This window comes from Chryseobacterium sp. 2P, assembly GCF_059579425.1.
On the sequence record NZ_CM184194.1, the window covers coordinates 692,057 to 749,727 of the forward strand.

General features: G+C 35.9%; 45 protein-coding genes and 1 tRNA gene (2 of these 46 running past the window's edge). 15 read left to right on the forward strand and 31 right to left on the reverse strand.

All coding sequences use genetic code 11. The features are described 5' to 3' along the window. On the forward strand, positions 1-612 hold the 3' portion of the coding sequence (locus tag AC52CF_RS03020; RefSeq protein ID WP_496517832.1) for an 8-amino-7-oxononanoate synthase. Its footprint begins 519 nt before the window's first position; only the last 612 of its 1,131 coding nucleotides appear in the window; its start codon lies off the left edge, out of view; it ends in the stop codon at positions 610-612. Positions 613-745: 133 nt separating this feature from the next. Here AC52CF_RS03020 and AC52CF_RS03025 read toward each other — a convergent pair whose 3' ends face one another. Then, entirely contained in the window at positions 746-1,597 is an 852-nt protein-coding gene (locus AC52CF_RS03025) for a glycoside hydrolase family 25 protein (RefSeq protein WP_185208308.1), read from the reverse strand. Positions 1,598-1,673: 76 nt separating this feature from the next. Here AC52CF_RS03025 and AC52CF_RS03030 point away from each other — a divergent pair, with 76 nt between their 5' ends. From AC52CF_RS03030 to deoC, 5 genes are all read left to right on the forward strand, one after another. Further along, complete coding sequence (locus AC52CF_RS03030; RefSeq protein WP_235129661.1) at positions 1,674-2,936, forward strand: NAD(P)/FAD-dependent oxidoreductase; 1,263 nt, start codon at positions 1,674-1,676, stop codon at positions 2,934-2,936. Beyond that, a complete protein-coding gene (gene trmD / locus AC52CF_RS03035) occupies positions 2,933-3,604 on the forward strand; it encodes a tRNA (guanosine(37)-N1)-methyltransferase TrmD (protein ID WP_336688580.1) in 672 nt (223 codons plus the stop codon). Before AC52CF_RS03030 ends, trmD begins: the two co-directional genes overlap by 4 nt. A 378-nt stretch (positions 3,605-3,982) precedes the next feature. Further along, positions 3,983-4,927, forward strand: coding sequence for an endonuclease/exonuclease/phosphatase family protein (locus AC52CF_RS03040; protein WP_214590839.1), 945 nt, complete (start codon positions 3,983-3,985; stop codon positions 4,925-4,927). 22 nt (positions 4,928-4,949) lie between these two features. Further along, complete coding sequence (locus AC52CF_RS03045; RefSeq protein ID WP_076390855.1) at positions 4,950-5,420, forward strand: Lrp/AsnC ligand binding domain-containing protein; 471 nt, start codon at positions 4,950-4,952, stop codon at positions 5,418-5,420. Between the two features lie 3 nt (positions 5,421-5,423). After that, on the forward strand, positions 5,424-6,170 hold the full coding sequence (deoC, locus tag AC52CF_RS03050; protein WP_496518203.1) for a deoxyribose-phosphate aldolase: 747 nt from the start codon (positions 5,424-5,426) through the stop codon (positions 6,168-6,170). A 65-nt stretch (positions 6,171-6,235) separates the two neighbouring features. Here deoC and dusB read toward each other — a convergent pair whose 3' ends face one another. Both dusB and AC52CF_RS03060 read right to left on the reverse strand, forming a co-directional pair. After that, positions 6,236-7,234, reverse strand: coding sequence for a tRNA dihydrouridine synthase DusB (dusB, locus tag AC52CF_RS03055; protein ID WP_336688581.1), 999 nt, complete (start codon positions 7,232-7,234; stop codon positions 6,236-6,238). Positions 7,235-7,404: 170 nt separating this feature from the next. Then, positions 7,405-10,617, reverse strand: a complete 3,213-nt coding sequence (locus tag AC52CF_RS03060; protein ID WP_496517833.1) for a DUF8818 domain-containing protein — start codon at positions 10,615-10,617, stop codon at positions 7,405-7,407. A 185-nt stretch (positions 10,618-10,802) separates the two neighbouring features. On the opposite strand from AC52CF_RS03060, the gene AC52CF_RS03065 reads away from it, so the two are divergent. Beyond that, positions 10,803-11,630, forward strand: a complete 828-nt coding sequence (locus AC52CF_RS03065) for a T9SS type A sorting domain-containing protein (protein ID WP_214590836.1) — start codon at positions 10,803-10,805, stop codon at positions 11,628-11,630. An 80-nt stretch (positions 11,631-11,710) separates the two neighbouring features. On the opposite strand, the gene AC52CF_RS03070 is transcribed toward AC52CF_RS03065, so the two are convergent. The 9 genes from AC52CF_RS03070 to AC52CF_RS03110 all read right to left on the reverse strand — a co-directional run bounded on the left by AC52CF_RS03070 (position 11,711) and on the right by AC52CF_RS03110 (position 21,858). Continuing rightward, positions 11,711-14,527, reverse strand: a complete 2,817-nt coding sequence (locus tag AC52CF_RS03070; RefSeq protein ID WP_496517834.1) for a gluzincin family metallopeptidase — start codon at positions 14,525-14,527, stop codon at positions 11,711-11,713. A 54-nt stretch (positions 14,528-14,581) separates the two neighbouring features. Then, positions 14,582-15,961: an orotidine-5'-phosphate decarboxylase gene (pyrF, locus tag AC52CF_RS03075; RefSeq protein WP_375180945.1), complete on the reverse strand. Its 1,380-nt coding sequence runs from the start codon at positions 15,959-15,961 to the stop codon at positions 14,582-14,584. Positions 15,962-16,185: 224 nt separating this feature from the next. Then, positions 16,186-16,533 carry a YkvA family protein gene (locus AC52CF_RS03080; protein ID WP_375180944.1) on the reverse strand — a complete coding sequence of 116 codons (348 nt, stop codon included), beginning with the start codon at positions 16,531-16,533 and terminating at the stop codon, positions 16,186-16,188. An 82-nt stretch (positions 16,534-16,615) separates the two neighbouring features. Next, positions 16,616-17,155, reverse strand: a complete 540-nt coding sequence (locus AC52CF_RS03085) for a TlpA family protein disulfide reductase (RefSeq protein ID WP_375180943.1) — start codon at positions 17,153-17,155, stop codon at positions 16,616-16,618. 14 nt (positions 17,156-17,169) lie between these two features. Continuing rightward, positions 17,170-17,922, reverse strand: a complete 753-nt coding sequence (locus tag AC52CF_RS03090; RefSeq protein WP_375180942.1) for a hypothetical protein — start codon at positions 17,920-17,922, stop codon at positions 17,170-17,172. Position 17,923: 1 nt separating this feature from the next. Continuing rightward, the gene (locus tag AC52CF_RS03095; RefSeq protein ID WP_375180941.1) at positions 17,924-18,487 is read right to left on the reverse strand and encodes a thioredoxin family protein; all 564 of its coding nucleotides are present in this window, start codon (positions 18,485-18,487) and stop codon (positions 17,924-17,926) included. Between the two features lie 17 nt (positions 18,488-18,504). After that, positions 18,505-19,575, reverse strand: coding sequence for a chorismate synthase (gene aroC, locus AC52CF_RS03100; RefSeq protein WP_496517835.1), 1,071 nt, complete (start codon positions 19,573-19,575; stop codon positions 18,505-18,507). 51 nt (positions 19,576-19,626) lie between these two features. After that, positions 19,627-21,261: an LIC_10190 family membrane protein gene (locus tag AC52CF_RS03105; RefSeq protein WP_375191158.1), complete on the reverse strand. Its 1,635-nt coding sequence runs from the start codon at positions 21,259-21,261 to the stop codon at positions 19,627-19,629. 54 nt (positions 21,262-21,315) lie between these two features. Then, a complete protein-coding gene (locus AC52CF_RS03110) occupies positions 21,316-21,858 on the reverse strand; it encodes a YMGG-like glycine zipper-containing protein (protein ID WP_214590830.1) in 543 nt (180 codons plus the stop codon). 228 nt (positions 21,859-22,086) lie between these two features. Between AC52CF_RS03110 and AC52CF_RS03115 the strand changes: the two genes are divergently transcribed. Beyond that, complete coding sequence (locus AC52CF_RS03115) at positions 22,087-22,521, forward strand: hypothetical protein (protein WP_375180938.1); 435 nt, start codon at positions 22,087-22,089, stop codon at positions 22,519-22,521. Between the two features lie 427 nt (positions 22,522-22,948). After that, positions 22,949-27,412, forward strand: a complete 4,464-nt coding sequence (locus AC52CF_RS03120) for a fibronectin type III domain-containing protein (protein WP_375180937.1) — start codon at positions 22,949-22,951, stop codon at positions 27,410-27,412. A 405-nt stretch (positions 27,413-27,817) separates the two neighbouring features. Here the strand turns inward: AC52CF_RS03120 and AC52CF_RS03125 are convergent, their stop codons facing one another. The 14 genes from AC52CF_RS03125 to AC52CF_RS03190 all read right to left on the reverse strand — a co-directional run bounded on the left by AC52CF_RS03125 (position 27,818) and on the right by AC52CF_RS03190 (position 40,202). Continuing rightward, complete coding sequence (locus tag AC52CF_RS03125) at positions 27,818-28,045, reverse strand: hypothetical protein (protein WP_214590827.1); 228 nt, start codon at positions 28,043-28,045, stop codon at positions 27,818-27,820. Positions 28,046-28,598: 553 nt separating this feature from the next. Beyond that, positions 28,599-29,132 (reverse strand): hypothetical protein, encoded by a 534-nt coding sequence (locus AC52CF_RS03130; RefSeq protein WP_496517836.1) that lies wholly within the window; start codon positions 29,130-29,132, stop codon positions 28,599-28,601. Positions 29,133-29,147: 15 nt separating this feature from the next. Further along, the gene (locus AC52CF_RS03135) at positions 29,148-29,687 is read right to left on the reverse strand and encodes a DUF4468 domain-containing protein (protein ID WP_496517837.1); all 540 of its coding nucleotides are present in this window, start codon (positions 29,685-29,687) and stop codon (positions 29,148-29,150) included. 224 nt (positions 29,688-29,911) lie between these two features. Next, positions 29,912-29,985, reverse strand: a tRNA-Cys gene (locus AC52CF_RS03140). Between the two features lie 56 nt (positions 29,986-30,041). Beyond that, positions 30,042-30,551 carry an RDD family protein gene (locus tag AC52CF_RS03145; protein WP_496517838.1) on the reverse strand — a complete coding sequence of 170 codons (510 nt, stop codon included), beginning with the start codon at positions 30,549-30,551 and terminating at the stop codon, positions 30,042-30,044. Positions 30,552-30,572: 21 nt separating this feature from the next. Beyond that, entirely contained in the window at positions 30,573-31,937 is a 1,365-nt protein-coding gene (locus AC52CF_RS03150; protein WP_496517839.1) for a DUF4403 family protein, read from the reverse strand. Positions 31,938-31,966: 29 nt separating this feature from the next. After that, positions 31,967-32,329 carry a dihydroneopterin aldolase gene (gene folB / locus AC52CF_RS03155; protein ID WP_235129681.1) on the reverse strand — a complete coding sequence of 121 codons (363 nt, stop codon included), beginning with the start codon at positions 32,327-32,329 and terminating at the stop codon, positions 31,967-31,969. 5 nt (positions 32,330-32,334) lie between these two features. Beyond that, a complete protein-coding gene (gene thrC, locus AC52CF_RS03160; protein ID WP_496517840.1) occupies positions 32,335-33,636 on the reverse strand; it encodes a threonine synthase in 1,302 nt (433 codons plus the stop codon). 11 nt (positions 33,637-33,647) lie between these two features. Then, positions 33,648-34,571 (reverse strand): homoserine kinase, encoded by a 924-nt coding sequence (locus AC52CF_RS03165; RefSeq protein ID WP_214590822.1) that lies wholly within the window; start codon positions 34,569-34,571, stop codon positions 33,648-33,650. A gap of 10 nt (positions 34,572-34,581) precedes the next feature. Beyond that, a complete protein-coding gene (thrA, locus tag AC52CF_RS03170; RefSeq protein ID WP_214590821.1) occupies positions 34,582-37,026 on the reverse strand; it encodes a bifunctional aspartate kinase/homoserine dehydrogenase I in 2,445 nt (814 codons plus the stop codon). Positions 37,027-37,350: 324 nt separating this feature from the next. Next, positions 37,351-38,370, reverse strand: coding sequence for a quinolinate synthase NadA (gene nadA / locus AC52CF_RS03175; protein ID WP_214590820.1), 1,020 nt, complete (start codon positions 38,368-38,370; stop codon positions 37,351-37,353). 97 nt (positions 38,371-38,467) lie between these two features. Next, positions 38,468-39,034 (reverse strand): guanylate kinase, encoded by a 567-nt coding sequence (gmk, locus tag AC52CF_RS03180; RefSeq protein ID WP_214590819.1) that lies wholly within the window; start codon positions 39,032-39,034, stop codon positions 38,468-38,470. 92 nt (positions 39,035-39,126) lie between these two features. Next, positions 39,127-39,984 carry a YicC family protein gene (locus tag AC52CF_RS03185; protein WP_214590818.1) on the reverse strand — a complete coding sequence of 286 codons (858 nt, stop codon included), beginning with the start codon at positions 39,982-39,984 and terminating at the stop codon, positions 39,127-39,129. 47 nt (positions 39,985-40,031) lie between these two features. Then, positions 40,032-40,202: a hypothetical protein gene (locus AC52CF_RS03190; RefSeq protein ID WP_496517841.1), complete on the reverse strand. Its 171-nt coding sequence runs from the start codon at positions 40,200-40,202 to the stop codon at positions 40,032-40,034. A 242-nt stretch (positions 40,203-40,444) separates the two neighbouring features. Between AC52CF_RS03190 and miaA the strand changes: the two genes are divergently transcribed. After that, positions 40,445-41,362, forward strand: a complete 918-nt coding sequence (gene miaA, locus AC52CF_RS03195; RefSeq protein WP_214590817.1) for a tRNA (adenosine(37)-N6)-dimethylallyltransferase MiaA — start codon at positions 40,445-40,447, stop codon at positions 41,360-41,362. Between the two features lie 338 nt (positions 41,363-41,700). After that, a complete protein-coding gene (locus AC52CF_RS03200) occupies positions 41,701-42,774 on the forward strand; it encodes a hypothetical protein (protein WP_214590816.1) in 1,074 nt (357 codons plus the stop codon). A 292-nt stretch (positions 42,775-43,066) separates the two neighbouring features. Here AC52CF_RS03200 and AC52CF_RS03205 read toward each other — a convergent pair whose 3' ends face one another. The 4 genes from AC52CF_RS03205 to AC52CF_RS03220 form a co-directional block, all read right to left on the reverse strand. Then, positions 43,067-44,479 (reverse strand): efflux transporter outer membrane subunit, encoded by a 1,413-nt coding sequence (locus AC52CF_RS03205; RefSeq protein WP_214590815.1) that lies wholly within the window; start codon positions 44,477-44,479, stop codon positions 43,067-43,069. Between the two features lie 722 nt (positions 44,480-45,201). Then, a complete protein-coding gene (locus tag AC52CF_RS03210; protein ID WP_496517842.1) occupies positions 45,202-48,384 on the reverse strand; it encodes an efflux RND transporter permease subunit in 3,183 nt (1,060 codons plus the stop codon). A 222-nt stretch (positions 48,385-48,606) separates the two neighbouring features. Further along, positions 48,607-49,767: an efflux RND transporter periplasmic adaptor subunit gene (locus AC52CF_RS03215; RefSeq protein ID WP_214590813.1), complete on the reverse strand. Its 1,161-nt coding sequence runs from the start codon at positions 49,765-49,767 to the stop codon at positions 48,607-48,609. 361 nt (positions 49,768-50,128) lie between these two features. Continuing rightward, the gene (locus AC52CF_RS03220; RefSeq protein WP_214590812.1) at positions 50,129-50,725 is read right to left on the reverse strand and encodes a TetR/AcrR family transcriptional regulator; all 597 of its coding nucleotides are present in this window, start codon (positions 50,723-50,725) and stop codon (positions 50,129-50,131) included. A gap of 301 nt (positions 50,726-51,026) precedes the next feature. Between AC52CF_RS03220 and AC52CF_RS03225 the strand changes: the two genes are divergently transcribed. Then, the gene (locus AC52CF_RS03225) at positions 51,027-51,581 is read left to right on the forward strand and encodes a thioredoxin family protein (protein WP_076390886.1); all 555 of its coding nucleotides are present in this window, start codon (positions 51,027-51,029) and stop codon (positions 51,579-51,581) included. Positions 51,582-51,753: 172 nt separating this feature from the next. On the opposite strand, the gene AC52CF_RS03230 is transcribed toward AC52CF_RS03225, so the two are convergent. After that, on the reverse strand, positions 51,754-52,659 hold the full coding sequence (locus AC52CF_RS03230; RefSeq protein WP_496517843.1) for an AraC family transcriptional regulator: 906 nt from the start codon (positions 52,657-52,659) through the stop codon (positions 51,754-51,756). 123 nt (positions 52,660-52,782) lie between these two features. Here AC52CF_RS03230 and AC52CF_RS03235 point away from each other — a divergent pair, with 123 nt between their 5' ends. The 3 genes in view from AC52CF_RS03235 to AC52CF_RS03245 are tightly spaced (at most 26 nt apart) and all read left to right on the forward strand, a layout consistent with a single transcriptional unit that may run on beyond the window. Further along, positions 52,783-54,012: an MFS transporter gene (locus AC52CF_RS03235; RefSeq protein WP_496517844.1), complete on the forward strand. Its 1,230-nt coding sequence runs from the start codon at positions 52,783-52,785 to the stop codon at positions 54,010-54,012. A 1-nt stretch (position 54,013) separates the two neighbouring features. Then, a complete protein-coding gene (locus AC52CF_RS03240; protein ID WP_375191099.1) occupies positions 54,014-55,492 on the forward strand; it encodes a trehalase family glycosidase in 1,479 nt (492 codons plus the stop codon). A 26-nt stretch (positions 55,493-55,518) separates the two neighbouring features. After that, positions 55,519-57,671, forward strand: partial view of a TonB-dependent receptor gene (locus AC52CF_RS03245; RefSeq protein WP_375181939.1) — the 5' portion only. It continues 286 nt past the right edge of the window; only the first 2,153 of its 2,439 coding nucleotides appear in the window; it begins with the start codon at positions 55,519-55,521; its stop codon lies off the right edge, out of view.

Genomic DNA, 57,671 nt, shown 5'->3' on the forward strand with positions numbered 1-57,671 from the left:
ATTCTTCGGATAAGAGAAAACTGGAAGAATTTTGAGGATTATGTAAATGATTTTTCGAAAAAATACAGGGCAAGAGCCAAAGCAGCCAAAAAGAAACTGGAAGGAACTGTTAAGAAAGAATTCAACTTAGACATGATCAGAAAATATCAGTCTGAAATGAATGTTCTTTATCAGAATGTCGCAGAAAACGCGCCTTTCAATACCTTTTTTCTCAGAGAAAATCATTTTGAAAGCATGAAAGAAAATCTAGGAGAAAATTTCAGAGTCTTTGGATATCTTTCAGAAAATCAACTTATCGGTTTTTATACGATGATTATCAACAATAAAGATATCGATACCTACTTTTTAGGCTACAAAAAAGACTGTCAGAAAGAAAAGCAGATCTATCTTAATATGCTTTTGGATATGGTGAAATTTGGAATTGACAATCGGTCTGAAAGAATTATTCTCGGAAGAACGGCTTTAGAGATAAAATCAACGATCGGTGCGGAACCGACTGAAATTTTTGGTTTAATAAAGCATAAAAACTTCATGATTAATCCTTTCCTGAAAACAATTTTTCCTTCTGTTTCTCCAAAAACCGAATGGATTCAAAGAAAGCCGTTTAAATAGTTTTATACAGAATTCACACAGGTTTTAGTTTGATATTTTCATCAATAGAAACGGGCTTTAGCCCGTTAACAATATAAGGCTTTTCGATTGGCTTTAGCCAAAATTTAAAATATGCCAAATCACCGGAAAAAAATCAATCCAGAGTCAGCCTCTTCAAAGACCACGAACTTCCATTGTAAATATCCAGATCTACTTTGGTGTTAATTCCGTGCACGATTCCGTTTTCTGTAAACTGCCAGAAATCCCAGTCTGCATCGGGTGACGGAGCCGGAACATCATTGTAATTAGCTAGCCAGAGCGGATAATCATCAAATTCGCCCTTCAGGAAATCTTTATAATAATGGTAATACGTGTAAATAATGGGTTTTTCGCCGTAGGTTTCCTCTACAATTTTGCACCACACTTTAAGATCTTCAACCAATTTTTTATTCGTTTTTCGCTTCGGGATTTTTTCAATATCCAGAATCGGAGGAAGATCACCACTCTCAAGCTTTACATTTTCCAGAAAATTATTTGCCTGAATTACAGGGTCTTCATCTGCTCTGTAAAAATGATACGCTCCGCGGATTAAATTCTGTTTTTTTGCCTGTTCCCAGAAATCAGAAAAATGTTTATCGGCATTTCGGTTTCCCATCGTTGCACGCATCACCACAAACTCCAGCGGAATGGTTTTGTTTCCGATCGTAAGGCTGTCCCATTTGATATCTTCTTTATTCTGATAATGCGACACATCAAATCCGTATGTTTTATCTAAATTATTAGAAAGGATTTTCTGAATTCTCAGCGTTTCCGTTTCACTGTTGTGGAGTTTTCTGTGAGTAAATTTATTGAAATATAAAGCGTAATAATAACTTATGGATTGTCTTAAATACAATCCTGTTCCGATAAGAGCAACAATTAAAATAACCAGTACGATTTTTCTTCGTAAAAGATATTTTTTCCGGCGGTTTTTATGAATCTTTTTGGCGGTTTTTTTGCTGTACATCGTTTGTGAATAAAGATTTACAAAACTAGCTTTTTTCACTTCTAAATGCTAAATAAAATCAGTAAATTTGTGTACTATGGAAACACGCGAAAAGATCATCATCATAGGAGGAGGTTTTGCGGGGCTGCAGCTTGCGAAAACGTTGAATAACAGGAACAAAAAAGTTATTGTTCTGGATCGGGTAAACCATCATATGTTTCAGCCGCTTTTCTATCAGGTTGCATGCGGAAGGATTGAGCCTTCCAATATTTCTTTTCCTTTCAGAAAAATTTTTCAGCGTTCCAGAAATACCCAGTTTCGCCTCACGGAAGTTAAGGAAATCGATACTGCAAATAATAAAGTCATTACCGATGAAGCAGAATTTACCTACGATAAATTAATTATCGCTACAGGATGCAAAACCAATTTTTTTGGAAATAAAGATCTTGAAGGTAAAGCTTTCGGGATGAAAAATACTCAGGAAGCGATCAGCATCAGAAATCATGTTTTAATGACTTTCGAAAAGCTGATTCTTGAAAAAAGCCGTAGCGATGACGGAAACTGGAATATCGTAATTGTAGGAAGCGGACCGACCGGAGTAGAATTAGCCGGAGCTTTCTCGGAAATGAAAAAAGAAATTCTTCCGCGAGATTATCCTTACATGAATTTTGACCATTTGAAGATTATTCTGGTAAGTTCTACAGAAAAGCCTTTGGCGGTAATGAGTCCGGAAGCACAGCAGAAATCTGAAGAATATTTAAAAGATTTAGGCGTTACATTTTTAAGTCAGGAATACGTTACGGATTATGATGGTGATAAAGTGTATATGAAAAGCGGAAAAACCATTCCTTCCAATAATGTAATCTGGGCAGCCGGAGTTACAGGAAACGTTGTAGATGGTTTTCCTGCCGAAAAATTGGTCAAAAACAGATATATTACAGACAGATACAATAAAATAAAAGGCTACGATAATGTTTTTGCAATCGGAGATATTGCCTATATGGAAACTCCGAAATATCCGCAGGGTCATCCACAGGTGGCAAACGTAGCAATTAATCAGGCAAAAAATTTAGGAAAGAACCTTTTAAAGAAAAATCCGAATGAATGGGTTGAGTATGAGTATGATGACAAAGGTTCTCTGGCTACTATCGGAAAACACAGAGCAGTTGTAGATTTACCATTTATTAAATTTCAGGGATTTCTTGCGTGGTATTTCTGGATGTTTTTACATTTAATGCTTATTTTAAGTGTAAGAAACAAGCTTGCTGTGTTCTTTAACTGGATGTGGAGCTATTTTAATAAAGATTCTTCTTTAAGATTGATAATTTTGCCAAATAAGAAAAACGAAACAGTACAATGAGAATTGATATAATAAGCGTACTTCCGGAACTGATGGAAAGTCCGTTTAAAACTTCTATTTTAAGAAGAGCGATTGATAAAGGTTTGGCAGAAGTGCACTTCCATCACTTGAGAGATTGGGGAATCAACAAAAAAAAACAGATTGATGATGAACCTTACGGCGGCGGTGCAGGAATGGTGATGATGGTGGAGCCTCTGGACAACTGTATTTCAGAATTAAAATCTCAGAGAGAATATGATGAAGTCATTTATCTTACGCCGGATGGAGTTACTTTGAACCAGAAAATTGCGAATACACTTTCCATTAAAAATAATCTGATTTTCTTGTGTGGGCATTATAAAGGTATTGATCAGCGTGTAAGAGATCTACACATCACGAAGGAAATTTCCATAGGTGATTATGTTCTTACCGGCGGAGAATTGGCAGCCTGCGTTCTTGCAGATTCTGTAATCCGGCTGCTTCCGGGTGTTCTGAATGATGAACAAAGTGCTCTAACAGACAGTTTTCAGGACGATCTTTTATCTCCTCCGATTTATACAAGACCGGAAATTTACAAAGGTCTGGAAGTTCCAAAAGTTTTACTGAGCGGAAATTTTGCCAAAATTGAAGAATGGAGGCACGATGAAGCGGTAAGAATCACCACAGAAAAACGTCCGGATCTCCTTTAAAATAGATAAAACCTATCGTTGTCCTAAATTTACAATTGATTTTTTTATAAATTTTTACAGCAGCAAACAATAGTTGTTGTTTAAAAATGGTTGAAAAAATTCTTATTACCTAGCTGTTCATAGAATTTCTTCTACAGAAAAATTAAATTTAAAAATACCGTTTTATTTTGGGTCTAAAGCATATATTAGATTGTGCATAATATTTTTAATTAAATTTATCTATTTGATTTAAATAATTCTTTTAAATGCTTATATTTGAATAATAAATTAATTTTGCAAATTTGTTAAAATTATTAACGATATATTAAATAAAATAATAAATTTACATATTCATTTTAAATAAAAAAAGGTAATTGTTTGAAATCAGAAAATGTGCTAATGGAGTTGTTTAGTTTTTACAACGTTGAAAACTTATTTTTACCGGATCCGAAACCAATGCACAAGTTGGACCCAACTATATCGGGACTCAGGAACTGGGATGAGGGAAGATACCGGAACAAACTTTCAAAAATTGCACATGTTTTCAGGCTCATGAAGGAAGAGAATGGAGTATTGCCTTTTATAATTGGTCTTTCCGAAGTTTCCGGAAGGAAAGTTCTGGAGGATCTTGTGAAGATGGAACCTTTTAATTCAGAGTATGGAATTGTGCATTACAATTCTATGGATGAAAGAAGGGTAGATGTTGCCTTATTATATGATAAAAACAAAGTGGAAATAATAGATTCTGAAGCTATTACATTCTTCTTTGAAATTATAAACAGAAGCACAGAAAATTACGATACAACAAGAGATATTCTTTATTCGAAAGTAAGATATAAAGGAGAGATTATTAATATTTTTATTGCACACCTTCCCTCTAAGCGCGAAAAAGATATTAATAAGCCCAAAAGAGCCTTTATACTTTCTGAGATCCGTGAAAGAATTTTAAATGTTGTAAACAATAGCAAAGAAAATGTAATTCTGTGCGGTGATTTTAATGAAAACCCAGATGATGAAAATTTAGTAAAAATTCTTTTTGACGATGCAGGAGTAAAAATATTGGAAAATCCTTTCCAGCATCTGTTTTCCACAAGAAATTATTCTACTTTTCATTATAAATCGGGACTGCTGTACGATCAGATCATTTTATCGAAGTCGTTCTTTAATGATGATCATGTTCTTGAATTTCAGGAGGCAAAAATATTCAATTCTGAAAAACTCAGCAGCCGCGACAGAAAGTTTGCAGGCAGACCTTACCGAACGTATGCGGGAACAAGGTATTTGGGAGGCTACAGCGATCATTTTCCGGTTTTTATAAAATTAGGGATTTGTAAACAGATGTAAAAACATAAATAAAGTAGAAAGAATGAAAAATTCAAACAACACGAGTTATCAGTTAGATTCAATTGACAAGGAAATAATTTATATGCTGATGGATAATGCCAAATCATCATTAGCTCATATTTCAAAAAATGTAGGAATCTCCACGACGGCGGTTCACCAAAGAATAAAAAAACTTGAACAGGCAGGGGTTATAGAAAACTCTATATCCTTTCTGAATCCTAAAAAGATAGGATACAAAGTAATTTCTTACATTGGTGTATTTCTGGATCAGCCGAGCCATTATCCGGATATGGTAAAATCCCTGAAAGATATTAATGAAGTAGTAGAAGCGCATTATACCACAGGAAATTATACCATTTTTCTTAAAGTTCTTTGTAAAGACAACGATCATCTAATGCAGATTCTTAGTAAACTTCAGCAATTGAAAGGCGTTATAAGAACAGAAACTTTCATATCTTTGGAGCAGGGTATTTACAGACAACTGAAAGTATAATAGATTATGAATATTGCACAATATCTGGATTCAACATATTTGAAAACACCTGCACAGTCAGGACTTTCACAGGAAGAAACTTTACAGAAAGATATCGAACTTACACAGGAAGCGATAGATCACGGTATTTTTGCCGTAATGATCCGTCCGGATTATATTTCTGAGATTAAAAAGTATATTCAGGAAAAGAATTCAGATGTTGTCGTAGGAACGGTGATTGGGTTTCATGAAGGAACCTGCTCTGTAGATGAAAAACTTACAGAAGCTGAAAAAGCAATTGCTGACGGAGCAGATGAACTGGATTTTGTGATCAATTACAGTGCCTATCTGAAAGGTGATCTTGAGCTTGTAAAAGATGAGTTTGTAAAATGCACCAGGCTTAGTCTGGAACATCATAAAATTGCAAAATGGATCATTGAGATTGCAGCTTTAACTGATGAGCAAATTGCTGATCTTACCAAAAATATTTCTGATTGGGCAGAAGAGAACTTTTCTGAAAACGATTTGTCTAAAATTTTCGTAAAGTCTTCCACAGGTTTCTATGAGACAGAAGGAGGAAAACCCAACGGAGCAACATTTGAAGGAATTAAAATCATGCTGGAAAATGCCGGAAGACTTCCTGTAAAAGCAGCGGGAGGAGTGAGAACTCCGGAAGATGCAGAAAAAATGATTAATCTTGGTGTAAAAAGAATAGGAACTTCATCTGCATTGGCGTTAATTAAAAATCAATCAGCTTCGGAAGGATACTAAAGGAAAGGAAAAAACTAACAGTGAAAATAAAAAACCATCAACTTACTATTGATGGTTTCATTTTTTTATGCCTGTTGTGCTAAATATTCTGTATAAAACTCCTGTGTTTCTTTAATCAGCACATCCATTTCTTCTAAAGTGAATACTTCTAAAAATTTCTTTCTGAAATCTTTAAAGTGAGGAACTCCACGGAAATAATTGCTGTAATGCTGTCTCATTTCCACCAGTCCTAATCTTTCGCCTTTCCATTCTGCACTCCATTCTGCATGCTGACGAACCGCCAGTAAACGGTCTTCGATGGCAGGAGCCGGTAAATGTTCTCCGGTTTTAAAGAAATGCTTGATTTCGTTAAAAATCCAGGGATATCCAATCGCTGCACGACCAATCATGATTCCGTCGCAGGCATATTTCTGTTTGTATTCTAACGCTTTCTCAGGAGAATCAATATCACCATTTCCGAAAATCGGGATTTCAATATTAGGATTTTGCTTAATTCTTGAAATATGTTCCCAGTCTGCTTCGCCTTTGTACATCTGCGCGCGGGTTCTCGCATGAATGGTTAATGCTTTGATACCTGTTTCCTGAAGACGTTCTGCCACTTCATCAATATTAATGGAAGTGCTGTCCCAGCCTAAACGTGTTTTTACCGTTACAGGAAGACTTGTAGACCGTACTACGGCTTTGGTAAGACGAACCATCAGATCAATATCCTTTAAAACTCCTGCTCCAGCTCCTTTGCACACCACTTTTTTTACAGGACATCCGAAATTGATATCGACAAGATCCGGATTTACCGTTTCCACAATTCTTGCAGACATGGCCATCGCTTCTTCATCTCCTCCAAAAATCTGAATTCCGACAGGTCTTTCGTAATCGAAAATATCAAGTTTCTTACGGCTCTTGATGGCATCACGAATTAACCCTTCCGAAGAGATAAACTCCGAATACATTAAATCTGCCCCGTGCATTTTGCAGAGTCTTCTGAACGGCGGATCACTCACATCTTCCATCGGTGCGAGCAAAAGCGGAAATTCCGGCAGTTCTATATTGCCAATTTTTATCATGGTGCAAATTTACGAATTTCTGAGCATTTCAGAATTTGATAATTTCTATTAATGTAATTGCTGTTAATAAGAAGTGTATAAAACGAAAATCTTCCGGAAAATTATAATACTAAGCAAGAAATCTAAAAACCCTCAAATCCTCAAACTCTCCAACTCAAAACCCGCCGACTTTAGAAACTCGCTTTCACCTGCATACTTCCGATATGAATCGTACGGTCTCCGGAATTTCTGCCTTCATAATTTAAATTTAACTGAAGAAAAGAATTAATTGCCTGCTGAATGAAAACACTCCAAACCTGATTTTTCCCCGGTTTTAATCCATCCAACATCTGGTTTCCGACAATGCTGAAATTATTGCCGTTGAAATTATTATTGATGAATGAGAAATTTCCTCTGATAGACGTTTTTCTGCGTTCCCACTGAATGGTTCCCGTAACATCAAAAGCTTTCAATAATTCTTCTCCATCCACTCTCTGTTTCTGGCGGAATGCCGAAGAAAGTTCTGCCTGAATGGCATCGGTAAACTTATAGGTTGCTTTTGGTTTGGTTTCAAAATTATTAAGACGGTAATCTCTTGTCGCAAATAATTGCGAAGAGTTCTTAATGTCATGAACCGAATTTTCCCAGTCGATACGGAATTCTTTATTAAACCAATACCCGATATTCAGGAAGTGTGACACCTGTTCGCGTTCTTCATTACTGAAATTGGCATTAATGAGATTGTCATTGGAGATAAAACGGTAATTTCCGTTCCAGCCGGATTTATCGGTCGGACTGAATTGCGCGGAAGCCAGAATATTCTGGTTTTTAAGAATCATGTCATTACTCTTCTCAAAAGGATTTAAAACCAAAACCTTATCTTTTTTGAAGAATGAATTTTGTGAATTTAATGAAATATTGAAATTCCAGCGTTTTAAAAATTTATTTTCAGAATTAAAAATAATGGACGGATTCACAAATAAAGCCAGCTGAATTTTATTTTTGTTGGAAGGGATATAACGAACGGAATTCGTGTAAATCCTGATGTACTGCGCCAGATCGGAATATTCGGCAATTTCAAATTCATCAAGCTGCTGAACGCCATCTCCGTTGTAATCAGTCCATTTGTAAATTCCCTGTCCATCCGTCACTTTAATATACTGAAATTCCCTTTGCGCTTCCTGTCCGTTCCCAAGTTCATAGAAAGCCTGCAAACGCATTCCGTTCTTGAAAAGCTGCTGATTGTAAAGAATATTTCCGACAACGAAGTCATTATTTCTGGAAAGATCCACATCCTGATTCTGGTAAAAGAATTTTCTGTAGTGGAGTAGGGCATTCAGCGTTGTTTTATCTGTTTTAATGATCTGGCTTTCTGCCATAATTCCCAAAATATTATTCATATTCTGAAGCCGGTTATCTCTCACAGAATCATTGTCGCGCATATAAACTTTCGCCAATAGTTTGGTTCTTGTGCTGTCTCCGATCTTTTTCTGAACAAAAATTTCTTTCCAGCTGAAACTGGTAACATCCATCAGTTGAGTATCATTGTACTTCTTTTCGTTGTGTTCCATACTTCCGCCAATCGCCCAGCTTCCTTTTTTACCGGTAAACTCTGTGGAAACTCCGCCTCTGATGAATTTTGTGTCCTGAAGTACAGCATTGGTATTCAGATAAGATAAATTTCCTTTTGTGAAAAATTTACCGCTGATCCACCCAAAATCAAGATCATTCTTTATGCCTTTATAGGTTTCCTGCTCATCGAGATAATTGATTCTGTAATTTAAGGTAGATTTATTGTTCCATTTATTCAAAAAGCTGAAAATAAATCTGTTCTGTGTTCTTCCGCTGAATTCCTGTGCAAGGTTGAAATCTCTGGAGAATTCCACATCATTAATTCGGTCTAAAATATGAAACTGCTTGTCTATATATTGATATTCGAAATTCGGCGTTCCTTTCCAGTTGTTTTTGGTGAAGGTTTTATTTCCGAAAATTCTCCAGGCATATCCTATATTTTGTTGAGAATCTTTTGATGAAAATAAATTAACATCATAATTGCTCAAAGAAATATCGGCTCCTATTTTTCCGTCTTTCAATAAATATTCTGAATTTACAGAATACACCTGAGATTTTTCCGGTGAAGGAAGTTTTCTCACGGCACGGTAATCTCCCATGTTGGGACCAACGTATGCGAAAACACGTCCGTTGTTGGTGGTCTGCGTAATTTTATAGTCTCCTAAATTAGCCCCGAAATAGGTGTAAGAAACACTGTACAAAGTTTGTGTGGCATCAGTTGAAAATTCATAATAATTTCCTCCCGAGCCCTGAACCAGCTTATATAGAATCTTATTGACATCATATTCTGTAACCACTCCGGAAGGAGCATACATTAAATTCGGATTGTTTCCGGCTTCTGCAAGAATATGCTGATCTTCCTGTGAAAGATTTAAAGAAAGCGGTGCGTTTTTATTATCATTTTCCATAAACCAGTTTAGTCCGAGCTTAAGTTTTTCCCTTTTATGCTCAATTTTTCCGGTAAATAAATACCTTGAGTAATTTCTGTTGGTATAATTATAAGATATCGTAATGAAATTCTGCTGGAAGATCGGTCGGAAACTGGTAAAAGTAACTTCTCCGGTATTGTAATTGATAATGTAATCCTGATTTTCACCACGCTTCATGAGAATACCATCGATGAAAACCTGTTCAGAACCCGAAATTAAGGTGATAAACTGTTCGCCATTTTTTCCGGTTAAACGGTAAGGTCCCTGATTTCCTTCCACCCCCTGAAAACGGATTCTGTGAAACTCACTTCGCGCAACGCCCATAGAAACATCCACAAACGTTTTGTTTTCTTTCCCGAATTCCGTCTGAAATTCGAGTCCCATACTTCTTCGCTGATATTTAGCGAAATAATTTTTAGCTTCAACCAAATCCAGGTGTCCCGCTCTCAATATCGATTTATCCTTGATATTAAGCTGCATATAAATTTTGTCGAATTCCTCAAGCGTTTGTGTATATCCATCCGCCTGAATAGGGAGATTGTGATCCGAAATACTTGCAAGAATAGTTACATCTTTCGAAAGTCTTCCGGAAATCTGCAAATCCATAGAACTTTGTACAGATTGCCCCTGATTGTTACCAAATGTAATTCCGCGAATGATAGATCCTTTAGAGTTTAATTCCCCTAAAAATCTTTTTTTATCATTTTTTGCAATAACCCCTTCATCTACAACAATTCTGTTATTGGTTTTTATAAAATCCAACGTATCTTTTGCGAAAATATCCTGCTCAAATCTGGCTGCGAGAATGCTGTCCTGTTTAAGGCTGTCATTTTTAAGATTGGATTGCGGAAGATTGGGATTTTTCCATGTAAATATCTGAGCATTTCCCGAAAATATGCCCACGAACAACAATACGAATATCAGAATAAAATTTCGCAAATCTTAAAAATAATGCGTAAAAATACTTAAAAATACTTTATGGAAAGGGTTTTAGTATTATTAACAGAAAATTAACCTAATTATTGCATTACTAAAAAAAAATGGCGTAATTTTGGCTTGTAAATTATTAATAATTAAATTTTTAAATCATGAAAAAGATTTTTACTATTTTGGGTGTTGTAGTTGCAGGTATTTCTGCAAATGCACAAATCGTAATTAATGAAGTTTATGGAGGTGGTGGAAATTCTGGTGCACCATATAAAAATGACTTCATCGAATTAAAAAATATCGGCTCCACAACTGTTACTTTAACGGGTGCATATATACAATATGCTTCAGCAACAGGAACATTCAATGGTGGTACAAGTACACATTCTTTGCCTGATATTACTTTAGCGCCCGGAAAAACTTATTTAATTGCTGAGGCTGGAGGAGCTAATGGTGTAGACCTGCCAACTGCTGATGCAACAGGAACGATTAATATGTCAGGAACTGCAGGTAAAGTTGCTTTAACTTCAAGCGCAACTTCAATCACCTCTGCAACAGGTTCTACAGTGATTGATTTTGTAGGATTTGGTGCTACTGCAAACTTATACGAAGGTACAGGACCTGCTCCAGCACCATCAAATACGACTTCAATCTCAAGAAGCTCTGGTGATACTAATAATAATGCTACAGATTTTGTTACTGGTGCTCCAACTCCGCAAAATTCTTCCTCAGGAACTTTAGCCGTTACAGATTTATCCACAGTAAAAGGGGGTAACTTCGTTAAAAACACTTTCGTTAAGAATGATGAGATTACTTTCGGATCTGCAGCTAAAGATGTAAAAGTATACAATATGTTAGGACAAATTGTTAAAACAGCTTCAGTAAAAGAAAATGAGTCTGTAAGCGTTGCTGAATTACAAAAAGGAAATTACATTGTAACAGGTACTGTAAACAATAAACCAGTTTCTCAAAAAATCCTGAAAGACTAATTTAGCTCTTAAGCATTAAAATAATAAAAGCCTCAGATTTCAAATCTGAGGCTTTTTTATGAAGTAATTTCAGTTATTTTTTAATACCAGCCTCTTCTCGCTGCATTAATAATAGAACTCAGATTAAGAATTAAAGTATATCTTATTCTTTTTCCGTAATCTTTAAAGCCGGGTTCAAAACCTAAAGAAGATTGCACAGGAAGATAAATTTCAAGAAAATCGGGGATGATTCTCACTTTTACGCCACTGTCCCAGATAAATTTCGTCGATTGATTTTTATTGTCATAAACTCCTGCATCTGCATAGACGTGGAAAATTTTCCATACACTCGTATCTACATTTACCGAAGTAATCCATTTATTTACACTTCCCGGAATGAATGACTTAAATCCACCGTCTGCCAAAACATACTGTTGGGAAAGAATTCCGCCTGTTGCACTCTGTCCCAATAAATTATAGGAAAAAGAATAGTCTGAAACTCTGGAAATCCCGTAATTGAAAGTATTATTTCTTGTATTGTTTTTAATAAAATATCCTGCGAATAAACGTACACTCAATTTTTGTCTTGGTGCAAATTCCCATCGGTAAAAGCCTTCTGCGGTTACTTTATGAAAATCTTCCATCCATTGCGTACTTACGCCCAGACTTTTTTCATGAATACTCTGGCTGTCATTATAACCATATCCAACACTCCAGAGACTGTACTGGTCATAGTCCTTATTGGCAATCATCAAGGCGTTAAGATCTCTTTCAAAATAATTATAAGAAACGCCTAAACTTCTGCTCACCGTACTTCTCGGATTTTTTCGGAAATTTAAATTTGAATAAATAGAAGCTTTTCGGTAGGCAAGATCATAATCATAATGAAAATAAGATCCTGAAACTCCGAAAGTAAGACTTCGGATAATACTTTCAGCAGGAAGAAATGAGTAAGCAATAGCTCCTGAACCTGTAAGCTTTCCTGTTCCGGTACTGTAAGTCGGAGTAAGTGAATAAAGAAACTTCTGATCAAAAAACGACTGGTTTTTAAAGTTAAATCCGATTAGGAATTTATCGTACGTATTGCTGAAACGTACTCTCGGATTGATATAGATTTCATTGAACTCAGGATTCGGAATATCTTTAATCAGTTTAAGTTTTATTTTCCGCATGTTGGAAAAGAAACCTTTTGCATACAGAAAATTATCTCTGTAATTTGCTTCGGGGAAAATATAATCGTCATTCAGCGTTATTTTATAGGTATCTAAAGCCGGAATTGAGAATTTTTTTTCCTTTTGGTTTTCATCCGTTTCAACCCAATATTCTGTGGTTTTACCATTTTTTGACGTTGTCTGCAATTTTACCGGAATGTTTTCATCTGTATTTTTATGAATGGTTACATTCAGAGAATCACCTTCTCTTTTAAATTTTCTCAGCTTAAAATTTACCCTGTTTTTATGCTCAAGAAATTCCGGGAGGTAGGCTGTTCTCTTATCTTTTTCTGCCAATTCTTTTAAGAAATCAGCAGGATTAATCTCTTTGTCGGTATTTTTAGCAATGAAATCTTTTACAAGAGTTTCAAAATTTCCGTAACCCATTTTGTCGGCGGAATAATTGAAAAGGGTTCCCGTTTCAAAATTACTGATCGCCATATCGTTAAAATTACTCAGGTCAGAATAATTTTCATCAATTTTCTGATCCAGATTCTGAGACATGATGTATTGATATGCCAAACCATATCTTTCGGTCAGTTTTACATCCGAAGCATGAAATAATTTTAAAGGTTTTACCCCGAAAATTTTCGTTTCAGGAAAATTTCCCAGCAATTTGGTGTTGGCGTAGAATTTTTTGAGGTACTGAATTTCCAGATAAGATTTCAGTCCGTTTCGGAACCAGTGATGATCCTGTTGGTCGGTAATGATAATTTCATCCAAAACTTTTTTGGCAACAATTCCGAAATAATCAAGATCTGTTTTTTCAGCATCGGTAAAAAGCTGGAATCTGAATTTCCAGAAGGTAATGTCATTATTTCCGAAAAAATCTTCTTTATTTCTGAATTTATCTGAAATAAAAATTCTTTCAGGAATCGATCCTATTCTTTCCTTGATAAATTTTAAATGAAGTGGAAGGTAAAATTCCAGGCTTTCTTTTTCTTCAGGCTTTAAATTATAACCGAATTTAATTTCCGTATGAATATCATTTGTATTGATATTAATGGATGGATACTCATTTTGTGAAATCAAAAACTCAGGATCAGAATCCAGATAACCGTTGAAGGAATTGATCTGTGTCTGCAAAAGATTACTTTCTGCAATATAATTAACAGGAAGATCTAAGTTTACCGTCCAGAATGTATTATAACTTACGGTTTCCTCGATATCGGCGTAATCTCTTTTGGAAATATTGTCCGGATCAAAGCGATCCGGAACAATAAAGAAATATTTTAAAGCTACATTATTATCAGAAGTTCCATATCCTGTAAATTTCTTATCAGGAAGCTGAATCTGATATTGTAGCTGAAGTTTTACTTTTTCTCCGGGTTTCAGAGCTTCTTTCAAAGGAAGAAAAATATTTTCCTGAGAAGTTTCTGCTACAGGAATTTCTTCACCTGAATTTTTGACCTGTAAATTCAGCAGTTTACCCAATTCATTTTTTTTGGCAAAATGAAGATCGGTATTTCTGTCTTCCAGCTTTCGGTAGACCAGAGAAGTTCCGCGCTTGTTGTAAGCGGCGACCCAATTCAAAAGCTTAATGGTGTTAAGATCTTTTTCCGAATTATTGAAATACACAATTTCTTCGGTTACATCGAGCATCTTTTTATCCTGAGATAATTTAGCCCCGATATAAATACTATCTTTCTGTGCAGAAACTTCTGCAACACCCAAAAACAAAATAAGACAAATACTGATTCTTTTCAAAATTCCTGATAAAGTATCAAATATAACTTATTTTGCAGAGATTCCACAAAGATTTTAGTGCTGAACTTCTTTTTTTTCTAAAGAATTTAAATATGCTTTCCAGCCTTCGTTTTTATAAGTCTGGGCTGCCTGTTCTGCATTTTCAGCTTTATAAATTCCTCTTCCTACAATAATGAAATCTGTATGAAGTGTTTTGAAAACGTGTTCCGGAGTATTGTACTGCTGTCCTTTTCCGTCTCCCGAATCGGCTAAATTTACACCCGGCGTGAATAATAACATTTCCTCAGGAAGCGCATTTTGAGAAACACCTCCGATAACATTCGGGTGCGATGAAGCTATTTTTAAAGCTTCTTCACGATAAGCACTTGTTGTTAACGCTCCTTTCGAAGACATTCCGATGATGGCTACAACGCCTACATTTTTGAAGCAGTCTAAAGATTCAAAACCTCCGATTACCTGAGAAGTTACAAAATCTGCCCAGTCTGTAATTTTAAAAACACCGCTTGTAAATTGAAGTTCCTGCGTGTTTCCGATGTCTGCAAATTTTCTGTCTTCCATTAAAAGGAAATTGTGTTTTGCAGCAAGAGCTTTTAATGGAGTAATGGTTTTTTCGTATTCAAAATCCGAAATAATATCAATATGAGTTTTTAAAGCAATAACGTGTGGTCCTACTTTTTCAGCTAAATCTAATAATTCCTGAGTCGTGGTAACATCTGCAGAAGCGATTAAATTAGACTGTTTTGCTAAAGCGGTTTCCAGTAATTTTTTGGAAACTGAATGTTGTGCGGCTTCTAATTTCTGTTCGTAAGAAGGTCTTACTTTTTCTTCAAACTGAATATAGTTTCCCTGTAAAAAATCCTGAATTCTCTTTACTTCATCATCCGTAAGTTCGCCGTTTTCACGAAGAATGGTGCAGACTTCAGAAATATTGAATAGGGTGTGAACTCTGTAGCCACGGCTTTCCAGAAGCTCTTTTCCGCCCTGCTCTCTGTCTAAAACCACAACAATGTCTGCAACTTTGATGTCTTCCTGCTCAACTTCTGCAATGGTTTCAATTAAAGATTTTCCGGAGGTAATGACGTCTTCCACCAAAAGACAGTTTTGTCCTTTCTGGTAAATTCCTTCGATCAGTTTTTTAGTTCCGTAGTTTTTCGCTTCTTTTCTTTTAATAATTAACGGAATATAGCTTTCCAGAGACATCGCTGTAGCCATCGGAAGTGCTGCATAAGGAACTCCGCAGATCAGATCAAAATTATCCAAAGGAAGCATATCCAGTAAATAATTGGCTAAATTTTTTAAAATTTTCGGATCTGAAGCCAAAGGTCTTAAATCTACATAAAAAGGGCTTTCGATTCCGCTTTTCAGGGTAAATCTTCCGAATTTAATGATGCCCAGTTTGTAGCACTCCAAAAAGAATTCTTTTTTACTTTCCATTATTTTTTATTAGATGTTGCAAATTTAAGGAAATGATGTTAAATGTCAATTGTGAATTTTGTTCCGTTTTTTTAAACACGAATGAAACGAATGTTTTCACGAATATCACAAAATTACTCTGCGAAACATTAAAATCAGCGAGATTAAAAATTAGGATTCGCCTTTAGCATTTCTCCATAAAAAAACCACTCGTAAAACGAATGGCTTTTAATAGTATCTTCAAATTATTTTACAATTTCGGCATCGATTATTTTCGTGCTGCCCGAATTATATTTTTGCTCGGTTTCCCAAAGAAGGAATTTATCTACCTCTTTAATCAGTTTCGGAATTGCCAGTGATAAAACAGCAAGGTCATCCAGAACGCCAATTACAGGGACGGCAACTTCCGGCAGAAGATCAATCGGGGAGATCACATATAACAATCCCAACAAGGGCAGAATAATATCAATGGATCTCATCGGATATTCTCCTTTTCTCCACATTTTTATCATTCTGAAAATATCAGGGATTTTTTTCACGAAACCTTTATGGTTTATTGCTTCTTTTGCCAGATTCAGTTTAGAATACTTCATTTTGTGTTTAGGTTTAAATAATTTTTTTAACTCTGTAAATTTCGCAAATTCTGTACCAATAATTTACAAAATTTAGTTAAAATTATTTAATAATATTATCTATAAACTGATGGGTAGATTCTGTATTCCAGTCTCTTGAAGCATCTTCTTTAATTAAAATTCTTCCGTCTTTATCCAGCAAATAGGTTGTAGGAAACACTTTCGGAAGGATTTTCTCTGAAATCGGACTTTGCGCAATGTACACAGGAACATTATAATTATTTTCTTTCAGAAATTTTCTTACCGCATCCTCTTTGTCTTCCATGGCGATTAAAACAAAATTTACATGATCTTTTCTGGTATCATACAGTTTCTGGATCGAAGGCCATTCTTTTCTACACGGAGCACACCATGTTCCCCAGAAATTAAGGAAAACCGCCTTGTCTTTAAAAGCTTTAAGATTGGTATCGGGAACATTAATTCCTTTCAGGTCAATATCATAATCTTCTTCGCTGATGTGTACCGCATTTTCAATCGTTGCTACCGGAAAAAATGCTTCCTGCAGTTTCTCCTTTACTCCCGGAATAAATGCGATAATGGCAATAACCGCGATCAGTACAATGTAAATTATATTTTTTTTCATTAAATCTCTATTATTTATTTTGTCCCAATATATTGAAAGTAATTATTATTAAGCTGGTAAATCAGAAATTTTTTTGAAACAATACCGTCTTTATTAACAATTGGAATGTACAATTTGTCTTTTTGAAATGAAATTAATTTCAGCGGACGTTCCGGTCTGTCTACAACGCTGAAAAAGTCAAAATCAACCTTAATTTTATTGAGAGTTGTTGTTTTTGTTTTAAAAATCTTATCAGAATCAATTAACTGATCTTTTCGGATTGTAAATGCCTGAATTGCCTGAGCTTGATCTTTCGTAGAAAAAATTCCGTTAGAAATAACAAGATAATACATCTGATTATTAAGAGGAACTTTTACAATTTCCGAAATAAAATAAGGAGTATCAGACTGTTCTTTATTATAAATGGTTTTTACTTTTCCATTTGAGGAATATTGAATGATCTGATCGAAGCTTTTCATTGTTCCTCCCAATTCTGTATCCCAAACATAAAATCTGAGTTTTTTATCTTCGGAGGTAATGACGTTTACTTTATTATTCAAATTTTTAAAGTTATACGACAGTGTTTCAGGATTTTCGGAAATGAATTTCTTGAATTCTGCAGAAAAATGTAAAGATTGAGATTCTTTACTGTTGTAGTCCTCATTCTGAGAAAATTTTTCATATTCTTTTGAAAAAAATAATTCTTTATTTTCAAGCTTTGAATTTTGAGCATTCAGAAAATTCGAAATGCATAGAATTACAACAAAAAATCTGAAAAATTTCGACATATTACAACAATTCTAAAATTTCCTGAACGGCGTCTTTTCCTCTGTTCTTCGCATAATACACCTGAAGATCGTTATAGAAATGATCTTTAGTATATACTTCAGGATCAGCTTTGTATTTCATCAGAAGTTCTGTTCCGAATTTCGGACGCGGTCCCCAGGAATTTTTTACGTTAAAATCTTTATCCAGAATAATCACTTTCGGGATGGATTCGGTTCCGTTCGTTAAAAACTGACTGATTAAACTCTTGTCGCTGTCTCTCAGGAAAATGCGAACCTCATTTTTACTTTCGAAAAATTTAACCAAAGCAGGAACGGTCGCACTTGCATCACCACACCAAACCTCAGAAATAATTAAAATTTTACCGTCGAAATTTTTAGATTCTAACTGTTTTAGCTGTTCTTCATCCGCCACATACTTCTTTAAAGTTCTGTCGATTCTCTGAAGTCCAAGTTCGTAATAGGGTTTATAATCTGCTTCCTGCTGATCGGAAGGGTTTTCTAATCTCTGTTTTCCAATTTCCACATAATCTTCGAAAGAGATGCCTTTATCCCAGTAATTTTTCACTGCTAAAATTATGATGTTTAAAAATTATTGATGTTTCTTGTTTTGTTGATGAGGAATAAATCTGCCAGAACAAACGCCGCCAGACTTTCCACCACCGGAACTGCTCTTGGAAGAACGCATGGATCATGACGTCCTTTTCCTTCTACAATTGCCGGATTTCCGTATTTATCCACGCTTTCCTGAGGTCTTAAAATCGTTGCTACAGGTTTGAAAGCCACACGGAAATAAATATCCATTCCGTTGGAAATTCCGCCCTGAATTCCTCCTGAAAGATTTGATTTTGTGGTAAAATCTTCGTTAAAAAGATCATTATGTTCTTTTCCGGTCATTTTTGCACCGCAGAAACCGCTTCCGTATTCGAAACCTTTTGCCGCATTGATGTTGAGCATGGCTTTTCCTAATTCAGCCTGAAGTTTTGAGAAAACCGGTTCGCCGATTCCTACAGGAACATTTTTAATCACGCAGGTAATCGTTCCGCCAATCGTGTTTCCTTCTTTTTTGATTTCTTTGATTCTTTCGATCATTTTTTCTGCCGTTTCCGCATCCGGACAACGCACTTCATTGGTTTCGGTTTTCGAAAAATCCAAAGCCTGATAAGGTTTTTCGCAGAAAATTTCGCCTACGGAAGAAACGTATGCGTTGATCTCGATATCCGATAAAAATTGTTTTGCTAAAGCTCCGGCAACCACCCAGTTGATGGTTTCTCTTGCAGAAGATTTTCCGCCGCCGCGATAATCCCTCAATCCGTATTTCTGATCATAAGTAAAATCGGCATGACTCGGACGATAAGATTCCGCTATATGATCATAATCTTTTGATTTCTGATTTTCGTTTTCGATGATGAATCCGATGGGAGTTCCTGTTGTCTTTCCTTCAAAAATTCCTGAAAGAAATTTCACCGTATCACTTTCTTTTCTTTGGGTTACGATTGCGGACTGTCCCGGTCTTCTGCGATCCAATTCGTACTGAATTTTATCGAAATCTACCGTTAAACCTGCCGGAAAATTATTAATGATTCCACCGTAAGCCAGACCGTGACTTTCTCCAAATGTTGTAAGACTGAGAAGATTACCTAAAGTATTTAACATACTACAAATTTAAGGCTTTTTCTTCAGATAAAAAGGATCTGGAGATATGATCTATTTACCAAGAGGATTGATGGTATGAATGACAGATTTTGCCTGTTTCCTTTCTTCATTATTTAATTTTTTCCAGATAAATCCTTTTTTAAGATCTGTATTATCGATGAGTTGAGGAAATATGCCCGCTTTTTCATCCTGTGAAACGTAGCCTGCGGAAATAGCAGGGATTTTAGAATCGTAATTAAAAGGATAATTTTCCGAAACATGAAAGTTTAAATTACCAACTCTGAAAGAATCAAACTTTGTGCTTTCATAGACTGAAGGTTTGTACAACTGTTCTTTTTCAAATTTTCCCATGAAGTTTCCGGGGTTAAAACTTGGAAAATACGTCTGCAAAATATTCGGGAAAGTTAAAAAGCTAACAAAGATGATGCTTAAACCAGAAAATACAATAAGAGATTTTTTTTGATTGAAATAATCAACAAACAGTAAAAAGAAAATCACAAAAAAGACATCCATAAAAAATCTGTACTGTGCTGAAAAAAGAAGAACCAAAATACTTTTAATGATAAGTGAGATACAGATAAAAGTAATGATTCTGTTTTTTTTGATGAAGGTAAAAACAGTGAAGATGATTAAACTAACAATAAAAAGTAAATTTATTTTTGCTTTGATTCCGTTTAAAAAAATCCAGTTTCTGATGTAATCAATAGCAGAAAATTTCTGAATTTCTTCGTACGAATACTGCATATCATATGTTTTCTGAATGGCGAACTGAGAAGATATTTTTAAAACCTCAGAATTGGGTTTCCAGCTTACTCCTAAGTCTATTATTGAAACAGGGAAAACCGGATAACCGAAAGTATATATGTTTTTAACAAAGAACAGGAAGCCGATTAAAATTCCCAAGGTTAAATTTTTTAAGTTAGATTTCAAAATAAAAACAGAGTAGAGAAAACTTAAAACCGGCAGCCAGATCATAGTAGGTTTAATGATAAAAACAAAAACCGAAAAAGCGAATAGGAGAGTGGTCTGCTTATTTTCCCTTAAGATTTCATTTAAAATAATGACTGAAAAAATAATGACGGGGAGATCCGGACTTGGCGACTGGCAGAACAATAGTAGAACCGGAATGAAGCAAAGCTGAATCCAGCTTTTTTTTTCTACTATATATAAGGTATAAATAATTAGTACAACAGAATTGATTCTTAAAAACGGATCGGTAAAATTTGAAAATCCCGCCTGGAAAATATGCCAGACCGACATTTGTCCCAACGTGAGATCGAGGTTTGAAATACCTTTTACCAAGCCAAATTCTTTCAGCCATTTTATGGTGGGAACATAATATCCGAAATGGTCTAAAATATAAGGGTAAAAAGATCCGCAGTATACAATAATTAATGAAATTGCAGCAATCAGCGAAAAATCTTTTTTTGAAAAGGCGATAAAATCTTTATAAAGTTTATCCTTAAAAAAATAAATCAATCCTATCGCAATTGTAGAAAATTCTACATAGCTGTTTAAAGAGATAAAAAAAGCAGCAATTGTCCACAATAAACTTATTCCAAGAATTCCCAAAAATATTTTTCCGGATACGCCTTCCCATAATTTTCCTGAAAAATTTTCTGTAATTTTCCCTATTCCCATTAAAACAGGAAGAAGCAAAAGGGTAGAAAAAAAAAGTAGAATCATAAAAAAAGATTGCCTAAAAATAAGCAATCTTTTTTTGTTATCGTGAAAATAAAATTATCTTGGCTGGACTCTTCCGCTTTTTCTGTCCTGCGCTCTACCCAGAGTATAACCGGTAGCACCACCAATTACACCACCAATGGCAGCACCCGCTCCCGGACTTTTCTTATTAACAATCGCTCCTAAAGCGGCTCCTCCTACAGCACCAATAATGGTACCTTTTGCGGCTTCACTCATCCCTTTTTTCTTTGCGGTGGTCTGGGAAGAAGTTCCGTTATTGGCATAAGTCCCGCTGTTGGAAGAAGAACTTCTGCTCGGTCTGTCTCTGTATACTGTACGTGTTTCTCTTATTACCTGCGGTTTAGCATTGGCTGCCGCTGTTTTGGCTTGCTGAACTTCTAAAACACTGTCGGCTTTTTTCTGTGCTTCATAAGCCATTTTTTCTTTTTCAATGGCTAATTTTTGTTTCTCAATTTCCAATTGTCTCATCTGGAACTCCATTTTCTGCTGTTCCAAAGATTGTTGGGCTATCTGGTCGTCTTTTTTACAGGCGGTCAGTAAAAATACAGACATCAGTCCTGTTAATACTATACTTTTCATAACTCAAATTTTTATAAGGATTTTAAGTCAATCCAATTTCGATGTTATTTCTATTTTCAATTATGAAGCCAAAAATCCGTTAAGTAATGTTAAAATTTTTAAATGAATCTTAATATTTTGTTGAATTCCTTTATTAATAACGGTTTTGAAATGTAAAAATTTATTGATTTTTACTTGAAAATGGATTAATATGAATTTTTTATATTTGATTTACCAAATTACATTATTATGAAAAATTCAATTGTAAAAGTTGTGCTTTTTGCAGGAGTAATTGCTGCTGTAAGCTCATTTTCGGCATCTAAAAATGATTCTGAAAAAAAACATTCACCTTCTCAATCTGTTGTCCAGACAGAAACTTACCAGATCCGGTTTGGATTGCAGAATCAGAATGGTACTAAAACACTTTCGGGGAGTTATGATCTCGGAAACTTTGTAGCAACCAATACTGTAACCGGAGAAACTTTTGAAACCTATGGCGGTAGCGGAATGCAGTCTTTACCACAATATTTTGATGGTCTTCCGGAAGGTACTTATACCTTCACAGCAACTCAGGGACAAGGCGGATGGGTAGGATACGGATCTGTAACGGCAGAGGTTTCTGAAGCCAAAGTAGATTCTGACGGATATGTCACGATTTATGTTCCTATCGCATGGGAAGAATAATTTGAAATTTACTTTAAAAATTAATTTGTGTAGCCTCCTTAATCGGGAGGCTATTTTTAATTTAGCCAACAGAATTTTATTTTATTTACATCGGATTATTATTAAACATGAATTTATTAAGGTCGGAAATGTGTTATAATAAAACAGAAAAGATGACGTTATTAAAAAAATAAATATTCTAAGTTAATGAACTGTATAGTTAAAATTTGATGCGTTTTTTGTAAAAATATTGTAATTTATACTATGTATTATCAAAAAACGCGTTAGATTTGCAGTAAATAATAAATTTCTAGCCTATGGTGAATTTTTTTACTTTTTTTCAATTTTATCACAATTTCAGTTTCTTGGATAGTTCGTATTCAGGAAATAACTTCTTAAACAAAATTTATAATTCTCATATCCTTATAAGGATCTAATATTTATTAATATGAAAAAATATCTATTGTTTTTTTTCTTGGCACTTTCGTATATGCTGAGTGCGCAGGTAAGTTCTTATAGTTTTTCTCAGTCTACGGGAACCTATACAGATTTGCCGGGTACGGCAACGGTACTGGCAACTGCAACGGGAAGTACAGGAGCAGCCTCTCTGGATAACGTTATTTATCCGGTTACTCTTCCTTTCCCTGTTTCTTTTAACGGAAGTAATTATTCTTCTATTAATGTATCAACAAACGGATTTATTACTTTTGGGGCGACAGCTCCCGGAGCTGGTACTTACAGCCCGATTTCCAGTACGGAAACTTATGCAGGAGCTGTTTCTGCATGGGGTAAAGATTTAAATTCAATTTTTAATATTAATTCTAAGACAGGAAGTATCAGTTGGGCGGTTGTAGGTACAGCTCCGAACAGAGAAATTGTAGTACAGTGGTCAGATTTCAGACCAGCGTACTCAACTTCTACAACGAGTGTTTATACTTTTTCTTTTCAGATCAGACTCAGAGAGACTACTAATACGATTGCTGTAGTGTACAAAGGCGGAAGTTATCTTATAGGTAATACTTCCGTAAGCGGAACTACTCAGGTAGGATTAAGAGGATCAAGCAATGCCGATTTTAATCACAGACAGAATGCTACCACAGCATTATTTACGGCTTCTGCTTTAGCAACGGCAAATACAGGCAGTCAATCATTTAATACAACTGTTGCTACTCCGGGAATGCCTTCGGATGGTCTTATTTATACATGGACTCCGCCATCTTGTTTTGGACCGTCTGGTTTCACTTCTACAGCAGTTACTACTTCCAGTGCTTCTGTAAGTTGGGCGGCAGCATCAACCCCTCCGGCAAACGGTTATGAAATATATTACAGCACCACCACAACTCCTCCCGCAACGCCACAGATTACGGGTATTGCAGGAACTGCAACGAGTTATACAATTCCCGGTTTAGCTGCTAATACAACGTATTACGTATGGATTAAAGCAAAATGCAGTTCAACGGCTCAAAGTTCGTTAATAGGACCTATTACTGTATATACAGGATATTGTACTCCTACAGGTGGTACGTCTTCTACAACGTATTATTTAAATAATGTTACGACTACAGGCGGATGGACTAACCTTGCTTATACAGCTTCTTCGTATCAGGCTTATGTAAACTCTCCGGGAGTGATATTGAGCTCACCAGGGTTTACAGTGACTACGAATTTGGCTACTTCGGGTGGAAGTACGTATTATTACTACGTTTGGGTAGACTGGAATAACGATCTGGATTTTAATGATCCGGGAGAAACGATTCTTGCGACCACTACTTATACATCAACCGCAACAGCGAATATTGTAATTCCTGCAGGACAGGCTGTCGGAAACTACAGAGTTCGTACGTCGTCATCATTTATTGGTGCAAATACTTCGTGCGGACCAGCTCCGTATGGAAATTTCGTGGATTTCACTTTATCTGTTGTGGCTCCTCCAACGTGTCTGCCTCCGACTGGTCTTACGATCACTACGGCAACAACATCAAGTGCTACCATACAGTGGACTGTTCCGGCTACACCACCGGCAAACGGTTATGATGTTTATTACAATACTACGGGAGTTGCTCCTACAGCAGCAACAGTTCCTCAATATAGCGGTGTAACGGGACCTAGCCAGCTGATTACCGGTTTGGCTTCAAGTACAACGTATTATGTATGGGTAAGAGCGAAATGCAGCAGTTCAGATATTAGTTATTGGTCAGGACCACGTACGGTTTATACAAATTACTGTGTTCCTACGGGAGGTTCTTCTTCAACAACTTATTATCTGAATAATATTACCACTACAGGTGGGTGGACCAATTTAGCTTATACTGCTTCTTCGTATCAGGCATATGTAAATTCTCCTAGTGTTGTTTTAAGCTCTCCAGGATTTACAGTAACGACCAACTTGGCGACATCCGGTGGAAGTACCTATTTTTATTATGTGTGGGTTGACTGGAATAATGATCTTGACTTTAACGATCCGGGAGAAACTATTTTAGCAACCACTACTTATACTGCAACGGCAACAGCAAATATTGCGATTCCTGCGGGACAGCCGATAGGGAACTACAGAGTTCGTACTTCATCATCATTTATTGGTGCAAATACGGCTTGCGGACCTGCTGCATATGGAAACTATGTAGATTTTACCTTATCTGTGGTAGCGCCTCCGACGTGTCTTCCTCCGACTGGTCTTGTGATTGCAAATGCGACAACGTCAAGTGCAACAATACAGTGGACGGTTCCGGCGACACCACCGGCAAATGGTTATGATGTTTATTACAATACTACTGGAGTTGCTCCTACAGCAGCAACGATTCCTCAGTACACAGGAGTTCCAGGACCTAGCCAACTGGTATCGGGATTAGCTTCAAGCACAACGTATTATTTTTGGGTAAGAGCAAGATGTAGCAGTTCAGATATTAGTTATTGGTCAGGACCACGTACAGTTTATACAAACTACTGTGTTCCTACAGGAGGTTCTTCATCAACAACTAATTATTTAAAAACGATTACCACTACAAACGGATTTACAAACCTGAACTATACGGCTACTGCTTATAGTGCCTATGTAAACAATTCTGCTACCAGTTTCTCTGTATTACCGGGAGGAGTAGCCAATGTTTCCATGAATGCGGGAACCAGTACTTATTATTATTATATCTGGATCGACTGGAATAATGATTTAGTATTTGATCCGGCTACTGAACAGGTGTATTATTCCGGAGGTTATATAAATTCTGTTGCTAACGCTCCGATAAGTTCTGTGGGTCGTCCTTCAGGTTCTTACAGAGCAAGATTTGCAGCGTCTTATATCGGTACGGTAACTCCATGCGGGCCGGCTCCTTATGGAAATTATGTAGACTTTACATTTATCATTAAGCCTTGTTCTACAACCGCGCCTACGAATGTTTATGTAGATGCTATTGCTCACAATGCAGCTACTGTACACTGGACTCCTTCTCCTGATAACCTGGGTTATAAAGTATACTGGAGAAAGAACGGAACGACACCATGGGTGAATTCTTCAGTTGTAATAGCGCCGCCGGCAACATCTTATACAATAACTACAGGTTTAGATCCTGCTACAAAATATGATGTAATGGTAGTTGCGGTTTGTAACAATACTGAAGGTACTGCTACTCCGGCTGTGTTTACCACAAGATGTGATCCTACGCCGCCGAGTGTAACGGTAACTAATATTACGACAAACTCTGCATTGGTAACATGGGCTCCTGTTGTACCAAGTGCTACTTATGTAATCAGATACAGAATTGTAGGTACAGGAACATGGACTACGGTGAATATCACCGCACCTCCTTTAAATACATATCCACTTACCGGATTAACTCCGTACACTACATATGAAGTACAGGTGGCGAACATCTGTAATGGAGAAACCACTATTAACACTTGGTCTAATCCTAAAGTATTTACTACGGAAAGAACGTGTCAGTTACCTCCTCCGGGACTTACCATTACAGCGATTACTCCAACTACGGCGCAGGTAACATGGGATCCTTTCCCGGGTGCTACTTATATCCTGAGATACAGAAAAGTAGGTATTCCGAGCTGGACAATGGTACCGTCTAATACCAATACGATTACCCTTACAGGTTTATTGGAACTGACTAAATATGAAATGCAGGTAGCAAACGTTTGTAGCGGAACTCCGGGTACATATACACTGCCTTATTTCTTCACGACGCCAACAATCGTTTATTGTCAGATGGCATCTACCGGAACAACAACTTCAGAGTATATCTCTAAAGTAACGGTAACGCCCAATGGTAAACCTCAGATGACGAATACTTCCGTAGGATCTAATTATACAGATTATACAGGAGTTACAAACAAGTTTATTGAACTGATTCAGGGGTCTTCCGACAATAAAATCATAATTGATAAAAAACTGTCAGGAAACAATAAAGCAGGAGTTGCCGTATGGATCGATTTCAACAGAAACGGATATTTCGATATCAACGAAAGAATCCTTGCTGACGGGCCAAACAGTAATCCTACTGCGAGCACTACATTTACGGTACCAGCAGATGCATTCATCAGTCTGGTAGACTACAAATATGTAGTGATGAGAGTAGCAATGGGCAAAGATGTTATTCCTGTAAATTGTACCAACTTCCCGAATGGCGAAGTAGAAGATTACACAGTAAGAATTTCTAAGCTTCCTGTTCCTAACCCGATTAATCAGACAGATATATTAATCTATCCGAACCCTGTGAGTTCTGTACTGAATGTTAAGAATATTAGCAGCAGAGCGAATTATAAGATTTATAATTCAGCAGGACAGGTGGTATCAACGGGAGTTATCTTAAACAACAAAATTGATGTTCATGCATTAATTAATGGAGTTTATGTAATCGATATTGAAGATTCTAAAGGAACTGTACAGAAAAAGTTCATTAAGGAATAACAATAATTAATAGTTTACACACCAAATAAGCCCTCAGCAATGGGGGCTTATTTTTTTATTTCTTAATAAGTGTTAAAACTTAGATTATTAAAAGAATAAAAGAATCGAGTAATGTTTAATTTGCTATATGTCTGCAACCGCAGCAATAAAAGGGGAGTGGGTTGAATATTAAAGGAAATATATCCTTTTATAAGGATATTAACAGTTTTTTAATCTTTGATAAAAATTGTTAATTGATGGAATTAATATTCGATATAGATGTATGTAAAACTAACATTTCATAAATTTGCAGTCACTCATGTTTAATTTGAGTTTTCATGGTTATTAGTTTTTATCCTCGTAGAAATACGGGGATTTTTTTGTTTTTGCGGAAAATATAGCAATAGAGAAGGGAAAACGGAAGCTTTAGTTTTGGTTTTTGGCAAATAAAAATACTTTAAACCTATCATTACTGCTGTATCTCTTACAGCTCTCATCCATAAACGAATCGGGAGATTTTTTAAACTCTTCAATGTATTTAAGACCTTCTTCGTCAATACTTGGAATAATAATGTAATCATACAGCGTTTTTGTAAACTCGCTGGAATTTTTTAAAATGTTTTTCTTGTGTTTTAATGCTTCGTTGAATGTCATGATTTTAGTTTACGCAAATTTAATCATTATTTAGTGAAAAATATAATGTTTTATACAACAATTTTTATTATGTAATATTTATAAACTTGAAAAATATAATATGTAAATAGTTTAGGTTTAGTGTTTTATAGTTTTTTTTGTTGCCGGTTATTGGAATTATTTATATGACTGGAATCATAAAATGGAGAACATATTATAATTAATTTTAGAAATATAACATATAAATGTTTTAGTATCTCAGTAAGTTTGCCTCCCGTTTGCGGGAGGTTTTTGTATTATGACTCTGGTCATACTCATTTAGAAAGGCTTTATTGTAGTTTTACACATTCAATTTCCATTCGTTTTTAAACAGTTTTTTAAACTTCTCAGTTTGTTCTGGGAAGTTTTTTGTTTTCGAATGTAAATGTCTAAATAATGAATTGTCGGGAAAAAGCAAGGAGTTCTCACCTATTTATTTCATGTCTTTTTGACGCCTTTAACTATTTTTTTAATAAAATAACAAAGAAATAAAGCTCCGTTTGGAGCTTTTATTAATGTGGTAAAATTATCTAATTCAGTCATAAGGTTTATTTTGAATAATAACATTAATATCTACTGGAGTGCAGGATATTTTAAAAAATTTACTTTCTTTCTTGTAAATAACCTCAAAAATCCAGTTTTCAGTTTTATATGAATTACGCAATAATTTTATTAATTCATTATAATTTAGGCTATTTGAAGTTATCTTATCTTCTGGATCAGCTACGAAAGATCTAAGAAAGGTATATTCTTTATCTTTATCCATCTCTGAAACAATTCTGTACCATTTTTCCATATGATCTTTTGAATCATTAGAGTAAAGTGAAAATTTACCAATTTGTTTTGAGTCATCATTTTCAGAAACTAAAATGAAATAATTTTTAAAATCGTATGTTCTATTTTCTAGTCCTAATCGTACTTTTGCCCCTGATTTTCTTAGCCTTAAATCTCTTTCGAAATCTGTAAACGATTTTCCAATGTAGTTTGAAAACTTATTTATATTCTGAAAAGTTTGAGAATAAAAATATATATTTTGAAATAAGAAGAAAATAAAAAAAGATATTTTCATAATAAATTGTTTTAATTACCAATCACCTTTGCCTTCATATGTCTTTTTCATATATCTTTCGAGAGACGAAACAAACTTGCCTACAAATTCTGTAACTTTTACCTTTACATCCGCGTATCCTAAATTATACTGTATACCTTTTCCTTTTGCTGGAGCTTCTTCTGTAAGTGTTATTATTCCATAATCTACTCTTCTGCACCCAGACCCTCCTGACCCCTTATGATCAAAGGAATGAAATATATATTTATACTTGCCGTCTCTAACAAATATATTAAACTTATATTTAATTGGTCCTTCAACGCATTTTCTTCCTTTATATTTTTCTTCAGTTCTATAATCAAATATTCCGCTACCGCTTATCTCTCCATCTTCTTTATCTTCAGTATTGACGATATTATTTTTTGAGTTAAAGTTTTCATTTGCCCATGATCGTGCCCTATTATAAAGTTCATCTTTTGAAATAGTAGAGTCTACTTTTACTACATTTTCGAACTTTAGTTCTTGTGAATAAAATAAATATGGGAATAATGCAATTATTAAAAAAATATTTTTCATGATTAAAAGTTTACTGCAATTTACAAAATCTCTGTAATCTACTATTACGGAAAACCTCAACAAGAGAAATAGTTATGGGCAGCTTACTCATGTCTATCACATACAGATAGAGGAGTTCAATATCCAATATTAAAAACTAAAATTAAAAAGGCTTAAAACTTCGTTGTAAAATAGTAAAAATAAAAAACCCTAAAACATTGTAATAAATGAGTTAGGGTTTTGTTTGGAGGTACCTAGCGGATTCGAACCGCTGTAGATGGTGTTGCAGACCACTGCCTAGCCGCTCGGCCAAAGTACCATTTACCATTTTTGAGGTGTGCAAATATAGTAAAATTTATTTTCGAACAAAAATTTTTAAGCAATTTCTTTCGTGCCAATGCTCTCTATTTCGCTTTTTGCCTGTCTTTCAGTCTCATAATTTTTGGTATGAATTACCCTTGTATCGCTCCAGCTGTCGTGCCATCCGTTTTCCCCAAGAAATGACAGTGCATCAAAAGGGACAAGTCTGGAAATATTCCGTATAAAATAATCCTGTAAAGTCGGAGAGGTGCCGTCCGTCATAATAACTTTCGTTCCTGTAATGTATTTTCCTACTGTTTTTCCGTTTGTAAAATACTCCATAAGGAAAGCATACAGAAAATATATAAACGAAGTAAGAATAATATCAGCAAGGCGCCCAATTTGGGATAGTTTATAAATCATTGGAGTGAAATAATACATTCCAAAAATGTTATCAATGAAAACAACGGCAATACCGAGAAGGAAAAAGAACAAATTAATCACCAGCTTGTCGATAAAAAGATTCGCAAATCTTTGCCATTTCGTTGCTCTGTGGACATCCACAATTTTAAGGTACTTTTTCATGTGTATTAGTTTTTATAAATTTTAAATTCCTGTTAGTGTTAATTTTAAAGTGGCTTTGGTATCAATAACGGCAGTAATTCCGTAAGGATTGAGAAGGATTTTACTTGGTTTGAGGCTGAATACTTTTCCGTTCATTTTTAAGCCTTTATAATATTCTTTATTGAATGCTTCTTCGATGCTTTTCTTTGAACTATTTTCCAGTTCCTGAGTAGGAATTCCGTATTCTTCTTCGATCATTTTTACGATTCTTCCTCTGAAGAGCAACGTCGCTGTTTTCTGTAGAATATTGGCTGTTTTCAGGTTGAATTTTGTATTAGACAATACAATTTTCTTTTTCGCTTCATCATACACAGGAATCCCGGAAATAAACGCTTTTCCGTTTACATACCCTTCGGTTTCCACTTCTATCATCACCTTATCATCAACGCCGTATACTTTAATATCTTTAATTTTTACGGATGAACCTCTTACATCATATTCCTTATTCAAAAACATATTTCTCGCAATATTAGTCGCTTCTGTAAACGGAATATTAGCGGTGGTCTGAAGCAGGAACTGGTTTCCCAAACTAGAAATAAATGTGAAGTTTGGAGCCGATTTTATAGGCGGTGTTGAAGCAGGCTGGCTTCCTGTAAAAGTTTCAGAAAAAACATCAATCCCGATCGTAGTATCAATCTGGTTGGCATAAAACTTTAGCGGTGTCATATTTACCTTTACCGGAGAAACTTTCAGCCAGGTTTTGTATTCTTCAGAAATATTAAAAGGCTGTGAAAATGCATTCCAAGCCATTACTGCATATTGCTGAAAATTAAGCTGTGCTGCCATTTGGCTGTCGATGGTTTTACAGAATTTCTGCTGTTGTTCCACCAGACTTTTTTCAACCAGAGAAGTAATTGGGATTTTAATTTTACCATAATCCAGAACAGGCTGTGTTACCCATCGAAAGCCGTTGGGTTTTGTGCTTGTCGTAATAATCCAGTTATTCTGAAAATTTAATGCAGCATTAAAAGACATCACCGTTTCAAAAGTGGTGTTCTGGTATGTATAAAGTCCCAGCGTTCCGATGCCTTTTTCTGCCCAAATTTTTAAAGGAACTTCGATCAGTATGTTCTGATTGGTTCCTCCCACAAGCCGGATAGGGCGGGTTTTCCAGACTTTTACCTTAAACTGGTCATTATTATTATCGGTATAAGAATCGTCCTGATAAATGAGATCTTTTACCGATGCATTAATCAGATTGCTGATCTCTGAAAGCGGAATGCTCACAGGCATCGTAATATTAGACCGCACTTTCGGAAAATTATAGTCCGGAATTTCCGTGCTGATATTCGTCTGCCCGAAAATACCCGTACAAAACAGAAGAAATACTATTTTTACAACTTTCAATTGTGTTATTTTTTTAATAAATATTTAGTTTAAGGCTTAAAACTTTTTTCAAGTTCTATACTTGCACCCGTCATTTCCCCTTTCATTGGCGGAGCTGTTTTGGTAATTTTTAATTTAATGTAATCTACCTGCGGAAACCTTTCATGTATTGCAAAAATAATTCTTCCTGCTACATGTTCCAGCAATTTAGATTTTATTTTCATTTCCTCATGAATGATTTCGTTGATTTCTGCGTAACTGATGGTATCATTCAGGTCATCGGAAGCTGCTGCATTCCAGAGGTCGGTATGAAGTTCTGCATTTACAATATAATAGGTACCAACAATATTTTCTTCCGGAAGAACACCGTGGTAAGCGTATATTTTTACATTTTCTAAATAAATCCTGCTCATAACTCTTAAATTTCTGTAAGCAAAAATCGTTTTAATTCTGCAAAATCTGGATTTATTTCAATACTTTTTTTCTCTTTTTTCATTAATAATTCTAAAGACTCAGGTAAATCTACTGGAGTCTGAATGCCTTTTTCCACTGCCTGAGGAAATTTTACGGGATGAGCGGTTCCCAGAATAAAGCCTTTTTTAGGATTGTCTTCAAAGTTTTTTTCCATAGCAGCATACGCAACTGCAGCGTGAGGATCGAGCAGATGACTGTATTTTTCATATACATTTTTAATAGATGCTAATGTTTTTTCATCATCCACAGAATATCCTGAAATCATACTCGCTACATCCTGAAACTTATTCCCGAAAAGCGTTAAAATTCTCACGAAATTACTCGGATTTCCTACGTCCATTGCATTAGAAAGTGTAGCTACCGTTTCTTTTATCTGCAGTTTTTCTGTTTCTAAATAGCAGGGAATAACATCATTTTCGTTGCATGCCGCAATAAAATGTTCTACAGGAAGTCCCCGGAAATAAGCTAAAATTCCGGCACACAAATTACCAAAGTTTCCGCTTGGGACGGAAATAACAGGCTTCTCTTTTTCTTTTTTTTTCCATTGCTTCAGCGCGAGCAGATAATAAATTTGCTGAGGAAGCCATCTTGCGACATTTATGGAATTGGCAGATGTTAAAAATAATTTTGAATTAATTTCTGCGTCCGAGAAAGCCTGTTTTACTAAATTCTGGCAATCATCAAAGCTGCCGTCAACTTCTAAAGCAGAAATGTTTTCGCCGAGTGCCGTTAACTGCTTTTCCTGAACTTCGCTTACCCTATTTTTTGGGTAAAGAATAACCACATTAATATTTTCAGTTTTATAAAATCCATTCGCAACGGCTCCTCCCGTATCTCCGGATGTAGCCACCAAAACGGTTACTTTTTTATTCTCACTTTTCAGGAAATAAGACAGACAGCGGCTCATAAATCGGGCTCCCACATCTTTAAAGGCTAAAGTTGGACCATGAAAAAGTTCTAAAGAATAGATGTTTTCATTGATTTTTTTCAACGGAATTTCAAAATTGATGGTTTCTGAAACGATTTCTTTTAAAATCTCCGAAGGAATTTCGTCGCCCACAAAATCTTTCATGCATCGGTAGGCAATTTCTACATCGCTGTAAAGGTCTAAATTTTCAATAAAATCTTTTTCAAATAATGGGATATATTCTGGGAAAAACAGTCCTTTTTCTTTTCCCTGTCCTTTTATGGTAGCTGTTTTGAAATCAACAACTTCTTCTTTATCTTTTAAATTATAATACTTCATAGGCTGATTTTTTATTCTTCAATAATTTCTATTCCTTTAGGATTTACTTTAGAAACATACGCGAAACTTTCAATGTTGATTTTACTGTAAACAGATTTCATCATTTCTGCTATTTCGTATGAAATTTTTTCATTCTCGGAAAGCATAAAAACCGAAGGTCCGGAACCTGAAATACCCCCGCCTAAAGCGCCTAAACCGAGACTTTTTTCTTTAATTTCATTAAATTTAGGAATCAGGAGACTTCTTACAGGTTCTACGATAACATCCTTTAAACTTCTTCCGATCAGTCCGAAATCATTATTCTGAATTCCGGCAACCAGACCTGCAATATTTCCCCATTGCTCTATGGCATCCTTCAGAAGAATGTTTTTCTTCAGAATCTGTCTTGCATCAGAAGTTTTTACTTCAATCTGCGGATGAACCGCCGTTACAAATAAGTCCGGAGAATTCAGCGGAATGATATCAATGGGATTTGAAGATTTGATTAATGTTATTCCACCAAAAATACAGGGTGTAATATTGTCTGCATGTTTCACCCCTGAAGCTAATTCTTCACCAAACATGGCAAAATAAATCATTTCCTCTTTAGAAAGAATATTTCCCAGCAGACGGTTGGCTCCAAAAGCAGCTCCTGCTGCACTTGCCGCACTGGAGCCCAATCCGCTTCCGGGTTTTATCTTTTTATGGATGATTACCTCAAAGCCGTTTTTAAGATGTAATTCCTCCTGAATTTTCAATAAAACTCTTCCTGCAACATTTTCTGAAGTTTCTTCCGGCAGTCTGAAATCGTCTGTGTGTCTGATGATGATTTCAGAGGTTTCCAGCAGTTTCAGTTCCATTACATCAAACGGTTCATGGATTGCCATTCCTAAAATATCGAATCCGCAAACCAGATTGGCAATGGTAGCCGGAACTTTTAATTTTACTTTTTTCATAACTCAATTTTTAAACAGAACGGAGGATATCTGCGAAAACACCACTTGCAGTAACTTCTGCACCGGCTCCCGCACCTTTTACAACAAGAGGCTGTTCATAATACCTCAACGTTTTGAAAATTACAATATTATCTTTTCCATACAGGTGGAAAAGATCGCTTTCCGGAGCAATATGCTTCAGTCCTACTTTTGCTTTTCCCTCTTTAAATTCAGCAACATATTTTAAAATTTTGCCTTTACTTTTTGCTTCTTCCAAAAGATTCCTAAAATGATCTTCATATTTGGAAAGTGCATTATAAAAGTCGTTTACGCTTCCTTTCATGCATTCTTCAGGAAGAAAACTTTCATTTTCAACAGAAGTAAACTCAATGGGATAGCCTGCTTCTCTGGCAAGAATGATAATTTTTCTGGCGACGTCTGTTCCTGCCAAATCAAGTCGGGGATCGGGTTCTGTGTAACCTTCTTTTTGAGCCTGAGCCACAATTTCAGAAAATGTTCTGCTTCCGTCATAATTATTGAATACAAAATTCAAAGTTCCGCTGAGAACCGCCTGAATAGAAGTAATTTTATCACCGCTTCGGATAAGATCATTAATTGTTCCGATAATCGGCAATCCTGCTCCCACATTGGTTTCAAATAGAAATTGACAACTGTGGTTTCTGGCTGTATTTTTTAAATTTTTATAATTTTCAAAATCAGAAGAGGCGGCAATCTTATTACACGCAACAATATTTACACTTTTCTTCAGAAGTTGCTCATAGATACTTGGAACTTCGGAACTCGCGGTAACATCTACGAAAACAGAGTTTCTTAGATTTCTTGAAATAATTTCCTGCGCAAATTTTTCCGCAGAAGCTTCCTGACCATTTTGATCGAAGTTGGTAAATTCATTTTCTGAAATCCCTTTTTCTGAGAAAATCATTTTACGGCTGTTGGATAATCCAGCAATTCTTAAATTAACAAGAAGGTGTTCTTTAAGATAGTCGTTCTGGCTATAGATCTGCTGAATTAACTTCATTCCCACATTTCCTGTTCCGCAGATGTAGAGATGCACCTGTTTTATTTCGGACTCAAAAAATTCTTCATGTAAAACATTAACCGCTTTTGTAATATCTTTTTCTGAAATAACAATGCTGATATTTTTTTCTGATGATCCCTGAGCAATTGCTCTGATATTGATGCCGTTATTTCCCAGACAACCGAACATTTTGGCACTTACGCCGCTTCTGCTTTTCATGTTTTCTCCCACCAAAGCAACAATCGCAAGATCTGTTTCTATCTTTACCGGATCAATTCTTTTGAGTTTTAAATCATCTTCAAAAGCAGAATCAATGGCACTTTTTGCGTTGAAAACATCTTTTTCGCTGATCGCAATTGTAATAGAGTGTTCTGAAGAACTTTGGGTAATTAAAATGACATTAATTTTCTCCTGACTCAGACACTGGAATAGTTTTGCAGAAACTCCGGGAATGCCTATCATTCCGCTTCCTTCTACAGTAAGCAGAGCAACGTGGCTCATATTGGATACACCGACAGCAATTTGTTCATTTTCAAAATGAGATTTTTTTGCATAATGAGAAATCAATGTACCCTGAGCTTCTGGATCGAAAGTATTTTTGATTCTCAGGTTGATATTTTTCACCATTACCGGCTGAATGGTGGGAGGATACAAAACTTTTGCCCCAAAATGAGAAAGTTCCATCGCTTCGGAATATGAAATTTCAGCAATAGGTTTTGCATTGGAAACCAATCGCGGATCTGAAGTCATCATTCCGTTTACATCGGTCCAGATCTCAAGTTCATCTGCATGGATAACGGAAGCAATGATTGAAGCTGTGTAGTCTGAACCTCCTCTTCCTAACGTTGTGGCATTTTCTTTTACATCTTTCGCAATGAATCCCGGAGTGATAATGATCTGATTTTTATTTTCATTCAGAAATTGGCTGAGATTATTTTCTGTGGCTTCAAAATTTACTTTTGCATTGGTGAAATTACTGTCTGTAACGATGTGAGAATCCATCCAGCAAGCATCCGAACCATTTGATTTCAGTCTGGCTGTAATAATATTTGAAGAAAGAAATTCGCCATATGATGTAATTTTATCTTTGATTCTGTCTGTAAACTCTTTCAATATAAAAATGCTGTTGCAGATGTCCTCAATATCATTAAAATGTTTTTTTACGAAACTGAGCCATGAACTTTGTTCTGAAAAAGGAATCAGGTCTTTAACAAGATCTAAATGTTTTTCTTCGAGATTTTTAAGGATTTGAAGATAATTTTCATTATTGTGGGAAGCGGCTTCTGCAGCCTTTATCAATTGATCTGTAACCCCGTGAAGTGCTGAAACTACAACGATGATTCTGTTTTTCTGAGATTCTTTTTTAATAATGTTTTCTACTAACATTATATTTTGTGAATGGGCAACCGAAGTGCCTCCGAATTTTAAAACTTTCATTATTTGTTTTTTAATTATAGAAAATTGAATTTTACTCTTTAGAAAAAAAGAGTACGCAGACTTATAATGATATGTGAAAATGCACCCCGTTATGGGGTAGTTGTAGTTGTTGTAGCAATAATAGAAACAAAAGATACTTCCGAAATTGAGAAAATCGGAGTGGAAATATCAGATATGTTTATTAAAAAATTCATTGCTGTATGAACAAATGTACAAATTTTTTTTAAATCTGAAATTAAATAAGCTTTTATTTTGAATTTAATATAAACAATGCTTATCTATATTATTACGAACAAAAAAGCACTGCCAAAACAGTGCTTTTATTTATTTTATACTTTTTGAAAGATCAAGCATCGCTTCGATAGGCTTTAAAGCTCTTAATCTTAAATCTTCATCGATGATGATTTCCGGAAGCTCATATTTCATACATAAATACAATTTTTCCATGGTATTACGCTTCATGTAGAAACATTCCGAGCAGTTGCAGCTTTCATCAAAAACCAGAGCAGGAATTAATTCTTTATGAGGAGCACGTTTTCTCATTTCGTGGAGAATTCCTTCTTCTGTAGCGATGATGAATTTCTGGCAGTCGTCTTTTTCAACATAATTCAACAGGGCAGAAGTGGAACCTATAAAATGAGCCAGCTTTAAAACGGCTTCTTCGCTTTCAGGGTGTGCAATTAATTTTGCATCTGGATTATCTGCCAGTTGTTTTGCAATTCTTTCCATAGAAAATGCTTCGTGAACGATGCAGCTTCCGTCCCAAAGAATCATATCGCGTCCCGTTTTCTGAGATAAATATCTTCCTAAATTTTTATCCGGTGCGAAAATTATCGGTCGGTCTTTCGGTAAGGCTTCAATTACCGTTTCAGCATTTGAGCTGGTAACAATAATATCACTTTCCGCTTTCGTTTCTGCGTTACAGTTAATGTACGTTGCAACCAAAGCATTCGGATGCTGTTCGCGCATTTTTCTCAAACCTTCTCCGGAACATCCGTCTGCTAATGAACATCCTGCCATTGTATCGGGAAGAACTACTTTTTTAGTCGGATTCAGAATTTTAGCCGCTTCCGCCATAAAGTGAACTCCGCAGAAAACAATCATGTCCGCATCCGTATCTTTTGCCTGTCTTGCCAGTTGCAGAGAATCTCCCAGAAAATCAGCAATATCCTGAATGTCTCCGGGTTGATAATAATGCGCCAGAATAACGGCATTTTTTTCTTTTTTCAATTTAAGAATTGCCTGTACAAGCTCTTCTCCTTGAGGAATTGCTATATCTTTTATATCCAGAAATCCTCTTACAGGAATCGCAGATTTAGCTTTTTCTAATGTTTCGGTACTCATATCAACCTCAATGTTTTAGAATCAGAAATTAAAATTCAGGAATTAAAATCAGAATTTTGATGTTGTTTAATAAACCTCAAGCTTCTGTTTCTATTCTTTAACTTCCAATAAAATTTTTTATTAAACTTTCTATTTCTTTTTTTGCTTCGTTAAGATCACTGTTGATGACAATTTTATCAAATTCTTTAGCGTAAGACATTTCTTCTTCTGCCTTTGCAACACGCGTTTTGATGGTTTCTGCATCATCTGTATTCCTTGAGATCAATCTTCGTTCCAGTTCTTCAATGGAAGGCGGTTCAATGAAAATCGACAAAGCCTGTTCTCCGAAATATTTCTTTAAGGAAATTCCGCCTTTTACATCAACATCAAAAATAACCACTTTTCCTTCGTTCCAGATCTTTTCTACTTCGGATTTTAATGTTCCGTAGTATTTGTCGGTATAAACCTCTTCAAATTCTACAAAAGCATTTTCAGCAATCTTCTGTCTGAATTCATCGGGTGTTAAAAAATGATAATCCACTGCATGAACTTCACTGCCTCTCGGCTGTCTTGTTGTACATGAAATCGAAAATTTCAGTTCATTAAAAACCTCCAGAGAATGCTTTACCAATGTTGTTTTTCCGCTTCCTGACGGTGCAGAAAATATGATAACTTTATTATTCAAAGTTTTTAGTTTAAAGTTAAAATCTATTATTCAAAATTATTTTGCTTATCCAAAGTTTTTTTACATTGAATTTTAAACATTAAACGTTGAATTTAAAGCACATTTAACGTCTGCTCTTTAATCTTCTCTAGATCATCCTTCATCATCACGACCAGTTTCTGAATTTCCGAATGATTGGCTTTGGAACCTAATGTGTTGATTTCACGACCGATTTCCTGAGAAATAAATCCAAGTTTCTTACCGTTGAAATCTTCATTATCCATTACTTCTTTGTAATATTTCAAATGTTGGGAAAGTCTTACTTTTTCTTCCGAAATATCCAGTTTTTCTGTAAAATAAGCCATTTCCTGATAGAAACGCGTTTCATCTACGTTCTCAAACTCTTTTAAAGTTTTCTGATAACGTTCCTTTACTGCAGAAATTCTTTCTTCTTCGAACGGAATAACCTCACCTAAATATTTATCAATATTCTGAATATTTCTTTCCAGCTCTTCATGCAAAATTTTACCTTCCTTTCTTCTGAATTCTTCAAAACGATCCACGGCAGCATTTACAATTTTTGCCAAAGCTTCCCATTCTCCTTCAGATAATTCGTCAGGTCTTGAAGTTATCGCATCCGGAAGCCTCACTGCCATTTTCAGATATTCGAAATCAGGTCCGTCTGAAGCGATATTTTTCAGCTCATTCATGTAAGAATCAATTAAGCTTTTATTGATTTTCACATCATTGGACTCCTCAAGATTTTCTATATTGATGTAGCAGTCTACTTTTCCACGGATTATTCTATCGTTCAGAATTTTTCTTACCTCAAATTCCTTCTCTTTATATCTCAAAGGAATTTTGATATTTAAATCGAAGCTCTTGCTGTTCAGGGATTTAATATCGATGGTAATTTTTTTGCCTTCAAAAACGTCTTCGGCTCTACCAAAGCCGGTCATTGATAAAATCATAGTTTTTTATTGTCTTACAAAGATAAACAATTAAGTGTATAGTTTTGCTAATGTTGAAAGAGCGAAGCGGGAAGAAGGAAGAAGGAAGAAGGAAGAAGGAAGAAGGAAGCGGGAAGATTGTTGTGTATATTATTGAATACCGATTTTAACTTCCATCTTCGTTCTTCCCATCTTACATAAAGTAAGTCTTCAGTAGTAGGAAAGTTTATTTGAACCATTAAGATTTAATTTAAGGAGTTTAGAATATTAAGGTGAGTTCTGCTTTAAGTCATGATATTTTCTAAAAATCTATCTGATTCTTAATTGTACTTAACTCCTTAAATTAAATCTTAATGGTTTATTTTAGAATAAAAAAGTTCGCGCAATCATTTCGTAAATTTTTAACTTACCTAAGAAACATGGAAATATATTGTCTTTTTTTCGGTAAAATAGAATTCACTCATTTTCGTAAATTAGCGCGGTGAAAAAGAAAAATTTAATTTCTGTTGTAGGACCCACCGGAATTGGTAAAACAAGACTGGCAATTGATCTGGCAAAACATTTCAGCACAGAGATTGTTTCGTGTGATTCGAGACAGTTTTTCAGGGAAATGAAAATCGGAACGGCTTCACCGTCTGCTGAAGAACTTGCCGAAGCACCTCATCATTTTATCGGAAACCTTTCCGTTGAGGAATATTATTCCATAGGGCAGTATGAAGAAGATGCATTAAAAAAAATCAGTGAACTTTTCGAAAAACATGATACCGTCATTTTAGTTGGTGGAAGCATGATGTATGAAAAAGCGGTGATTGAAGGTTTGAATGATTTGCCTGAAGCGGATGAAAACAATCAGAAAAAATTACAGGAAATTTTCGAAAAAGAAGGAGTCGAAAAACTTCAGGAAATTCTGAAAGAGCTTGATCCCGAATATTTTGCCATAGTAGATTTTCACAATCACAGAAGACTTTTACGCGCCATCGATGTTATTTGGCAGACGAATAAAAAATATTCTGAACAAATTGCTGTTTCGCAGGATTCCAGAGATTTTAAAACCATCCGGATCGGAATTGAAGCACCGAGAGAAGACTTGTATTACCGGATTAACAGGAGAGTGGATATGATGATGGAAAAAGGCTTGCTGGAAGAAGCAAAAAGTCTGGAGAAATTTAAACATCTCACCGCTTTGAATACGGTTGGCTATTCAGAATTATTTAAATATTTTGAAGGAGAATGGGATCTTGATTTTGCCGTTTCCGAAATTAAAAAAAACAGCCGAAGGTACGCAAAACGACAATTGACTTGGTATCGGAAAGCAGATGATATTCATTATTTACAGTTGGGATATTCGCAGGAGGATTTTGATGTGGTTTTAGAATACATTAATCAGAATATTTCGTAGCATATAGTATAGGTAACATAAAAGCTATAACAAAAAAATCGCATTCCGAATGCGATTTTTTTTGCATTTGTGTTAATTAACGAATTTGTTTTTTTAACCAAATACTATTTTTTCATAGATAATTTATCCCTCAATTTACATATACAAAAATAAAGGTAGAGTTGTGTTTATATATTTTTTAATGAGCTTTTGGTAATTCAGAGTTTTTAGTTTTTACACTGCATAATAGTCCCTCTCAGAATAATAATGATTACACAAAAGCTCATTTTGAAACAAAAGCACTGAAGAACTTAAAATGAATTTATATCGCTTTTAAAAATGTAAGATAGATCTGTTAAATGATTGATATACAATTAAAAATATCTTCAGCTATTGTGGTGAACTCATCTACAATAAATCTAGAGTGCTTCATGACGTTTTTGAAAAATTTATTATCTCCGTCATATCAAAATAGTAGTAAAAACACATATCATTTTAATATAAAATTAAATCTCATGAGAAAGTCAATTATTTATTTTAGTATTTTAGTTTGCCTTTTCATAAATGGGCTTGCTCAGACGGGAAATGTAGGAGTTAATGAAACGTCTCCTGCATCAACTTTGGATGTTAAAACAATATCAGGTTCGAATACAAAAACTTTTCGTTTACGTAATAACAGTGGCTCAGAAACTTTGACAGTACTGGAAAATGGAAATGTGGGAATAGGGCAGCCCAGCCCGGGCTATAATTTAGAAGCTAAAGGTACAATTGCTTTTCCAAATGTCCTTAGCAATACTTTGTCCTCAGGCTATAATGCTTTGGGAATAGACAATACTACTGGTCAGGTGGGTATTTTTACAGCGGGAGCACCTCCTTATCTGTATGGCGAACTTCAGACTGCAGGTTTAGCATTCAACTTAACAACAGCTGCCGGAAATGTTGTCCGTGCTTTGGATCTATCCAGTGCAGATTTAGCGGTAAATACTATAAGTGCTACCTATGGTGTAGCTGCTTCTGCAACAATAGATGGAAGTGCAAGAAGTAATGTCGCTTATATTGTTCTGCCAGCAGTCGGATATTATCGTTTGGATTTGGTATGGTATGGTGTCTGTAGCACCGGTACTGTTGTGACAAATTCCAGAGAATTAGTCGGAGTTAATACTACCATCGCTTTGGCAAGCTCGGGTACCAGTTTTACTACTTATACTGTAAATAGAAATATTTGGGTTGCAGATAGTGATTCCGCAGGAAATATCTCAGGTTATATTACTGCGACACCAAATAGAGCAAACACTATCTTTAGAACAACTGTCGCTAATACTAAAATTGCGGTTTTCATTGGTTATGGTGTTGGAGACGAAATCTCAGGATGTCAAATTGCAAAGCCTAATGGTGCAATAAGTAACGGTAGTTATTCTATTACTAAATTATAATTCTTCACACTTTATAATGATGGCTTTGCATTTCTCTACTATAGAATGTAAAAAATATTATTTAGTTTTAGTGAAGTCGATTATAAGAAAAATAAAATATGATTTTAAAAACACGAAGGAGGAAATCGTCTCGAAGAGATTTGGGACGATTTCGTATTTGAAATTGTTTTATCGTCATATATTTGCTGTTTAATAAAATAACCAGTACCTAATTTTTTGTAAAAGCTTGCTTTGATTAACAAAAAATGCAGCCCCGAAAGACTGCATCCCATAACAATATAATTCAAATTTACTACTTCCAGCCGCCACCTAAAGCCCGGTACAAATCGACAATACTGCTCAATCTCTGTCTTTTTACGGACGCGAGATTCAGTTCTGCCTGTAAAGAATTTCCCTGAGCTGTTATTACTTCTAAATAGTTTGCCATTCCGCCTTTGTACAGCATTTCGGCACTTTTAATTCCATTTTTTAAGGTTGCCACCTGTTCCGTTGCTTTTTCTTCCTGAACTTTTAAACTCTCATTAGAAACCAAAGCATCAGAAACTTCTCCCACTGCATTTAAAACCGACTGACGGAACGCCAATACGTTTTTCTCTCTCTGAATTTTAGCCACATTTAAGTCCGTTTTCAATTGTCTTTTCTGGAAAATCGGCTGAGTCAATCCTCCCAAAACAGACCCGAACAAAGAAGCCGGAATCTGAAACCAGTTATCAATTTTAAATGAATTGACACCGCCATTTGCCGTAATTTTCAAGGAAGGATACATATTTGCCTGCGCAATTCCCACCATAGAATTGGATTCCAGCAAAACCAATTCCTGTTGACGAACATCCGGACGACGGCTTACCATTGCTGCGGGAAGTCCTGCGGAAATGTCCTGTGGTAAAGAAGTTTCAGACATTTCAATCGTTCTGCTGATTTTTCCCGGATTTTCACCCACTAAAATACTCAATGCATTTTCCTGAATGGCAATATTTTGCTCCAATTGTGTAATCAAAAGTTCAGTCGATTGTTTCTGGGCGGTTGCCTGCTGAACTCCCAAAGAAGTGGTGTCACCGCTTTGCCATAATTTTTCTGTAAGAGAAAGCGTACGATTGCTGAGTTCCAGATTAGATTGGGCGATCTGCAATTGTTTATCCAGCATCAACAGATTGTAATATCCCTGCGCAATGGCTGCAACAACCTGTGTCTGAATGGCTTTTGTTGCTTCGTAAGTCTGCAGATACTGCATTTTTGAAACTTCCTGCTGATTTTTAATTTTGCCCCAAATATCTGCTTCCCAAGACAAATTGAATGCTGCATTGTAATCTTCAACATAGCTTTTTCCTAAGAATAGGTTTAAACTTTGTCCGTTCATGCTGTTTTTGGAAGGCTTTGAAATCTGTGCGGAAACTCCGAAACCAACATCGGGATATTGAAGATATTTTGCCTGTTTTAATTTCTCCTGTGAAGAAGCAACCTGTTTTAAAGCAATCTGTAAATCGTAGTTGTTTTTAATTCCTTTTTCGATTAAGTTTTGCAGCATCGGATCGCTGAAAAACTTTCTCCATTCCAGATTCGCTACACTTGCAGTATCTGCTGTTGCGGTATATTTAAAGGTTTCGGGAAGCTCCAGTTCAGGCTCCTTGTATGCCAGTTTCGACACACAGGAGACTGAAACCAAAGCCAGTCCAAAAGTGATGATGATATTTTTTATTCTTTTCATAAAGGTTTAAATTTTTAATGGATTACAAAACTTTGAGAAATTGTTTCAAGCAGTTTTTTTTCTACTTTTTGTTTTGAAATTTTTTAACGCAAAGGAAAATTTTTGATATAAAATATTTAAGTGAGCAAAGATTTAATCAATGAAATTGATTTTAAGAAGCGAACTTTAATCATGCAGCTTCATCAGTGACTTGTCGCTTTCTTTGCTTCTTTAAAAATATTAGTAATTAATAATAAATCTTTGCGTTTAAATTCCTGTTTGAAAATCTCAAAGTTTTTTTACTTTTTGTTTTGAAATTTTTTAATGCAAAGGAAAATTTTTGATATAAAATATTTAAGTGAGCAAAGATTTAATCAATGAAATTGATTTTAAGAAGCGAACTTTTAATTATGCAGTTTCATCAGCGATTTGTCGCTTTCTTTGCTCCTTTAAAAATATTCGTAATTAATAATAAATCTTCGATTAAATTCTTGTTTGAAAATCTCAAAGTTTTTTTACTTTTTGTTTTGAAATTTTTTAACGCAAAGGAAAATTTTTGATATAAAATATTTAAGTAAGCAAAGATTTAATCAATGAATTAATTTTAAGAAGCGAACTTTTAATCATCCAGCTTCATCAGCGACTTGTCGCTTTCTTTGCTCCTTTAAAAATATTCGCAATTAATAATAAATCTTTGCGTTTAAATTCTTGTTTGAAAATCTCAAAGTTTTGTCAATCATATATTAATGAGCCGCAGCTAAAAGTTCTTGCTCCAGTTTCTGTCTTTGAAGTCTTTTCTTTTTTCTGCTCGGCATTTTTTCATGTAAATACTGGAAAATCACAAACATCACAGGAATAATGAATACTCCGAATACAACTCCTGTCAACATTCCGCCCACAGTACTCATCCCGATTGAGTGGTTACCTTTTGCGGAAGCTCCCTGAGTCCAAACTAACGGCAGCATCCCGATGATGAAGGCAAATGAGGTCATTAAGATCGGTCTCAAACGCAGTGTTGAAGCCTGAAGTGCAGATTCCAGCAATGATCTTCCTGCATTTCTTCGTTGTACGGCAAATTCTACAATAAGGATCGCGTTTTTCGCCAATAATCCGACCAGCATGATCAATCCGACCTGAACGTAAATGTTGTTATCAATTCCGGCAAGTCCCGTGAAGGCAAATACTCCGAAAATACCTGTAGGAATCATTAAAATAACTGCAAACGGAAGAATGTAACTTTCGTACTGCGCTGCCAGTAAGAAATAGACAAACAAAATACTCAGCATAAAGATAAATGAGGTCTGTCCGCTTGTTTTAATCTCTTCACGGGTGATTCCCGTCCATTCGTAACCATAACCTCTAGGAAGTGATTTCTGTGCTACTTCTTCCACTGCTTTAATCGCATCTCCGGTACTGTAACCCGGCTTCGGTGTTCCGTTGATCGTTACCGCATTGAAAAGGTTGTTTCTGGTCACCGTTTCAGGTCCGAAACTTCTTTTTAAAGTCACCAATGTTTTTACAGGAACCATTTCGCCGGATTTATTTTTAACATAAATTCCTTCCAAAGAATTCGCATCGGTACGGTAAGGAATATCTGCCTGAGCCATTACTCTGTAGTACTTCCCGAATCGGTTGAAATCTGAAACAAAGCTGCTTCCGTAATAAATCTGCATCGTCTGCATCAATTCTGTAATTGAAACGCCTAACTGATTGGCTTTATCATTATCAACTTCAATCGTGAATTGAGGATTTCCTGCTGCATACGTTGTAAACGCGAAGGCAATTTCCGGACGTTTCATCAATTCTCCGATGAAAGCCTGAGTGTTGGTTCCTAATTGTTCCAAAGAGCCGTTCGTTCTGTCCTGAAGCATAAATTCAAAACCGGAAACGTTACCAAATCCCTGAACGGTAGGGAAATTGAAGAAGAATGCATTGGCATCTTTCACCTGCGAAACTTTCCCTGTTAATCCTGCTGCAATCTGATCGGGATCGCTGATTTCACCTCGTTGATCATGGTCTTTTAATTTAATGAAACCTGCGGAATACGGAGAAGCATTGGCGTTACTGATGAAGTTCAGACCGTCTGCAACCCAGAGATTTTTTTTCGCTTTTTCTCCGTTGATGATTTTATCAATCTGCTCTGTTGCGTTGTGAGTCCTGTCTAATGAACTTCCCGGAGGAGTATTCACGGCATACAAAATGAAACCCTGATCTTCGGTAGGAATAAATCCTGACGGTGCTTTTTTAATTAAGAAAACACTTGCAGCAGTTAGTAAAACCAATCCTCCAACGGCAACCCATTTGTTTTTAATTAAAAATTTAAGACTGTAAATATATTTCTTCGTTAATTTATTAAAGCTTGTATTGAAAGCATTGAAAAATCTCGCTCCGAAACCTGTTTTTTTCCCATGTTCACCGTGTTCTCCCTGAGGATCATTTAATAATAAAGCACAAAGAGCCGGACTTAATGTTAAGGCATTCACCGCAGAAATCATAATGGCAATTGCCAGTGTAAAGGCAAACTGTCTGTAGAAAACTCCTGCAGGTCCCTGCATGAAACCAACCGGAATAAATACGGCACACATCACCAGAGTAATGGAAATAATGGCTCCGGAAATTTCACTCATCGAACTTGTTGTGGCTTGTTCCACAGGCATTCCGGTATGTTCCATTTTGGAGTGAATGGCTTCTACTACCACAATTGCATCATCCACTACAATACCAATCGCGAGTACCAAGGCAAACAAAGTCAGCATATTGATACTGAAACCAAATAACTGTAAGAAAAAGAAGGTACCAATAATCGCAACAGGAACCGCAATCGCAGGAATTAAAGTAGATCTGAAATCCTGAAGGAAAATATACACTACAATAAATACCAGAATAAATGCGATCACTAAAGTTTCAACAACCTGATGAATAGACGCGTCTAAGAAATCTTTAGAATTGTACATGATGATCGGTTCCACTCCTTTTGGAAGCGTTGTTTTGAACTGGTCTACCTGTTTTTCAATTTCCGTTAAGATCTCGTTGGCGTTGGAACCAGCAGTCTGCATAATCGCAAATCCGGCTACCGGTTTCCCGTCCACTCTGTTAGCTGCTGTATAGGTATAAGATCCGAATTCTACTCTTGCCACATCTTTTAATCTTAAAAATGAACCGTCTGTATTGGCTTTAATAGCAATGTTTTCGTAGTCTTCGTTCTTGTTTAATTTCCCTTTATACTTTAAAATATATTCATAAGTTTCCTTGCTTCCCTGTCCTAAACGACCGGGAGCGGCTTCTAAATTGTGATCTTTTACCGCGTTCAGAACTTCCTGAGGCGAAAGTCCGTTTGCTGCTAATCTGTCCGGTTTCAGCCAAAGTCTCATGGAATAATCTCTCGTTCCGAAAACCTGTGCCTGCGCTACTCCGGGAATACGCTGAATCTGCGGAATGATATTAATTTTCAGATAATTCTGTAAAAAAAGTTCGTCATATTGTTTAGGATCGTTACTGGATAACCCCATGAACATGATCATACTGTTTTGTACTTTCTGGGTAGAAACTCCCGCCTGAACAACTTCCTGTGGAAGCTGGCTCATCGCTTTGGATACACGGTTTTGTACGTTTACCGCCGCGTTATCTGCATCAGAACCCTGCTTGAAGAAAACATTCAGCGTCATCGTACCGTCGTTACTGGAGTTGGAAGTCATGTACGTCATGTTTTCAACCCCGTTCACAGCTTCTTCGATAGGCGTGGCTACAGAGCGCGCAACAACCTCCGCATTGGCTCCCGGATAAAATGCCGTTACCTGAACGCTCGGCGGAGCAATATCCGGAAAGAGGGCAATGGGTAAATTAAAGAGGGAGAGCGCCCCCAATAATAAAAGTATTATGGAGATCACGGTAGAGAGTACCGGTCTTTCTATAAATTGTTTTAACATAAGAAGTTTATTTTTTAATGTGGTTTAAACTTTTTAGCTTTAAATTTTTAACACTTAAATAGCTTTTAGTTTAATTAAAAACTTTGCATGAAGTTCACTTTAGCTGAAAATCAAAGATTTTCAAAACCTTATGTGTACTTGTTGAGCGATTGCTTTTTAACTTACAGTAAATTAAGTGTTTAAAAACTTTTATGACTTTTGTGGTTAAAGAAGTTTAAACGGTTATAATGGTTTTGCTTTCAGTAAGCTGTCGGATGAAATCGCTTTCGGCTTGATAGAAGCACCATCTTTTAACATTCCGATTCCTGTGAATACAATCTTTTCTCCCGGCTGTATTCCTTCGGAAATAAAATAATAGTTTTCAGTTTTTCCTGAGATTTTTACAGGCTTACCGGTTACTTTCTGGTCTTTACCAACTACATAAACATAGGTTTTATCCTGAATCTCAAACGTAGATTCCTGAGGAATAATGACAGCATTCGATATCAATTGAGGCATACGAACTCTACCTGTATTTCCTGTTCTCAACGTACCGTTGGTATTTGGGAAAACAGCACGAACGCTGATTGCTCCTGTAGATTTGTCAAACTGTCCGTCTACGATGCTCATTTTTCCTTTTTGCGGATAAATGCTGTTGTCTGCAATCACCAAATCTACCATCGGCATATTTTTCAATTTTTCTTCTAAGCTTGCTCCCTGATATTTATTTTGAAAAGCAATGAAATCAAGTTCGCTTAAAGAAAAGTAGGCGTAAATCTCGCTGATGTCTGATAGTAAAGTCAGCGGATTCGGATCTGTTCTGGAGATCAGACTTCCTTTTTTGTGAGGAATTCTTCCGATGTATCCGCTTACCGGAGCGGTAATCGTTGTAAATCCGATATTGATTTTTGCTCCTCCAACTGATGCTTTCGCCTGTGAAGCGGCGGCAACTGCGGCTGCATAATTTGCTTTTGCAGTTCTCAATTGTACCTCGGATACGACTTTTGCAGCAACCAAAGGCTCTAATCTGTCAACCTCCACTTTTGCTTTCTGGATATTGGCATTGGCAACCTGTAAATTGGCATTTGCCATATTCATCTGTTCTCCGTAAGCTCTTGAATCTATTTTGAATAATGGCTGTCCGGCTCTTACGTAAGCGCCTTCTTCCACATAGATTTTATCTAAATATCCGTCGACCTGAGACCGGATTTCCACGTTATTTTTTCCTTCCAAAGCAGCCGGAAATTCCTGATAGGTTGTTGCCGGTGATGAAATAACGGTGTAAACAGGAAGTTCAGGAGCGGGTGGTGCAGCGTTGACTCCTTCTGCAGCCTTTGTGCAGTTTTGTAAAAGAATAATACTTGAGATCAGTACAATGAGTCTTATTTTTCCAAATATTTTCATTTTGAGTTTAAATTTTTAATGAAATGTTAAATTAAGTAGTGATGTTTTTAATTTGAATTATGTTATTTTTTCTAACAGTGTTAATTTTTAGGTTAAAAAAATTTTCAAAATTCTTAATGTGATTTTAGATTGTTGTTTCCATGAGAAGAACTTTTTATTGTTGGTTAAATATGATTTAGATGAGGTGTGAAATGTGTTACTTTTGCTAACGGTGTTAATTATTCAGGACAAAAAATGATTATCAATTCATTGGTTACATTCTACATGATTGTTTTTTTAATTTTAAATTCGGTTTAAATGAATACTTTATATTAATTGATGTTAATATTCCTAACGGTGTTAATTTTTAATTCAAAAAAGATTACAAAGACTTAATGAAAGCAGAAACGGTTTCATCAAGAGTCGTTTTGTTCATCGTAGAAGGAATATCGTCATTACGCATCATCATGATCGAGATCAAGCCATGAACTGCTGAAAACAGGGCGTGCGACATGTGACAGGCATTATCCGGATTGGATCCGTTTTTCTTAATAATTTTATAAGTACAATCGTAAAGCATATCCTGAAACGAAGAGAATTCTTCTTTCATCATACCTCTTCCGCTGCACTGCATTCCCAATCCGAACATAAGCTGATAATACTCTTTATTTTTAAATGCAAATTTCCAGTAGGCATCAACAATAGCTTTCAGTTGCTCGTCCGGAGCTTCATATTCTCTCTGGGCTTTCAGTAATTCTATGTGTAAACAGTTGAAACCATTCAGCGAAATTTCATACAAAATCGCTTCTTTGTTTTCAAAATAATCATAAACCACCGGTGCGCTGTATTCTATGGCATCAGCAATTTTTCTCATGGAAAGGGATGCCCATCCTTCGGTTTTAGCCAAAGAAAAAGCCGCATCCAGAATACTGGCGCGTATATTTTCTTTTTCTCTTTGCCGACGTTCGTGCAGACCCATGATTTTTAATTACTAACAGTGTTAGCAAAACTACAAACTTTTGAGGATATCTTCCAAACAAATTTTATGCTTTAACTTTTAAAGTAAGATTATTGAAGTGTCTGTAAATTGGCTTGGATGCCGGAAGGATGGGAGCTGGAAGTATTTTTAATGTGTTGATATTTTAATTATTGTAAAAATTAATAGAGTTTATAGTCCCATTCAATCGATTGTAATTTCTGAAACTACCATCTTCTCGCATCCATCCTCCATACTATAATGATCAAGAAATTCTATATCTTTGTAACCAAATAAAAAAGTTATGAATACTCCCTCAAATATGATCGAATTGGGTACAAAAGCTCCTTTTTTTGAGCTTCCGAATCCGTCAAAAAGTAACGAAATTCAGTCTTTGGATGATCTGAAAGGCGAAAAAGGAACTTTGGTGATCTTTATGTGCAACCACTGTCCGTTTGTTCTTCATGTCATTGATAAATTAACTGAACTGTATGAAGATTACAACGAAAGAGGAATTGAATTTATCGCCATCAATTCGAATGATGTGGAAAAATATCCCGCAGATTCTCCGGAAAAAATGATTGAATTCCAGATTGAAAGAAAGTTTGATTTCCCTTATCTATACGACGAAAGTCAGGCAATCGCAAAAGCATATGATGCTGCCTGCACACCGGATTTCTTTTTCTTCGATGAAAAACTGGATTTAATTTACAGAGGACAGATGGACGATTCCAGACCGGGAAATCACAAAGAAGTAACGGGAGAGGATTTAATTATTGCTTTCGAAAATCTTTTGTTGGGAGAACCGCAGGAAGAAATTCAGAAACCGAGTATGGGATGCAATATCAAGTGGAAGTAATTTTTGGCTGATCGTAGCAGGTTATCAGTTGATGGCTTTGCAATTCAAATACATAAAGCTGTTCTTTTTGAACAGCTTTTTTTGTTTGTAATGATTTATAAATGAGTTGTTTAATTTTAGTTAGAAAAGTTATCCACAATTTTATCCACAGAGTTATCCACAATTTATTTTGCTAAAAACTTGCTTTCACTTTTACTTTTTCTTCTACTTTTAAATCTACATTCACCCTGTTCTGTGCAAAATTTTTCATGAATTCTGAAGGGGTCTTTCCTGTATATTTTTTAAACATTCTGTTGAAATACGTTACATTATTAAAACCGCAGCTGTAACTGCACTCTGAAATACTTTTGTCCTGTGCCATCAGTAAACAGGCTTTATTGATGCGGTAGCGGTTCACAAATTCGGTGAAAGTGATCTGAGTTGCTTTTTTGAAAAAATTACAAAATGCAGGCAAAGTGAGATTGGCAAGTTTGGCAACATCCTCAATGTCAATTTCTTTATCATAATGATGTTCCACGTAAGTGAAAATATTTTCGAGCCTCGTTTTATTTTTAGAAATAATGGTGTAGGGCATGATCTCTTTGTTAAGAAGTTCATAGTCTTCACTTTTTGAAAGTTCAAATAAAATTTCCAGCAATAATAAATATCTTCTGTATCCTTCAGATTCCAGCATCAGTCTCAGTTTTGGAAGCATATTAATATGAACCTCATCATGAAAATGAATTCCGTATTTTGACAGCTCCAGAAGATTTTTAATGGATCTTGCTTCAACTTCCTGTTGAGGAAACTGCAGGATTTCTTCCTTAAACTGCAAAACAATTTCTTCATGCGGATCGATGGAGTTCAGTCCAAAACCGGAGTGAGGAATATTGGAGCCAATTAACACCAGATCTCCGTTCGTATAATTGCTTTTATGATAACCAACGTGGCGCGTTCCGCTCCCGGAAATCACACACACAAGTTCAATTTCGGGATGATAATGATATTCCCATTTGAATTCTGAAATAGGAGAATTGTTGTGAATCGTGCGAAAAGAGCTCTTTTCATCGGGGATTACGCGTTCAAAAGTAACTTTCATTTAGTTAATCATAATTTGTTTCCTAAAATAATAATTATATTAATATGGTTCAAATATTCATTTATAATGTTAAATTAACGTTAAGGCAAATGCTTATATCTTAGCCCACAAGAAATTATATGAATGAAAAATTTCAACATTAAGGCAGTTTTATTTTTAAATTATTTTGTTTTTGCCATTCTTCTGAATTCTGTAGGAACGGTGATTTTACAGATGCAGCAAAACTTCGGGATCTCAAAATCTTCAGCAAGTGTTCTGGAGGGTTTTAAAGATCTGCCGATTGCGATCTGCTCATTCATTCTGGCTTCGTTCTTACCCAAGATAGGGATCAAAAGATCGATGCTGATTGCTTTGCTTTTGGTGAGCTGCATGTGTTTCGTAATGCCTTTTGCCAATGCGTTTTGGTTTTTCAAATTATTGTTTACGATTGTCGGGGTTTCTTTTGCGTTAATTAAGATTTCCGTTTTCACTTCTATCGGTTTGGTAACGGATTCAGATAAAGAACATTCAAGTTTTATGGGTTATCTGGAAGGTTTTTTTATGATCGGCGTATTAATGGGAAATGTTTTATTCAGCTTATTCATAGACGACCATAATCCGAGATCAACCCATTGGCTGAATGTGTATTGGGTTTTGGGAGGGATTTCCACACTTTCATTTTTGTTTTTATTCTTCACAAAATTAGATGAACATGAAGCGAGAAGCGAAAAAACGGACTTGCTTGGAGATCTTAAAAACAGTGTGAGTTTATTTAGCTATAAAAAAGTTCTGTTCTTTTTACTGTGTGCTTTCCTTTTTGTTTTGGTAGAGCAGAGTTTCCAGACATGGACACCGACTTTTTACAAAGAGATTTTAAAAGTTCTGACTTCCATGAGTATTCAGGCGGGAGCGGTTTTGGCAGGAGCTTTTGCTTTGGGGAGATTCTTATCAGGATTCTTCTCTAAAAAGTTCAGTTGGATCTACGTGGTTTCTTTTTGTGTGGTAGGTTTTGCCATAAGTATTTTATTGGTTCTGCCATTAACTCACAATATTAGTATTGATGCAGGAACAACCTGGTTAAATGCTCCGTTGGTTGTTTACTTATTTCCTTTGATGGGCGGTCTTTTGGCTCCGATTTATCCAAGCATCAATTCGGTGATCTTAGCATCCATTCCGAAATATTTACACAGCGCAATGTCGGGTTTAATTGTGGTTTTCTCTGCAATCGGAGGAACCATCGGATCGATTATTACAGGTTTTGTGTTTCAGGAATTCAGCGGACAGCAGGCATTTTACCTTTCATTAATTCCGCTTTCATTGTTGATTGTTTCAGCAGTTATTATGAACAAATTAAAAATAAATCCTAAAAAATAAAATGAAGAAGCAGTTATATATATATGAAATTCAGGCTCTTTTTGATGATGTGCAGAGATCAGAGGTTTTTGAAGATCAGAAGATGATGACGGATGCGGTTCCCTTGTTTCCGGTCGAAGAAATTAATGCAAAATATGAAGAAGGGAAACAGTCGAAAAATTTTAATCTGAAAGAATTTGTATTGTCAAATTTCGATTTTCTGGGAGCTAAAATATCTATTCAGAGGGAAGATCACCTTCCAATTGAAGAACATATCGGAAAATTATGGGATGAACTGACAAGAACAGCTTATGAGGAAAAGGGGACTTTACTGAAACTTCCAAAACCTTATGTGGTTCCGGGAGGTCGTTTTAACGAATTTTTCTACTGGGACAGTTATTACATCATGTTGGGACTTCAGGTTTCCGGAAGAGTGGAAATGATGGAAAATATTATTGAAAACTGTTCGTATCTTATTCAGAATGTAGGATTTGTACCGAATGCAAGCAGAACCCATTTCTTAAGCCGTTCTCAGCCGCCCTATTTCTCGTTGATGCTGGATCTGCTTTTCGAAACAACGAAAGACGAAAACATCTACATCAGATACTACGACACTTTAGAAAAAGAATATGCTTTCTGGATGAACGGAGCTGAAAAACTGGAAAATGGTTCGGCGACAAATAGAGTAGTGAAAACAATTCACGGAGATGTATTGAACAGATATTATGATGCTGAAAACATACCGCGCCCTGAAAGTTATTTAATTGATATTGAAGACAGTGAAAATGCAGGAGAAGAGTTTTACAGAAACATTAGAAGCGCCTGTGAATCGGGTTGGGATTTTTCCAGCAGATGGTTTGCAGACGGAGAACATATACAGACTATTGAAACGCTGAATCTTGCTGAAGTTGATCTGAACTGCCTTTTATGGCATTTGGAAGAAACACTGGCAAAATCTTCATCGCTTCAAAAATTAAATGAAAGAAAAATTGATTATTCTGAAAGGGCAGCAAAGCGAAGACAAATGATAGATCAGTATTTCTGGGACGAAACTTCCGGAACATACAGAGACTATCATACTCAAAAAAACACAAACACACCGTCTGAACATATTGCTGCTCTTTATCCTTTGTTCCTGAAAATCGCCAGTGAAGATCAGGCAAAAGCTGTTGCGAAAAATATTGAAGAAAAATTTCTGTATCAGGGAGGTTTAGTAACAACGACTAAAAACACAGGTCAGCAATGGGATTTTCCAAACGCCTGGGCGCCATATCAATGGCTGGGTTATCAGTCGATGAAAAACTACGGATTTGATGATCTTGCTGAAAAAATTAAAAACAACTGGTGCAGCAACGTGGAAAGGGTATACAAAAACACCGGAAAACTGATGGAAAAATACAATGCTTTAGACATCGAAACCGTTGCAGGAGGCGGAGAATATCCTAATCAGGATGGTTTCGGATGGACAAACGGAGTGTATCTCAAATTAATAAAGAATTAACAAACAAATAAAAATCAAATAAGGCTATGAAAAAAAGATCGATGTTTTTACTTGCCGGTATTGCAACCTTGTATTACAACAATGCATACGCTCAGGAAACTCCTAAGGATTCCACAAGATCGGCTTCCATCGAACAGGTGGTTATTACGGGTAACTCTAACCCAAAAAAGAAAATAGAATCGAGTACTGCGATTTCTACTTTTACAGCAAAAGAAATTCAGAAACAAAACCCGATCAGTGCGGCAGCTTTGTTGCAGCGTGTTCCTGGTTTTGCGGTAGAAACTTCCGGTGGTGAAGTAGGAAACAACCTTTTTGCAAGAGGTATTCCTTCTGCGGGAGCGTATGAATTTGTACAGGTTCAGGAAGACGGTCTTCCGGTGTTTGAAGACGGAGCATTACAGTTTGCGAATGCAGATAATTTCTTCCGTGTAGACAATTCGGTAAGCCGATTAGAAGCTTTGAGAGGGGGTTCAGGTTCTATTTTTGCGAACAATTCTCCGGGAGGTTTAATTAACTTTATTACCAAAGAAGGCGGAAACGATTTCCGAGGAACGGCAAAACTGGAAACCAGTACTTATGGTTTGATGCGTACTGATGTAAATGTAGGAGGAGCTTTGGTTCAGGATAAATTATTCTTCAATGTAGGAGGTTTTTACAGAACGGATGACGGAATCAGAAAGACAGGTTTTAAAGCCAATCAGGGCGGACAGATCAGAATGAATCTGAAATATGTTTTCGATAAAGGCTATGCCAAAATCTATTACAAAAAACTGGATGACAGAAATACATTCTTCCTTCCAATTCCTTTGGTACAGAACGGAAATGATCTGAAAGAATTTTCCGGTTTTGATGCTAATTACGGTACCTATAGCTACAGAAACATCAGTCAGTTGAACATTCCACAAGTAGGCGGAGGGTTTTTCAGCAGAAATTTAGAGGATGGAATTCATCCGAAAGTTGATGTTTTAGGAGCAGAATTCAAATATGATTTGGGTAACAATTTCTCTGTTTTAAACAAAACAAGATATACCAATATCAATATGAATTATACGGGAATTTTCCCTGCAGGCGGACCTCAAAGTGCGGCTGATTTCGCCAAAGGAGCAGGAATTGCAGGAAATACATTCCAATATTCAATGGTAAGCAACGGAGCAGTGGTAAATCCGGGCTACGTTCAGAAATTAGGTTTCTGGGCAATCGATAAGCAGATGAATAATTTCGTTAACGATTTGCAGTTCAATTATAAATTTGATAAAGGAAATGTGACGGCAGGTTTCTACAAATCTAACTGGAAGTCTCATCAATACTGGAACTGGAGCAATATTTTAACGACGGCTACCGATAAACCGGAATTGCTGAATTTGGTAGATACTTCATTAACGCCAAACAGTGTTGGTTATTCTAAAACGTACAATGGAGTTACCAATATGTCGTTCCTGTTGAGAGATTCTCAGATTCAGGGAAGTCTGAATGATCTTTATCTGAATTTAGACTATAATATTACCGATGATCTGAGTTTTAACGGAGGAATCCGCTACAGCCGAGATTTCTATAAAGGTTACGGGGTGAACACGACGAGCGGAAACCTTAACAATTCCGGCTTGACAACGGACGGAACGCACAGTTTTGCAACGACCACGGCAGACGAAAATATGTCTGTTTTAGGCAATAAATACACCTACTGGAATTTCGATGTAAATAAAGTTTCTTTCACAACGGCGCTGAATTATAAAATCAATAAAGAAAATGCAGTGTATGCACGTTTCTCTAATGGTTTCAGATCTCCGAATGAGGAAGCGTACTACAACAATATGAATAATTTATCTGTTGTAAAGCCGGTAACAACCAATCAGCTGGAAGTGGGGTATAAGTACTATTCAAGAACGTTTGATGTAGCGGTAATTCCGTTCTATTCTACATTGAAAAATCTTTCATTTACGGATGTGTATTCAGACGGAAGCTCAGAGAACAAATTTGCAAATACATCAAACTTAGGGGTTGAGTTTGAAGGATACGCAAGATTATTCAATAATGTGTTCGAAGTAACGTTCAACGGAACGATCCAAAATCCGAGATATAAGGATTTCACAGGAAGAAATGCAGACGGAACAACATTCAGTTACAATGATAATACCGTAAGAAGAATGCCGAAATTCTACTTCAATATTTCTCCTGCGGT

Bases quoted from the DNA above. Each gene is read 5' to 3' on its own strand.
- AC52CF_RS03025 (WP_185208308.1), bottom strand. From the start codon at position 1,597: ATGTACAGCAAAAAAACCGCCAAAAAGATTCATAAAAACCGCCGGAAA.
- AC52CF_RS03030 (WP_235129661.1), top strand. From the start codon at position 1,674: ATGGAAACACGCGAAAAGATCATCATCATAGGAGGAGGTTTTGCGGGG.
- trmD (WP_336688580.1), top strand. From the start codon at position 2,933: ATGAGAATTGATATAATAAGCGTACTTCCGGAACTGATGGAAAGTCCG.
- AC52CF_RS03040 (WP_214590839.1), top strand. From the start codon at position 3,983: ATGGAGTTGTTTAGTTTTTACAACGTTGAAAACTTATTTTTACCGGAT.
- AC52CF_RS03045 (WP_076390855.1), top strand. From the start codon at position 4,950: ATGAAAAATTCAAACAACACGAGTTATCAGTTAGATTCAATTGACAAG.
- dusB (WP_336688581.1), bottom strand. From the start codon at position 7,234: ATGATAAAAATTGGCAATATAGAACTGCCGGAATTTCCGCTTTTGCTC.
- AC52CF_RS03065 (WP_214590836.1), top strand. From the start codon at position 10,803: ATGAAAAAGATTTTTACTATTTTGGGTGTTGTAGTTGCAGGTATTTCT.
- pyrF (WP_375180945.1), bottom strand. From the start codon at position 15,961: ATGGAAAGTAAAAAAGAATTCTTTTTGGAGTGCTACAAACTGGGCATC.
- AC52CF_RS03080 (WP_375180944.1), bottom strand. From the start codon at position 16,533: ATGAAGTATTCTAAACTGAATCTGGCAAAAGAAGCAATAAACCATAAA.
- AC52CF_RS03085 (WP_375180943.1), bottom strand. From the start codon at position 17,155: ATGAAAAAAAATATAATTTACATTGTACTGATCGCGGTTATTGCCATT.
- AC52CF_RS03090 (WP_375180942.1), bottom strand. From the start codon at position 17,922: ATGTCGAAATTTTTCAGATTTTTTGTTGTAATTCTATGCATTTCGAAT.
- aroC (WP_496517835.1), bottom strand. From the start codon at position 19,575: ATGTTAAATACTTTAGGTAATCTTCTCAGTCTTACAACATTTGGAGAA.
- AC52CF_RS03105 (WP_375191158.1), bottom strand. From the start codon at position 21,261: ATGATTCTACTTTTTTTTTCTACCCTTTTGCTTCTTCCTGTTTTAATG.
- AC52CF_RS03110 (WP_214590830.1), bottom strand. From the start codon at position 21,858: ATGAAAAGTATAGTATTAACAGGACTGATGTCTGTATTTTTACTGACC.
- AC52CF_RS03115 (WP_375180938.1), top strand. From the start codon at position 22,087: ATGAAAAATTCAATTGTAAAAGTTGTGCTTTTTGCAGGAGTAATTGCT.
- AC52CF_RS03120 (WP_375180937.1), top strand. From the start codon at position 22,949: ATGAAAAAATATCTATTGTTTTTTTTCTTGGCACTTTCGTATATGCTG.
- AC52CF_RS03125 (WP_214590827.1), bottom strand. From the start codon at position 28,045: ATGACATTCAACGAAGCATTAAAACACAAGAAAAACATTTTAAAAAAT.
- AC52CF_RS03130 (WP_496517836.1), bottom strand. From the start codon at position 29,132: ATGAAAATATCTTTTTTTATTTTCTTCTTATTTCAAAATATATATTTT.
- AC52CF_RS03135 (WP_496517837.1), bottom strand. From the start codon at position 29,687: ATGAAAAATATTTTTTTAATAATTGCATTATTCCCATATTTATTTTAT.
- AC52CF_RS03145 (WP_496517838.1), bottom strand. From the start codon at position 30,551: ATGAAAAAGTACCTTAAAATTGTGGATGTCCACAGAGCAACGAAATGG.
- folB (WP_235129681.1), bottom strand. From the start codon at position 32,329: ATGAGCAGGATTTATTTAGAAAATGTAAAAATATACGCTTACCACGGT.
- thrC (WP_496517840.1), bottom strand. From the start codon at position 33,636: ATGAAGTATTATAATTTAAAAGATAAAGAAGAAGTTGTTGATTTCAAA.
- AC52CF_RS03165 (WP_214590822.1), bottom strand. From the start codon at position 34,571: ATGAAAAAAGTAAAATTAAAAGTTCCGGCTACCATTGCCAATCTGGTT.
- thrA (WP_214590821.1), bottom strand. From the start codon at position 37,026: ATGAAAGTTTTAAAATTCGGAGGCACTTCGGTTGCCCATTCACAAAAT.
- nadA (WP_214590820.1), bottom strand. From the start codon at position 38,370: ATGAGTACCGAAACATTAGAAAAAGCTAAATCTGCGATTCCTGTAAGA.
- AC52CF_RS03185 (WP_214590818.1), bottom strand. From the start codon at position 39,984: ATGATTTTATCAATGACCGGCTTTGGTAGAGCCGAAGACGTTTTTGAA.
- AC52CF_RS03190 (WP_496517841.1), bottom strand. From the start codon at position 40,202: ATGGTTCAAATAAACTTTCCTACTACTGAAGACTTACTTTATGTAAGA.
- AC52CF_RS03200 (WP_214590816.1), top strand. From the start codon at position 41,701: ATGATTGATATACAATTAAAAATATCTTCAGCTATTGTGGTGAACTCA.
- AC52CF_RS03205 (WP_214590815.1), bottom strand. From the start codon at position 44,479: ATGAAAAGAATAAAAAATATCATCATCACTTTTGGACTGGCTTTGGTT.
- AC52CF_RS03210 (WP_496517842.1), bottom strand. From the start codon at position 48,384: ATGTTAAAACAATTTATAGAAAGACCGGTACTCTCTACCGTGATCTCC.
- AC52CF_RS03215 (WP_214590813.1), bottom strand. From the start codon at position 49,767: ATGAAAATATTTGGAAAAATAAGACTCATTGTACTGATCTCAAGTATT.
- AC52CF_RS03220 (WP_214590812.1), bottom strand. From the start codon at position 50,725: ATGGGTCTGCACGAACGTCGGCAAAGAGAAAAAGAAAATATACGCGCC.
- AC52CF_RS03225 (WP_076390886.1), top strand. From the start codon at position 51,027: ATGAATACTCCCTCAAATATGATCGAATTGGGTACAAAAGCTCCTTTT.
- AC52CF_RS03230 (WP_496517843.1), bottom strand. From the start codon at position 52,659: ATGAAAGTTACTTTTGAACGCGTAATCCCCGATGAAAAGAGCTCTTTT.
- AC52CF_RS03235 (WP_496517844.1), top strand. From the start codon at position 52,783: ATGAAAAATTTCAACATTAAGGCAGTTTTATTTTTAAATTATTTTGTT.
- AC52CF_RS03240 (WP_375191099.1), top strand. From the start codon at position 54,014: ATGAAGAAGCAGTTATATATATATGAAATTCAGGCTCTTTTTGATGAT.